The sequence below is a fragment of the Kitasatospora sp. NPDC017646 genome (assembly GCF_044329365.1).
GTDB lineage: Bacteria > Actinomycetota > Actinomycetes > Streptomycetales > Streptomycetaceae > Kitasatospora.
The window spans coordinates 191,746-247,178 of record NZ_JBIRJC010000002.1; the positions used below are offsets into that span (position 1 = coordinate 191,746).

The 55,433-nt window shown below is 73.2% G+C and carries 51 protein-coding genes and 3 tRNA genes; 28 read left to right on the forward strand and 26 right to left on the reverse strand.

Annotation, left to right across the window (positions count from 1 at the left end; all coding sequences use genetic code 11):
* Positions 1 to 197 precede the first annotated feature (197 nt).
* From ACH4J0_RS03905 to ACH4J0_RS03915, 3 genes are all read left to right on the forward strand, one after another.
* Positions 198 to 710, forward strand: coding sequence for a ribonuclease (locus tag ACH4J0_RS03905; protein ID WP_396236083.1), 513 nt, complete (start codon positions 198 to 200; stop codon positions 708 to 710).
* An 80-nt stretch (positions 711 to 790) separates the two neighbouring features.
* Positions 791 to 1,267, forward strand: coding sequence for a hypothetical protein (locus ACH4J0_RS03910; RefSeq protein ID WP_396236084.1), 477 nt, complete (start codon positions 791 to 793; stop codon positions 1,265 to 1,267).
* Positions 1,267 to 1,578 (forward strand): transcriptional regulator, encoded by a 312-nt coding sequence (locus ACH4J0_RS03915; RefSeq protein WP_396236085.1) that lies wholly within the window; start codon positions 1,267 to 1,269, stop codon positions 1,576 to 1,578. The genes ACH4J0_RS03910 and ACH4J0_RS03915 overlap by 1 nt, the downstream gene beginning before the upstream one ends.
* Before the next feature lie 13 nt (positions 1,579 to 1,591).
* Here ACH4J0_RS03915 and ACH4J0_RS03920 read toward each other — a convergent pair whose 3' ends face one another.
* Entirely contained in the window at positions 1,592 to 2,587 is a 996-nt protein-coding gene (locus ACH4J0_RS03920; RefSeq protein WP_396236086.1) for a hypothetical protein, read from the reverse strand.
* 123 nt (positions 2,588 to 2,710) lie between these two features.
* Between ACH4J0_RS03920 and ACH4J0_RS03925 the strand changes: the two genes are divergently transcribed.
* Positions 2,711 to 3,964, forward strand: coding sequence for an ADP-ribosylglycohydrolase family protein (locus ACH4J0_RS03925; RefSeq protein ID WP_396236087.1), 1,254 nt, complete (start codon positions 2,711 to 2,713; stop codon positions 3,962 to 3,964).
* Between the two features lie 4 nt (positions 3,965 to 3,968).
* Here the strand turns inward: ACH4J0_RS03925 and ACH4J0_RS03930 are convergent, their stop codons facing one another.
* Complete coding sequence (locus ACH4J0_RS03930; protein ID WP_396236088.1) at positions 3,969 to 4,703, reverse strand: GNAT family N-acetyltransferase; 735 nt, start codon at positions 4,701 to 4,703, stop codon at positions 3,969 to 3,971.
* Positions 4,704 to 5,378: 675 nt separating this feature from the next.
* Here ACH4J0_RS03930 and ACH4J0_RS03935 point away from each other — a divergent pair.
* The 5 genes from ACH4J0_RS03935 to ACH4J0_RS03955 all read left to right on the forward strand — a co-directional run bounded on the left by ACH4J0_RS03935 (position 5,379) and on the right by ACH4J0_RS03955 (position 12,228).
* Complete coding sequence (locus ACH4J0_RS03935) at positions 5,379 to 6,323, forward strand: PAC2 family protein (protein ID WP_396236089.1); 945 nt, start codon at positions 5,379 to 5,381, stop codon at positions 6,321 to 6,323.
* A 137-nt stretch (positions 6,324 to 6,460) separates the two neighbouring features.
* Positions 6,461 to 7,462: an SGNH/GDSL hydrolase family protein gene (locus tag ACH4J0_RS03940; RefSeq protein WP_396236090.1), complete on the forward strand. Its 1,002-nt coding sequence runs from the start codon at positions 6,461 to 6,463 to the stop codon at positions 7,460 to 7,462.
* Between the two features lie 148 nt (positions 7,463 to 7,610).
* Positions 7,611 to 8,921: a deoxyguanosinetriphosphate triphosphohydrolase gene (locus tag ACH4J0_RS03945; protein WP_396236091.1), complete on the forward strand. Its 1,311-nt coding sequence runs from the start codon at positions 7,611 to 7,613 to the stop codon at positions 8,919 to 8,921.
* 96 nt (positions 8,922 to 9,017) lie between these two features.
* Positions 9,018 to 10,934: a DNA primase gene (gene dnaG, locus ACH4J0_RS03950; protein WP_396236092.1), complete on the forward strand. Its 1,917-nt coding sequence runs from the start codon at positions 9,018 to 9,020 to the stop codon at positions 10,932 to 10,934.
* A gap of 145 nt (positions 10,935 to 11,079) precedes the next feature.
* Entirely contained in the window at positions 11,080 to 12,228 is a 1,149-nt protein-coding gene (locus tag ACH4J0_RS03955) for a sigma-70 family RNA polymerase sigma factor (protein WP_396236093.1), read from the forward strand.
* Between the two features lie 58 nt (positions 12,229 to 12,286).
* Here the strand turns inward: ACH4J0_RS03955 and ACH4J0_RS03960 are convergent, their stop codons facing one another.
* From ACH4J0_RS03960 to ACH4J0_RS03975, 4 genes are all read right to left on the reverse strand, one after another.
* Positions 12,287 to 13,339, reverse strand: coding sequence for a DUF2690 domain-containing protein (locus ACH4J0_RS03960; protein WP_396236094.1), 1,053 nt, complete (start codon positions 13,337 to 13,339; stop codon positions 12,287 to 12,289).
* Positions 13,340 to 13,800: 461 nt separating this feature from the next.
* Positions 13,801 to 15,204, reverse strand: a complete 1,404-nt coding sequence (locus ACH4J0_RS03965; protein WP_396236095.1) for a glutamate decarboxylase — start codon at positions 15,202 to 15,204, stop codon at positions 13,801 to 13,803.
* 127 nt (positions 15,205 to 15,331) lie between these two features.
* Positions 15,332 to 16,768 carry an FGGY family carbohydrate kinase gene (locus tag ACH4J0_RS03970; RefSeq protein ID WP_396236096.1) on the reverse strand — a complete coding sequence of 479 codons (1,437 nt, stop codon included), beginning with the start codon at positions 16,766 to 16,768 and terminating at the stop codon, positions 15,332 to 15,334.
* 125 nt (positions 16,769 to 16,893) lie between these two features.
* A complete protein-coding gene (locus ACH4J0_RS03975; RefSeq protein WP_396236097.1) occupies positions 16,894 to 17,199 on the reverse strand; it encodes a hypothetical protein in 306 nt (101 codons plus the stop codon).
* A 229-nt stretch (positions 17,200 to 17,428) separates the two neighbouring features.
* Here ACH4J0_RS03975 and ACH4J0_RS03980 point away from each other — a divergent pair.
* Positions 17,429 to 17,501, forward strand: a tRNA-Asn gene (locus tag ACH4J0_RS03980).
* Positions 17,502 to 17,564: 63 nt separating this feature from the next.
* Positions 17,565 to 17,637, forward strand: a tRNA-Asn gene (locus tag ACH4J0_RS03985).
* 126 nt (positions 17,638 to 17,763) lie between these two features.
* On the opposite strand, the gene ACH4J0_RS03990 is transcribed toward ACH4J0_RS03985, so the two are convergent.
* Positions 17,764 to 18,513, reverse strand: a complete 750-nt coding sequence (locus tag ACH4J0_RS03990; RefSeq protein ID WP_396236098.1) for a trypsin-like serine peptidase — start codon at positions 18,511 to 18,513, stop codon at positions 17,764 to 17,766.
* Positions 18,514 to 18,637: 124 nt separating this feature from the next.
* Entirely contained in the window at positions 18,638 to 19,486 is an 849-nt protein-coding gene (locus ACH4J0_RS03995; protein ID WP_396236099.1) for a trypsin-like serine peptidase, read from the reverse strand.
* A 189-nt stretch (positions 19,487 to 19,675) separates the two neighbouring features.
* Between ACH4J0_RS03995 and ACH4J0_RS04000 the strand changes: the two genes are divergently transcribed.
* The 5 genes from ACH4J0_RS04000 to ACH4J0_RS04020 all read left to right on the forward strand — a co-directional run bounded on the left by ACH4J0_RS04000 (position 19,676) and on the right by ACH4J0_RS04020 (position 22,982).
* Positions 19,676 to 19,749: transfer RNA gene (locus ACH4J0_RS04000), tRNA-Ile, on the forward strand.
* A gap of 286 nt (positions 19,750 to 20,035) precedes the next feature.
* Positions 20,036 to 20,983, forward strand: coding sequence for an SPFH domain-containing protein (locus ACH4J0_RS04005; RefSeq protein WP_396236100.1), 948 nt, complete (start codon positions 20,036 to 20,038; stop codon positions 20,981 to 20,983).
* Between the two features lie 4 nt (positions 20,984 to 20,987).
* Positions 20,988 to 21,221 (forward strand): hypothetical protein, encoded by a 234-nt coding sequence (locus tag ACH4J0_RS04010; protein ID WP_396236101.1) that lies wholly within the window; start codon positions 20,988 to 20,990, stop codon positions 21,219 to 21,221.
* A 60-nt stretch (positions 21,222 to 21,281) separates the two neighbouring features.
* Entirely contained in the window at positions 21,282 to 21,950 is a 669-nt protein-coding gene (locus ACH4J0_RS04015) for a GPP34 family phosphoprotein (RefSeq protein WP_396236102.1), read from the forward strand.
* A 123-nt stretch (positions 21,951 to 22,073) separates the two neighbouring features.
* Complete coding sequence (locus tag ACH4J0_RS04020) at positions 22,074 to 22,982, forward strand: 1-aminocyclopropane-1-carboxylate deaminase/D-cysteine desulfhydrase (RefSeq protein WP_396236103.1); 909 nt, start codon at positions 22,074 to 22,076, stop codon at positions 22,980 to 22,982.
* Positions 22,983 to 23,024: 42 nt separating this feature from the next.
* On the opposite strand, the gene ACH4J0_RS04025 is transcribed toward ACH4J0_RS04020, so the two are convergent.
* Together ACH4J0_RS04025 and ACH4J0_RS04030 are read right to left on the reverse strand one after the other, a co-directional pair.
* Entirely contained in the window at positions 23,025 to 24,539 is a 1,515-nt protein-coding gene (locus tag ACH4J0_RS04025; RefSeq protein WP_396236104.1) for an LCP family protein, read from the reverse strand.
* 118 nt (positions 24,540 to 24,657) lie between these two features.
* On the reverse strand, positions 24,658 to 25,122 hold the full coding sequence (locus tag ACH4J0_RS04030) for a MarR family winged helix-turn-helix transcriptional regulator (RefSeq protein ID WP_396236105.1): 465 nt from the start codon (positions 25,120 to 25,122) through the stop codon (positions 24,658 to 24,660).
* A gap of 105 nt (positions 25,123 to 25,227) precedes the next feature.
* Here ACH4J0_RS04030 and ACH4J0_RS04035 point away from each other — a divergent pair, with 105 nt between their 5' ends.
* Positions 25,228 to 26,253 carry an NADP-dependent oxidoreductase gene (locus tag ACH4J0_RS04035; protein ID WP_396236106.1) on the forward strand — a complete coding sequence of 342 codons (1,026 nt, stop codon included), beginning with the start codon at positions 25,228 to 25,230 and terminating at the stop codon, positions 26,251 to 26,253.
* A gap of 368 nt (positions 26,254 to 26,621) precedes the next feature.
* The gene (locus ACH4J0_RS04040; protein ID WP_396236107.1) at positions 26,622 to 27,116 is read left to right on the forward strand and encodes a DUF3145 domain-containing protein; all 495 of its coding nucleotides are present in this window, start codon (positions 26,622 to 26,624) and stop codon (positions 27,114 to 27,116) included.
* A 96-nt stretch (positions 27,117 to 27,212) separates the two neighbouring features.
* Here the strand turns inward: ACH4J0_RS04040 and fabF are convergent, their stop codons facing one another.
* The 5 genes from fabF to ACH4J0_RS04065 form a co-directional block, all read right to left on the reverse strand.
* Entirely contained in the window at positions 27,213 to 28,475 is a 1,263-nt protein-coding gene (gene fabF, locus ACH4J0_RS04045; RefSeq protein ID WP_396236108.1) for a beta-ketoacyl-ACP synthase II, read from the reverse strand.
* 183 nt (positions 28,476 to 28,658) lie between these two features.
* Complete coding sequence (locus ACH4J0_RS04050; protein ID WP_396236109.1) at positions 28,659 to 28,907, reverse strand: acyl carrier protein; 249 nt, start codon at positions 28,905 to 28,907, stop codon at positions 28,659 to 28,661.
* A gap of 80 nt (positions 28,908 to 28,987) precedes the next feature.
* Positions 28,988 to 30,019 (reverse strand): beta-ketoacyl-ACP synthase III, encoded by a 1,032-nt coding sequence (locus tag ACH4J0_RS04055; protein ID WP_396236110.1) that lies wholly within the window; start codon positions 30,017 to 30,019, stop codon positions 28,988 to 28,990.
* A complete protein-coding gene (locus ACH4J0_RS04060; RefSeq protein WP_396236111.1) occupies positions 30,016 to 30,966 on the reverse strand; it encodes an ACP S-malonyltransferase in 951 nt (316 codons plus the stop codon). Before ACH4J0_RS04060 ends, ACH4J0_RS04055 begins: the two co-directional genes overlap by 4 nt.
* A gap of 79 nt (positions 30,967 to 31,045) precedes the next feature.
* On the reverse strand, positions 31,046 to 32,254 hold the full coding sequence (locus tag ACH4J0_RS04065; protein ID WP_396236516.1) for a PucR family transcriptional regulator: 1,209 nt from the start codon (positions 32,252 to 32,254) through the stop codon (positions 31,046 to 31,048).
* A 207-nt stretch (positions 32,255 to 32,461) separates the two neighbouring features.
* Here ACH4J0_RS04065 and ACH4J0_RS04070 point away from each other — a divergent pair, with 207 nt between their 5' ends.
* On the forward strand, positions 32,462 to 33,238 hold the full coding sequence (locus ACH4J0_RS04070) for a pirin family protein (protein WP_396236112.1): 777 nt from the start codon (positions 32,462 to 32,464) through the stop codon (positions 33,236 to 33,238).
* Positions 33,239 to 33,248: 10 nt separating this feature from the next.
* On the opposite strand, the gene ACH4J0_RS04075 is transcribed toward ACH4J0_RS04070, so the two are convergent.
* The gene (locus ACH4J0_RS04075; RefSeq protein WP_396236113.1) at positions 33,249 to 34,082 is read right to left on the reverse strand and encodes a serine hydrolase domain-containing protein; all 834 of its coding nucleotides are present in this window, start codon (positions 34,080 to 34,082) and stop codon (positions 33,249 to 33,251) included.
* Positions 34,083 to 34,224: 142 nt separating this feature from the next.
* Here ACH4J0_RS04075 and ACH4J0_RS04080 point away from each other — a divergent pair, with 142 nt between their 5' ends.
* Positions 34,225 to 34,728, forward strand: a complete 504-nt coding sequence (locus ACH4J0_RS04080; RefSeq protein ID WP_396236114.1) for a MerR family transcriptional regulator — start codon at positions 34,225 to 34,227, stop codon at positions 34,726 to 34,728.
* Positions 34,725 to 35,738, forward strand: a complete 1,014-nt coding sequence (locus tag ACH4J0_RS04085) for an aldo/keto reductase (RefSeq protein ID WP_396236115.1) — start codon at positions 34,725 to 34,727, stop codon at positions 35,736 to 35,738. The genes ACH4J0_RS04080 and ACH4J0_RS04085 overlap by 4 nt, the downstream gene beginning before the upstream one ends.
* A 59-nt stretch (positions 35,739 to 35,797) precedes the next feature.
* Here the strand turns inward: ACH4J0_RS04085 and ACH4J0_RS04090 are convergent, their stop codons facing one another.
* A complete protein-coding gene (locus ACH4J0_RS04090; RefSeq protein WP_396236116.1) occupies positions 35,798 to 36,376 on the reverse strand; it encodes a TIGR03086 family metal-binding protein in 579 nt (192 codons plus the stop codon).
* A gap of 112 nt (positions 36,377 to 36,488) precedes the next feature.
* Here ACH4J0_RS04090 and ACH4J0_RS04095 point away from each other — a divergent pair, with 112 nt between their 5' ends.
* Complete coding sequence (locus ACH4J0_RS04095; RefSeq protein WP_396236117.1) at positions 36,489 to 37,544, forward strand: helix-turn-helix transcriptional regulator; 1,056 nt, start codon at positions 36,489 to 36,491, stop codon at positions 37,542 to 37,544.
* Here ACH4J0_RS04095 and ACH4J0_RS04100 read toward each other — a convergent pair.
* The 7 genes from ACH4J0_RS04100 to ACH4J0_RS04130 form a co-directional block, all read right to left on the reverse strand.
* Positions 37,508 to 38,722 carry an alpha/beta hydrolase gene (locus tag ACH4J0_RS04100; protein ID WP_396236118.1) on the reverse strand — a complete coding sequence of 405 codons (1,215 nt, stop codon included), beginning with the start codon at positions 38,720 to 38,722 and terminating at the stop codon, positions 37,508 to 37,510. The two genes, ACH4J0_RS04095 and ACH4J0_RS04100, sit on opposite strands and share 37 nt — an antisense overlap.
* A gap of 186 nt (positions 38,723 to 38,908) precedes the next feature.
* Positions 38,909 to 39,256, reverse strand: coding sequence for an MmcQ/YjbR family DNA-binding protein (locus ACH4J0_RS04105; RefSeq protein WP_396236119.1), 348 nt, complete (start codon positions 39,254 to 39,256; stop codon positions 38,909 to 38,911).
* Positions 39,257 to 39,329: 73 nt separating this feature from the next.
* A complete protein-coding gene (locus tag ACH4J0_RS04110) occupies positions 39,330 to 40,559 on the reverse strand; it encodes an acyltransferase (RefSeq protein ID WP_396236120.1) in 1,230 nt (409 codons plus the stop codon).
* Between the two features lie 93 nt (positions 40,560 to 40,652).
* Positions 40,653 to 41,774, reverse strand: a complete 1,122-nt coding sequence (locus ACH4J0_RS04115) for an alpha/beta hydrolase (RefSeq protein ID WP_396236121.1) — start codon at positions 41,772 to 41,774, stop codon at positions 40,653 to 40,655.
* A gap of 143 nt (positions 41,775 to 41,917) precedes the next feature.
* The gene (locus tag ACH4J0_RS04120; RefSeq protein ID WP_396236122.1) at positions 41,918 to 42,592 is read right to left on the reverse strand and encodes a response regulator; all 675 of its coding nucleotides are present in this window, start codon (positions 42,590 to 42,592) and stop codon (positions 41,918 to 41,920) included.
* The gene (locus ACH4J0_RS04125) at positions 42,589 to 43,890 is read right to left on the reverse strand and encodes a sensor histidine kinase (RefSeq protein ID WP_396236123.1); all 1,302 of its coding nucleotides are present in this window, start codon (positions 43,888 to 43,890) and stop codon (positions 42,589 to 42,591) included. The genes ACH4J0_RS04120 and ACH4J0_RS04125 overlap by 4 nt, the downstream gene beginning before the upstream one ends.
* 84 nt (positions 43,891 to 43,974) lie before the next feature.
* Positions 43,975 to 44,655: a TetR/AcrR family transcriptional regulator gene (locus ACH4J0_RS04130; protein WP_396236124.1), complete on the reverse strand. Its 681-nt coding sequence runs from the start codon at positions 44,653 to 44,655 to the stop codon at positions 43,975 to 43,977.
* Between the two features lie 216 nt (positions 44,656 to 44,871).
* On the opposite strand from ACH4J0_RS04130, the gene ACH4J0_RS04135 reads away from it, so the two are divergent.
* Complete coding sequence (locus ACH4J0_RS04135) at positions 44,872 to 46,476, forward strand: MFS transporter (RefSeq protein ID WP_396236125.1); 1,605 nt, start codon at positions 44,872 to 44,874, stop codon at positions 46,474 to 46,476.
* A 71-nt stretch (positions 46,477 to 46,547) separates the two neighbouring features.
* On the opposite strand, the gene aceE is transcribed toward ACH4J0_RS04135, so the two are convergent.
* Positions 46,548 to 49,298 (reverse strand): pyruvate dehydrogenase (acetyl-transferring), homodimeric type, encoded by a 2,751-nt coding sequence (gene aceE, locus ACH4J0_RS04140; protein WP_396236126.1) that lies wholly within the window; start codon positions 49,296 to 49,298, stop codon positions 46,548 to 46,550.
* A gap of 518 nt (positions 49,299 to 49,816) precedes the next feature.
* Here aceE and ACH4J0_RS04145 point away from each other — a divergent pair.
* The 5 genes from ACH4J0_RS04145 (at position 49,817) to ACH4J0_RS04165 (ending at position 53,901) form a co-directional block, all read left to right on the forward strand.
* On the forward strand, positions 49,817 to 50,257 hold the full coding sequence (locus tag ACH4J0_RS04145; RefSeq protein ID WP_396236127.1) for a DUF3052 domain-containing protein: 441 nt from the start codon (positions 49,817 to 49,819) through the stop codon (positions 50,255 to 50,257).
* A gap of 258 nt (positions 50,258 to 50,515) precedes the next feature.
* Positions 50,516 to 50,974 (forward strand): peroxiredoxin, encoded by a 459-nt coding sequence (locus ACH4J0_RS04150; RefSeq protein WP_396236128.1) that lies wholly within the window; start codon positions 50,516 to 50,518, stop codon positions 50,972 to 50,974.
* Between the two features lie 187 nt (positions 50,975 to 51,161).
* Positions 51,162 to 51,737 (forward strand): TerD family protein, encoded by a 576-nt coding sequence (locus ACH4J0_RS04155; protein WP_030287535.1) that lies wholly within the window; start codon positions 51,162 to 51,164, stop codon positions 51,735 to 51,737.
* A gap of 330 nt (positions 51,738 to 52,067) precedes the next feature.
* Positions 52,068 to 52,646, forward strand: a complete 579-nt coding sequence (locus ACH4J0_RS04160) for a TerD family protein (protein WP_396236129.1) — start codon at positions 52,068 to 52,070, stop codon at positions 52,644 to 52,646.
* A gap of 160 nt (positions 52,647 to 52,806) precedes the next feature.
* Positions 52,807 to 53,901 carry a DUF475 domain-containing protein gene (locus ACH4J0_RS04165; protein ID WP_396236130.1) on the forward strand — a complete coding sequence of 365 codons (1,095 nt, stop codon included), beginning with the start codon at positions 52,807 to 52,809 and terminating at the stop codon, positions 53,899 to 53,901.
* Positions 53,902 to 53,985: 84 nt separating this feature from the next.
* Here ACH4J0_RS04165 and ACH4J0_RS04170 read toward each other — a convergent pair whose 3' ends face one another.
* Positions 53,986 to 55,146: a DUF2637 domain-containing protein gene (locus ACH4J0_RS04170; RefSeq protein ID WP_396236131.1), complete on the reverse strand. Its 1,161-nt coding sequence runs from the start codon at positions 55,144 to 55,146 to the stop codon at positions 53,986 to 53,988.
* Between the last annotated feature and the right edge of the window lie 287 nt (positions 55,147 to 55,433).

Consider the following 55,433-nt stretch of genomic DNA (forward strand, 5'->3'; position numbering starts at 1 on the left):
GGGCCGCCCCCCCCCCCCCCCCCCGGGCGCGGGGGGGGCCCCCCCCGGCCCCCCCCCCCCGCCCCCCCCCCCCCCCCCCCCCGCCGGGCCCCCCCCCCCCCCCCCCCCCCCCCCCCCCCCCGGCCGTACGTTCGTGTGGCGTCCGTCATGGGTGCGACACGGCTGTCCGGTCCCGGGCGCCTGCCAAGCTGGACCGCATGACCAGAAGCAAGAGCCCGCTCGTCCTCGTGGCCGTCCTGATCCTGGCCGTGCTCGCCGGGGTCGGGTACCTGCTCGCCGGCAAGGGCGGCAGCGGCCACCCCAGGGCTGCCGCGAGCTCCACCGCCGCCGCGGGCACCTCGGCCCCCAAGCCCTCGGCCCCCAAGCCGTCCCCGCCCGCCGGCGGCGCCTCCGCCCCGAGCGGCGCCTGGACGCCCGCCGACCCGGCGCTGGCCGACGTCTGCCGCACCAAGCTGCCCAGCCAGGCCCAGGACACCCTCTCCCTGATCGCCAAGAACGGCCCGTACCCGTACAACCGGGACGGCATCGTGTTCGAGAACCGCGAGAGCCGCCTGCCGAAGAAGGGCAACGGCTACTACCACGAGTTCACCGTCGTCACCCCGGGCTCCGACGACCGCGGCACCCGACGGGTCGTCACCGGCGTCTCCGGCGAGCAGTACTGGTCCCCGGACCACTACGCGACCTTCCAGGAGATCGACCCGCGCTGCTGAACCGGCAGTTGACGGAAAGTACTTTCCAGTTCGGAAAGTCGATGGCATGGTGGAGTCACCACCGCTTCGAGGGGGATGCCATGAGCGACTCGATTCCTGCCGACCTGCCCGCCGCCGAGGCGCTGCGACTGGCCGACCGGGCCGGCGCGGCCGCCCGGCGGCCGCGCCCCACACCCCGCTGGTACGGGCCGACCCTGGCGGCCGGCTTCGTCGTCTTCGGGATCGCGACCGGCCAGGCCGTCGCGGCCGGACAGGCCTGGCTGATCGGGATCCTCGGCGGCGCCTGGGGCGCACTGAGCGGCCTGATCGGGTGGGCCGGGATGCGCGGCGGCGGCGTCGTCCGGCGCGAGGCGCCGTCCGGGCTGGGCGGCCCGGTGCTGCTGACCGTCCTCTCCGTGCTGGCGGCGATGCTGAGCGCCATGGCGCTCGCCTGGTGGGCGGGTGGCGGTCCCGGGTGGATCGGGGCGGCGGGCGGGTCCGCCGGGGGAGCGGTCTTCCGGGTGGCGGACAACGCGCTCAACCGCCGAATCGAGCAGCTGCGGAAGGCCGGCGGCTGATGCCCGCCGCCCTCGACCCGCTGCTCCAGCACGCCACCCGGCTCACCGTGCTCGCCTTCCTCGGCGCCTGCCGGGAGGCGGAGTTCGCCGCCGTCCGGGAGCACTGCGAGGTCTCCGACTCCGTCCTCAGCAAGGCCGCCACCGCCTTGGAGGAGGCCGGGTACCTGGCGGTGAAGAAGGGCTACGTCGGCAAGCGCCCGCGCACCTGGCTCGCCGCCACCCGGGAGGGCCGCGCCGCGCTCGCCGCGCACCTCGCCGAACTCCAGCGACTGGTGGCCGCCGCCGAGGCGGCCGGGGCCCAGCACGCCTGAGGGGCCTGCGGGTTCACCGGGGCCGCCGCCAGCTGATCCGCCCGTGCGGGCCGTGGGGGCCGGTGGTGACCAGGGCGGTCAGCTCGTGCAGCACCGGCGCCGGGTCGCGCCGCAACTGGACCGGGGTGGTGCGCACCACCGGCAGGCCCGCGGCGGTGAGGCGGTTGGCACGGGCCAGGCCGCGTTCGTGGTCGGTCGGGCGCAGGTGGTAGGCGCGGGAGTCGATCTCCAGGGCCACGCGGGAGTGTGGCCAGTACGCGTCCGGCACGGCGAGGAACCGGCCGTCCAGGAACAGCACCGGGTTCCACAGCGGTTCCGGCAGGCCCGCGTGGGCGAGCACCTCGCGGGCCTCGCCCTCCACCACCGAGCGCACCCCGGCGGTCAGGTCCTCCACCACCCGGGCCACCTGCGGCAGGGCCAGCGCCCCCGGCCGGGCGAGCAACTGGTCGAGCAGCTCGCCGAGTTCGCAGTGCCGCCGCTGCACCGCCTCGGCGCACAGCGCCCGGAACCGGCGCTGCCCGGTCTCCTGCGGCGCCACGTCCGCCAGCGCCCGCGCGACCGTGGCGCTCCACAGCCCGTCGTCCCGCTGGAAGCCGCCCGGCATCGCCCCGGACGCCCGGTGCACCGGGACGAACTCCCGGTCCCCCAAACGGCGTTGGGTCGGGATCAGCACATCGACCTCGGCCAGGTCGGCCGGGTGCCCGGCGCTCGGCAATCCGGCCTCCGCCAGCACCGCGAAGCCGGTCAGCAGCACCTCCCCGGGCTGCGGCTGCCGTCCCTTCGGGCTCGCATACGCCAGGGCGGCCCTCGTCCTCTGATGCGACGTCAATCTTCCGCTCTTCAAGCAGACGACCCGCGGCAGCACCTGCTGCCAGGGCCCGCCCGGCCGCAGCCGGTGGGCGATCGTGCCGGAGGGCACACCGAGGCGGCGCAGCTGCGCCCGGGTGGCGATGTGCTGCTGGTCGGCGCCGAGCAGGACGACGGGGTCGAGCGGGTTCGCGCGGGTCATACCCGGGTGCTGCCCGCCCGGATCGGCGGTATGCGAAACATCCCTCGTCGGGGGCGGCCCGGAACGGAGGTTGACGGCACGGTGGTTGACGGAACGGCCGTCGACGGCTGAGCTTGGTCCCACATGATGACCGAACCCAACGGCCCGGCGCTCGACGCGCTCAACGGCCTCTCCGTCGGTGACGCCCTCGGCGCCCAGTTCTTCGTCCCGGAAACCGCCCGGGCCCACTTCACCACCCGTACCGACCCGCCCGGCCCCTGGCCGTGGACCGACGACACCGAGATGGCCTGCTCGGTGTACGCCGCCCAGCGCGAACGCGGCACCATCGACACCTTCGACCTCACCCACGCCTTCGCCCGCCGCCACGACTTCGACCGCGGCTACGGCCCGGCCGCCAACCGGATGCTCCGACTGGTCCGCGAGGGCGGCGACGCCAAGGCCCTGGCCGCCGGTCTCTTCGACGGCCAGGGCTCGTACGGCAACGGCGCCGCGATGCGGGTCGCTCCGCTGGGGGCGGCGTACGCGGACGACCCGTCCGCCGTGGTCGGGCCCGCCGCGGACACCGCCGTGATCACCCACACCCACCCGCAGGCGGTGGACGGGGCGATCGCGGTCGCGGTGGCGGCCGCGTACGCGGTCCGGGCCCGGACCGAGCCGATGACGCCGGAGGCCTTCCTGGAGGCGGTGGTCGAGCTCACTCCGTACGGCGCCCTGCGCGAGGCCCTCGCCGAAGCGATCCGGCTGGTCGACGAGCCGGACCTGCGGGCGGTCGCCCACGTACTCGGCAACGGCAGCCGGACCTCAGCAGTCGACACCGTCCCGTACGCGCTGTGGTGCGCCGCCCGACGGCTGACCGACTACCGGGCGGCCGTCCGGGAGGCGATCGCCGCCGGCGGTGACATGGACACTGTGGCCGCGATCACCGGGGGAGTGGTGGCCGCGTACACCGGCAGCCACGGCATCCCCGCGAGCTGGATGGCCGCCCGTGAACCGCTGCCCGACTGGGCGTTCCCCGAGCCCGGCAGCGTTCGGGCGGCTCCCGCGGACGACTCGTACCTGAAACCGCTGCGGCTGCCCCGCCCTTGCCCGGTGCCGGACCTCGTCTGGACCGAGGAGCAGTGGCAAGGGGTCAGGTCCGGGCGGATCCCCGGGGACATCGACGGACGGTGGGTGTTCTACACCGCCGAGGGCGTCCTGTACCTGCACCGCAGCTGGACCGGCTTCGAGATCTGGCGCGTGCGGGTCGCCCCGACCGAGGGCGGCGGCTGGCGGCCGGTGTCCGCGCTGGTCGAGGCGTACCCCAAGCACTACGCGGGTGAGCACGAGGTCCCCGAAGGCCTCCTTCGCGCGGTGGCCGGGGACCACGGCCTGCGGTGATCCCTCAGGCCGTGATCATCAGCTGCCCGGTGCCGCTGCCGCCTTGTCTAAGACACTCCTGGTTGATCGCCGGATCCGGGGCGCTCGGCGAGGTGGCGGCGGCGATCCGCAGCTCGATGATGTCCCGGACGGCGGGCCATTCGGAGTCCAGGATCGAGTAGAACGCCGTGGAGCGCACCACCCCGTCCAGCCCGCGCGAGTGCGCCCGGCGGACGCCCTCGGAGGTCGCGCCGAGCCGCTCGATGGCGGCCCGGGAACGCAGGTTGCGGGCGTCGGCGCGCAGCGAGATCCGCTGCACGCCCCAGGTTTCGAAGGCGTGCCGGAGCATCAGCAGCTTGGCCTCGGTGTTGATGCCGGTGCCCTGGGCGCGCGGCGAGAGCCAGGTGTTGCCGATCTCGGCGGCGTCCGGGACGGCCGTCGCCGGATCGCCGAACGGCACGCCGGGCGCGGGCGGCCACACCAGGGGGCCCTGCCAGTAGTCGAGTTCCAGGAACCGGGTGGAGCCGACCACCCGGCCGTCGGCGACGTTCACCGTCGCGAACGGCATCGACCGGCCCGCGGCCTGGTCGGCGAGCGCTCGCGCGACGTAGTCGCGAGCCGCTTCCAGGCCGTGCGGGACGGGGGTGAAGGCGTAGGTCGTACGGTCCTCGGCGCCGGCCTCGGCGATGGCCTCGGCATGGTGTGCGGCGAGGGGCTCCAGCCGCACGGTGCGGCCGGTGAGGGTGACAGGTGCTGGCACGGAACCCTCTGTCCTTCATCGGTCGTAGGGCGCGGTCCGCGCCGGGGTGCGGCACGGGCTGCGGTGGACTGTTCGCCCCGGCCCGGTTTCCGCCTCCGGGTACCCGTGCGCGCCGGAGGATTCCGGTCGGGCGGGGCGGGGGGCGGCGGCCCGGAACGGGCGGCGCGTGGTGCCGGAACGGACACGGGTCCTCGGACCGGTCCGGCGGGAAGAGCGAGGGGACAGTGTGCGTCCGCGAAATGGCCGAGGAGGAAACGAGTGCGCGAAGGGAAGCAGGCGGCCAGGTGAAGGCAAGATGCGTCGTGGGTGGCTGTCCGAGCACCGATCCGGGTCGTGGTCGACGGCGTTACGGACGACGTGACGACGACGCGACGATGCGAGGCAGCGAGAGGACGATACCCGCCAGAACGCGGTGCGTCACTTCGCGGCACGCGAATGGCGGCGCGGGTCACCACCGCGCGCCCGGGATCGGGCTGTTGAACACCCGTGACCAGGGGCTTTTCCTTCGGGTGCGATCATGGTCCGGAGCGGTCGGCGACGGCCTCCGGCCGCGTCGCCGGGCGGGTCGCCCGTCGAGCGGTTGGCCGGAACGGGAATTCCGGCGCGGCCCGGCACGCTGGAGAGGACGAGAAGCCGGTCGGATCGGGACGAGCAGAGAACGGGGATGGGTGCGCGGTGCGAGACTTCCAGGCGCTGTACGAGCTGGATGAGCGGGGCGTGGCCGCAGTGGCCGAGGCCAACGCGGAGCTGCGTGACACCGGCGCCGGCTTGGTGCTGCTCCACCACTTCGAGGGCTTCATGGACGCCGGCGAGGCCGGCGGCCAGGTGGTGGCCCACCTGCTGGAGACGGGTTCGCCGCAGGTGGTGGCCCGCTTCGACCACGACCGGCTGGTGGACTACCGGGCCCGCCGCCCCGCGATGGTCTTCGACCACGACCACTGGACGTCCTACGACCCGCCGGAGATCCTGCTCCAGCTGGTCCGCGACGCCGCCGGCGCCCCGTTCCTGCTGCTCACCGGCCCCGAGCCGGACGTCGAGTGGGAGCGTTTCGCGCGCGCCGTCCGCGAGCTGGTCGAGCGCTTCGAGGTCCGGCTCAGCCTGGACTTCCACGGCATCCCGATGGGTGTGCCGCACACCCGCCCGGTCGGCCTGACGCCGCACGGCAACCGGCTCGACCTCGCGCCGGGCTACCCCCAGTGGTTCGAGCAGGCGCAGGTCCCGGGCAGCGCCCAGGCGCTGCTGGAGTACCGGCTCGCCGAGGCCGGGCACGACGTGCTGGGCTTCGCCGTGCACGTCCCCCACTACGTGGCCCGTTCGGCCTACCCGGCCGCCGCCGTACTGATCCTGGAGGTGGTGCAGTCCGCCACCGGACTCGTCCTGCCCGGCACCCGGCTGCGCGAGCGGGTCGGCGAGGTGTACGCCGACATCGAGGAGCAGCTGGCCCAGGGGGACGGCGAGTTGCGCTCGGCGATCCGCGGCATGGAGGGCCAGTACGACGCGGTGGCGGGCGCCGAGGGCCGGGAGAGCCTGCTGGCCGAGCCGGCCGACCTGCCCTCGGCGGACGAGCTGGGGCGCCGCTTCGAGGAGTTCCTGGCCGAGCACGAGCGCGGCGCCGAGTAGCGGCCCGGGCCGGGCGGCTACGGAACGGAGCCCCGGCCCGGGAGTCATCGGCGCCGCCCGTACGTTGGACACGGCGGCGCCCGGGGGACGGGCCGCCGTAGGGAGCTGCCCGTGACTCGCGCCCCCGGGGGGATGCCATGCCGAGGACCACACGCCCGACCGTCGTCGTGACGGCCGGGCTCGCCGCCCTGCTGCTGGCCGGACTGGCCGGCTGCACCGGCGGGGGCGGTTCGGACGGTTCGGACCAGGGGTTCGCGGGGGCGCTTCCCGGCCGCGCCCCGGCCGGTGCCACCCCGACGCCGACCACCACCCCGCCCACCGGCCCGTACGTGGCGCTCGGCGACTCGTACACCGCCGGGCCGAAGATCGACCCCCAGGTCGGCGAGCCGGGCGGCTGCGGCCGCTCCGGCGCCAACTACCCCTCCCTCGTGGCGAAGGCGCTCGCCCTGGCGCCCGGGCAGTTCCGGGACGTCAGTTGCAGCGGCGCCCGCACCGGGGACCTGAAGGCCGTGCAGCAGACCGACGGCGGGCCCAACCCGGCCCAGCTGGACGCGCTGACCCCGGCCACCCGGCTGGTCACCCTGGGCATCGGCGGCAACGACGCGGGCTTCATGCAGGTCCTCACCGAGTGCGCCAAGGACACCCTGGTGGAGGCGGTGAAGGGCCTGGTCGACGAGGGCGGCTCGGCCGCTCCCTGCCGGGAGCACTACGCCTCCGGCGGCGCCGACCAGCTGCGGGCCCGGGTGGACGAGGCCGGCGGGAAGGTCGCCGACGTCCTCCAGGAGATCAGGCGCCGGTCCCCGCAGGCCCGGGTGTACGTGGTCGGCTACCCGGCGCTGCTCCCGGCCGACCCGGTGAGCTGCCAGCCGGTGCTGGGCACCACGATCGCGGCGGCGGACCTCGGCTTCCTCACCGAGAAGGAGCAGCAGCTCAACGGGATGCTCAGGCAGCGGGCGGCGGCCGCCGGGGCGGTGTTCGTGGACACCGCCGGGCCCTCGGCCGGGCACGACATGTGCGCGGGGGAGGGCGCCCGCTGGATCGAGCCGCCCTTCCCGGCCCACGGGCTCACCCCGGTTCACCCCAACGCCAAGGGGGAGGAGGGGGTGGCCGGCGTCGTGCTGAAGGCCGTCCGGGGCTGACCGGGCGGGTCCGGAACGGGGCCGTCCGAGTACGAGCGATTCGCGGGGGCGGACACCGGCGCGCCTCCCGCGGTTCACGCCCCGGTGCGCACCCCTTCGTGCGCGGTACACCCCGCGTGTCGGGGGTGCGGCGTACCGTGAGACGCATATGGATGACACCACGCACCGCCTCGCCGCCCCGATCCCGTACGACCACGCCGCCGAGGCCCGCTGGGTCCCCGAACCGGACAAGCGCCCCGGCCGCACCGCGTTCCAGCGCGACCGCGCCCGGGTGCTGCACTCCGCCGCGCTGCGCCGCCTGGCCGGCACCACCCAGGTGGTCGCCCCGATGCGCAGCGACTTCCCGCGCACCCGGCTCACCCACTCGCTCGAATGCGCCCAGGTCGGACGGGAGTTGGGCGCGGCCCTGGGCTGCGACCCGGACCTGGTGGAGACCGGCTGCCTGGCCCACGACATCGGCCACCCGCCGTTCGGCCACACCGGCGAGGAGGCCCTCGACCAGGCCGCCGAGGCCTGCGGCGGTTTCGAGGGCAACGCCCAGTCGCTGCGCATCCTGACCCGGCTCGAACCCAAGCGCTTCGCGCCCCAGGACGACCAGCCCGCCGCCCGGCTCGCCCCCTGGCCCGGCCGCAGCGTCGGCCTCAACCTGACCAGGGCCGCCCTGGACGCCGCCACCAAGTACCCGTGGACCAAGGGTGCCCACCCCGTCGACCCGGCCTCGCCCAAGTACGGCGTCTACGCCGACGACCTGCCGGTCTTCCGCTGGCTGCGGGCAGGCTCCCCGGCCGGGCGCAAGTGCTTCGAGGCCACCGTCATGGACTGGTCCGACGACGTGGCCTACTCCACCCACGACGTCGAGGACGGCCTCCAGGCCGGCCACATCGACCCGGCCGCGCTGCGTGCCCCCAGCGAGCGCGCCGAACTGTTCAAGGTCGCCGAGCGCTACGCCCCGGACGCCGAGCCGGAGGAGCTGGCCGCCGCACTGGACCGGCTGCTCGCCCAGGACTGGTGGCCGCGGAGCTACGACGGCACGGCGCGCGCCCGGGCCGGGCTCAAGGACCTCACCAGCCAGCTGATCGGCCGCTTCTGCCTGGCCGCCGAGCAGGCCACCCGGGTCCGCTACGGCCCCGGCCGGCTCACCCGCTACGCCGCCGAGCTGGTGGTGCCGAGGGACGTCCGGCTGGAGTGCGCGGTGCTCAAGGCCGTCGCCGTCCGCTTCGTCATGATGCGCGACGAGCAGGCCCAGCTGCGGGCCCGCCAGCGGATCGTGATCGCCGAGCTGGCGTACGTCCTGACCCAGCGCGCCCCCGAGGGGCTGGACCCGGTGTTCGCCGCGATGTACCACGAGGCCGAGGACGACCGCGCCGCCCTCCGCACGGTCGTCGACCAGATCGCCACCCTCACGGACGCCTCGGCCCTCGCCCTGCACGCCAAACTGGTCGGCGCCGCCTGGGCGTAGCCGCCCCGGCGGGGGAGACCGAGGTCACCTCCGAGGGGCGGGTCGGCGGTGGCCCGGCGCGGCCGGAAACCCCGGCCGTCCCAGTAGACTTCCGGGGTGGCCGGGCGGATCAGGGACGAAGACGTACAGGCGGTGCGCAGCGCACTGCCGATCGACGCGGTGGTCGGCGACTACGTACAGCTGACCAACGGTGGCGGCGGCGAGTACAAGGGCGTGTGCCCCTTCCACGACGAGAAGTCGGCCTCCTTCTACGTCAACCCCGCCAAGGGCGTCTTCCACTGCTTCGGCTGTCAGGAGAACGGCGACACCATCGCCTTCCTGATGAAGATCGAGCACTTCACCTTCGCCGAGGCCGTCGAGCGGATGGCCGCCCAGGCCGGCATCACCCTGCGCTATGAGGAGGGCGGCTACAGCCCCCGCCACCAGCAGGGCGAGCGCACCCGTCTGGTCGAGGCGCACAAGGTGGCGGCGGCCTGGTACCAGGAGCAGCTGGCCTCGCCGGAGGCTGAGATCGGCCGCCGCTTCCTGGCGGAGCGCGGGTTCGCCGAGGAGGCCGCCAAGGCCTTCGGCGTCGGCTACGCCCCCGCGGGGTGGGAGCACCTGGTCCGCTTCCTGCGCGGCAAGGGCTTCACCGACAAGGAGATCCTCCAGGGCGGCCTGGCGTCGCAGGGCCAGCGCGGCGGCCTGATCGACCGCTTCCGGGGCCGTCTGGTGTGGCCGATCCGGGACATCGCGGGCGAGGTGGTCGGCTTCGGCGCCCGCCGGCTGCGCGAGGACGACAACGGCCCGAAGTACCTGAACACCCCCGAGACGCCGATCTACAAGAAGTCCCACGTGCTGTACGGCATCGACCTGGCGAAGAAGGAGATCGCCAAGTCGGGCCGCGCGGTGGTGGTCGAGGGCTACACCGACGTGATGGCCTGCCACCTGGCCGGGGTCACCTCGGCGGTGGCCACCTGCGGCACCGCCTTCGCCGAGGACCACATCAAGATCATCCGCCGGCTGCTGATGGACACCTCGCAGTACCGGGGCGAGACGGTCTTCACCTTCGACGGCGACGCGGCCGGCCAGAAGGCCGCCCTGCGCGCCTTCGAGGACGACCAGAAGTTCGCCGCCAAGACCTCCATCGCGGTCAGCCCGGGCGGCATGGACCCCTGCGAGCTGCGCCTGGCCCAGGGCGACGAGGCGGTCCGGCAGCTGATCGACCACCCGGTCCCGCTGTTCGAGTTCGCGCTGAACACGGCGGTGTCGAAGCACCGGGTCGAGACGCCGGAGGGGCAGGCCGCCGCCATGGAGGAGGCGGCCCTGATCGTCGCCAAGATCAAGGACCCGTCGATCCGGCACGGCTACGCGATCCGTCTGGCCGGCATGCTCGGCGTCAACCCCGGCGACGAGCAGTTCGTGGTCCGCCGGATCGCGCAGCTGGCCCGCTGGGAGCGGGAGAAGCAGCAGAACCCCCGCGCCAACGGCCAGCAGCGGCGCACCGAGCAGCCCGTCACGGCACCCCGCCCCGCCCGGCCCGCCTTCCGGCTCGACCCGCGCGACCCGGCCCAGTTCGTCGAGCGCGAGCTGCTCAAGCTGGCGCTCCAGCACCCGGACCTGGTCAGCCCGGCCTTCGACCACTACGGCGACGAGGAGTTCCCGACCCCGCCGTACACCGCCGTCCGGCAGGCCATCGCCAAGGCCGGCGGCGCCGCGTACGGGGCGACCCTGCCCGACTTCACCAGTGCGGTGCGCGAGGCGGCCCCGGACGACCAGGTGCGCTCGCTGGTGACCGAGCTGACCGTCGAGCCGGTGCGCTCGCTCCGCAAGGCGGACGCGGTCTACGCGGGCGAGTTCCTGGTGAAGCTGCGCCTCCTGGCCGTCGACCGCCGGATCGCCGAGGTCCGCGGCTACCTCCAGCGGCTCGGCCACCGGGCCGACGCCGAGCAGCTGCACGCGGTGCAGACCGAGCTGTGGCAGCTCCAGCAGTACGGGCAGCAGCTCCGCAGCCGGGGCGCGGCGGCGCTGTAGCCGCGGTGGGGCCTGTGAGCCCTGGAAGTCCTGCGCAGAAAGTCGGCGCACGAGTCTCGGCCACGGAGCGTGGCGTACCCCACACTGGAGGGCGTCCCACCTCCGTACAGCGCGGGTCCGCCAGAGTCGCGCCCGCCCCGAGGGGATGTCCGTGGACCGAGGCCCTGCCGCAGCGACCACCGCCACCAGACGAACCGACCCCGCCGCGCCGCCGGCCGGGGAGCAGGAGACGGACCACGGCCGGGCCGGGTCCGCGCCCCCGGACGGCGCGCGGATCCCCGCCCAGGAGCTGCCGGAGGGCCACCCCGACCGTCCGGACCCGGGGGCCGGCCCGGAGGCCGGTGACGGCGGTGACGGACCGCCCGAGCCCTCCGAGGGCGGCGGCCCGGCCGCCGACCTGCTGCGCCAGTACCTGCGTGAAATCGGCCGGATCCGGCTCCTCACCGCCGCCGAGGAGGTCGAGTTGGCCACCCGGATCGAGGCCGGCCTGTTCGCCGAGGAACGGCTCGACGGCGATCCGCCGCCGCCCGACCCGCTGGCCCGCGAGCTGGACACCCTGGTGGTCCTCGGCCGGATCGCCAAGCGCCGTCTGATCGAGGCGAACCTGCGGCTGGTGGTGTCCGTCGCCAAGCGCTACGTCGGCCGCGGGCTGACGCTGCTGGACCTGATCCAGGAGGGCAACCTCGGCCTGATCCGGGCGGTGGAGAAGTTCGACTACGCCCGCGGCTACAAGTTCTCGACCTATGCGACCTGGTGGATCCGGCAGGCGATGAGCCGGGCGCTGGCCGACCAGGCCCGGACGATCCGGGTGCCGGTGCACGTGGTCGAGCTGATCAACCGGGTGGTCCGGGTGCAGCGCGTCCTGCTCCAGGAACGCGGCCTGGAACCGACCCCGGCCGACATCGCCACCGCCCTGGAACTCACCGAGGTGCGGGTGCGCGAACTGCTCCGGCTGGCCCAGGAGCCGATCTCGCTGCACACCCCGGTCGGCGAGGAGGACGACATCGCGCTCGGCGACCTGATCGAGGACGCCGACGCCGCCTCGCCCGTCGAGTCCGCGACCTTCCTGCTGCTGCGCCAGCACCTGGACGCGGTGCTGGCCACCCTGGGCGAGCGGGAGCGCCAGGTCGTCCAGCTCCGCTACGGGCTGGACGACGGCCGCCCGCGCACCCTGGAGGAGATCGGCGCGGTGTTCGGCGTGACCAGGGAGCGGATCCGCCAGATCGAGTCCAAGACGCTGGTCAAGCTCCGCGACCACGCCCACTCCGCGCAGCTGCGCGGCTACCTCGACTAGGGCCTGTCCGGCGTCGCGCGCCCGGCGGGACCCGCCGGACAGGCCCTGGCGGACGGGCCTAGGGAGCGGACGGGCTGGGCGACGGCAGGTCGGTGGGCGGCGCCTGCGACGGCGGGGCGGAGTCGCTGGGCGTCGCCGCCGCGGACCCGGCGCCCGGGGGCGGGGAGGCGGGGCCGATCGGGATCGGGGTGGAGGCCACCACCGAGGCCAGGTCGGTGACGGTCGAGGTGCAGTCGTGCCCGGCGGGCTGGAAGCCGCAGACCTGGAAGCCGATCGACGGGTCGGCGGCGTTCAGCATCGCCGAGTAGTTGTCGTACCCCCAGTGGATCAGCGCGGTCTCGCTGTCCCCGGCGCTGTCGGTGATCACCGCGTAGTCCTTGGGCTCGCCCTCGGTGATCGCCGCCCAGGCGGCCTGGCAGGCCCGGCTGTACCGGAGGTACACGACGACCTTGCCGATCACCTGGGTCTGGAGGGTCCGGGCGTCCTTGCCGCAGCCGGTGGTCTTGGGGTCCTTGTGGGCGCAGCCGACGGCCCGGCACGGGGGGTCGGAGGGCGCGGGCCTGGCGGTGGCCGGGGCGGTCGGGGCCGGCGTGTCGGCCGCCGAGGCCTGGTCGTCGTGCCGGCTGACCCGCAGGCCGGCCAGCACCAGCAGCAGCGCCAGCAGCACCGCGCCGCAGACCAGCGCCACCGGGCGCCGCCACCACGCGACGGCGGGCTCGGCCGGGACGGGCTCGGGGGTCTCCTCGGTCGCCGGCGACGGCCCCTCGGGTCCCGCCCCGTCGGCGGGCTCCGCCGCCGCCCCGGCCGCCGGCTCCTCGTCGGCGGGCCCGGCCGACGACTCCTCGGCGGCCGGCTCCGTCGCCTGCCGCCACAGCCTCCGCAGTGCCGCGGCGTCGCAGTCCACCGCCCCGATCAGCGTCTCCAGCGCCTGTTCGGTGACCACCCGTTTGCCGTTCAGCCAGCGCTCCCAGGAGGCGCGGCTGTAGTGGGTGCGGCCGGCCAGCTCGGACAGCGAGAGTCCTGCGGCGTCCTTGATCCTCCGGAGCTCCTCCGCCAGCAGCCGGGCGGGCTCGGACAGCCCCTCGGGCAGGTCCTTCCACGCGGAAGCCAATGCGACCCTCCATGACTCGCGAGACGGGACAACGGTGGACGGGACGGGAGGGTGCGCGCGCCCGGTCCGGCCGTTCGGTGTCTCTCCCCTTCTCCAACCTCAGCGGCCTGCCGTCCCAAACTCCAGGTCATGGCGTTGAGACGGACGGAAGTGTCTCACAACCCCCCGCATCGTCGAACAGTCACGTGTTGGTGGTGCAGAGTTCTCCTCGCCGGTGCGTTCCGCCGCCCCGGCCGCTTCGTTCGGGCCCGGCCGGTCGGCCGGTACGGCCCGACACGGGGTCCCGGACACCCCCACCGGGGGGGGGGGGGGGGGGGGGGGGGGGGGGGGGGGGCGCGCCCCGCCCCCCCCCCCCCCCGGCGGGGGGGGGGGGGGGGGGGCGCCCCCCCCCCCCGACCGGGACCATCCGGCGGGAGGGCGCTTCCCCTGCGCCCTCCCGCCGCGGCTTTCCAGCCGCCCCCTCAGTGGTGGAAGCCCTCGCTGGCCGGCACCCCCAGCTCCTTGAGCGGGACGGGCTGGCGCCGCAGCTCCGGCAGCAGCCGGTGGAGGTCGCCCAGCAGCAGGTCGGCGAGGTCCCGGGAGAAGCCGTTGCGGCAGACCACCCGGAGCACCGACAGATCCTCCCGGTCCGGCGGGAAGGTGTAGGCGGGCACCTGCCAGCCGCGCTCGCGCAGCCGCCGCGAGACGTCGAACACGTCGAAGTTCACGTCCTCGGTGGTGGTGAAGGCGAACACCGGGAGCTGGTCGCCGCGGGTCAGCAGCCGGAAGCAGTCCAGCTTCCCGATCTCCCCGGCCAGGTAGGTGGCGACTTCCCGGCAGGCGCCCTGGACGGCCTCGAAGCCGGCCCGGCCGAGTCGCAGGAAGACGTAGTACTGCGCCGCGACCTGCGCGCCGGGCCGGGAGAAGTTGAGCGCGAAGGTCGGCATCTCGCCGCCCAGGTAGTTGACCCGGAAGACCAGTTCCTCGGGCAGCGCCTCCTGGTCCCGCCACAGCGCCCAGCCGACGCCGGGGTAGACCAGTCCGTACTTGTGGCCGGAGGTGTTGATCGACTGCACCCGGGGGAGCCGGAAGTCCCAGGCCAGGTCGGGATCGAGGAACGGCGCCACCATGCCGCCGGAGGCGCCGTCCACGTGCACCGGGACGTCCAGGCCGGTGCGCTCCTGGAGCTCGTCCAGGGCCGCGCAGATCTCCGCGATCGGCTCGTACGACCCGTCGAAGGTCGAACCGAGGATGCCGACCACGCCGATGGTGTCCTCGTCGCACAGCGCGGCCGCCTGCTCGGCGCCGAGGTGGAAGCGCTCGCCCTCCATCGGCGCGGTGCGGGCCTCGACCTCCCAGAAGTTGCAGAACTTGTCCCAGCACACCTGCACGTTGACGCCCATCACCAGGTTGGGCCTGGCTCCGGCCGCGTAGCGCTCGGGGTTGCGGCGCATCCAGCGGCGCTTGAGCGCCATGCCGGCCAGCATGCAGGCCTCGCTGGAGCCGGTGGTGGAGCAGCCGACCGTGGTGTCCGGGTCGGGGGCGTGCCAGAGGTCGGCGAGGATGGCCACGCAGCGCCGCTCCAGTTCGGCGGTCTGCGGGTACTCGTCCTTGTCGATCATGTTCTTGTCCAGGCACTCGGTCATCAGCCGGGTGGCCTGCACCTCCATCGAGGTGGTGACGAAGGTCGCCAGGTTGAGCTTGGCGCTGCCGTCCAGCATCAGCTCGTCGTGGATCAGCTGGTACGCGGTGTCGGCGGCGACCGCGCCCTCGCCGAGCCGGTGCACCGGCGGGGCGAGCTCCATCGAGCCCAGCGGATCGGTGATGCCGACGAAAGGGTTGACGTTGAGCCGGCGGTCGCTGCCGGTTCCCTTGTGCAGGGCCATGGGATCCTGCCGTCCTTCGCTCGGTGGCCGTGTCCCGATCCACGCTGCCACCGGGCGCCGGGTGACGCATCTTCATCGGCCGACTCCGGCCGGGGCCGTCGTCGACGGCGCAACGGCCGGCGGTCCGCTACGCGGAGGCCGCCTCCGGGTGGACCTGGTCCCGGGCGGCGCGGTACTGCTGGCGCACCGCCGAACCGATCGCGAGGTCCTGCTCACCCCCGGGCTCGACCGTCTCGGCCTCCGGCAGCTCCCACTCCGGCGGTTCGGCGGTGCCGGCCAGCGCCCAGGCGGCCTGCCGGGCGGCGCCGCGGGCGGCGTGGGCGCCCGGCGGGGGCACCACGACCGGGACGCCGAACAGCATCGGGGCGGTGTGCCGTACGACCGGCAGCCGGCCGGCCGCGCCGAGCAGGAACACCCGCTTGATCTCGACGCCCTGGGCGCGCAGCACGTCCAGCGCGTCGGCGATGTTGCACAGCATGCCCTCCACGGCGGCCCGCGCCAGGTGTTGGGGGGTCATCGCCCCGACCCGCAGGCCGGTCAGGGTGCCGGCGGCGTGCGGCAGGGCGGGGGTGCGCTCGCCGTCCAGGTAGGGGAGCAGCACCAGGCCGTAGGCCCCGGGGGAGGAGTGCAGGGCGAGGTCGCTCAGCCCGTCGAGGTCCACGCCGAGCATGGCGGCGGTGGAGCGCAGCACCTGGGCGGCGTTGAGGGTGGCGACCATCGGCAGGTGGCGGCCGCTCGCGTCGGCGAAGGAGGAGACCAGGCCGGTGGCGTCCACCACGGCCTTCTCGTGCACGGCGAAGATCGTCCCGGCGCTGCCGAGCGAGACCACCGCGTCGCCCGGGCCGAGGCCCAGGCCCAGTGCGGCGGCCATGTTGTCGCCGGTGCCGGCCGAGATCAGCAGGCCCTCGGGGGTGTGCCCGGCGGGTTCGGCGGGGCCGAGCACGTCCGGCAGCCTGAGTGCGTGGCCGAGCGCCAGCTCGACCAGGTCCTGCCGGTACTCGCCGCTGATGGGGGACCAGTAGCCGGTGCCGGAGGCGTCGCCGCGGTCCGTGGTGCGGCGCTTGGGGTGGCCGAGCAACTGCCAGACCAGCCAGTCGTGCGGCAGCAGCACCTCGGCGACCCGGCGGGCGTTGGCCGGCTCGAACTCGGCCAGCCAGCGCAGCTTGGCGATGGTGTACATGGGGCTGGGCACCGCGCCGATCGCGGCGGTCCAGGCGGCCGGTCCGCCGAGGGCGTCCAGCAGTTTGGCGGCGGCGCCGCTGGAGCGCGGGTCGTTCCACAGGATCGCGGGCCGGACCAGCACCCCGCCCGCGTCCAGGCCGATCATGCCGTGCTGCTGGGCGCTGACGCCGATCGCCCGGACGCCCTCCAGCAGGCCGCCGGCCGCGGCGTCGCCGAGCGAGTGCAGCCAGACCTGCGGGTCGGTCTCGCCGGGGCGCAGGTCCTGGTCCTCGGGGACGGGGTGCGGCGCCTTGCCGGAGCGAAGGACGGTGCCGGTGTCGGTGTCGCACGCGACGATCCGGGTGCGGTTGGTCGAACTGTCTATCCCCGCGACGATGGCCATGCCGAGATCATGCCTCAGCCCGGCCCGGTACGCGTCCGGGCCGGGCGAGCCGTTGCCGGTTCGGGACCCCTGGTTGGGGCCCCCTTTGCCCGGGGTCCGTCTGCGGACCCCGGATCACCGCGCCGTCACGGCCGGAAGGTACCCCAGCCGTCGTCCTCCGACCGGGACCGGCTGAAGTACGGCACCCGGTCGGTGACCGCGTTCGGCAGTCGGTCCCCGACCCGGTCCGCGACGGCGCCGGCCGCCTTCCCGGCCACCGCGCCGGCCTGATGCCGTGCCCGGTCGGCCGCGCCCTGGACCGCGGGGTTCTGGGCGATCTGCCGGGTGACCTTGGTGATCTGCTCGTAGCGCTGGCGCCCGGCCCGCGAGCCGAGGACGTAGCCGGCCGCGAAACCCACGGCCAACGACAGCTTCCACATGATCGAACCCACCCTCTCCTGGCGGCTTTCTGCCGCATTGCCCTACCCGTTCTCGGGACGGCGAACCGTCCGTGCCCCCAGCATCCCCGGGTGTCGTCGGGGGCGCGCGCGGGGCACGCCGGACCGGCGGTCCGGGGCGGGCCGGGAAAGCGATTGGCGGACCACCCCCCCGAGTGCGCTAATGTATGTCCCGCAGCGAGCGCCGAGGAGCCCGGGAGACGGGAGCCGAGGCGGAAGTCGATCCCCCATAGCTCAATTGGCAGAGCAGCCGACTGTTAATCGGCAGGTTATTGGTTCGAGTCCAATTGGGGGAGCTCAGGAGGAGCGCTCTTCGGGAGCCCACTTCCTGTGCGTGGTACGGAAGTCCAGTACCGCGATCCCGCATAGCTCAATTGGCAGAGCAGCCGGCTGTTAACCGGCAGGTTATTGGTTCGAGTCCAATTGCGGGAGCTGCGCCGGGTCCGCCCGGTGACTGCTCAGAGCGAAGGCCCCTCGGACGACCGGGGGGCCTTCGTGTTGCCCGGGCCGGTGTCGCGTGCGTCACCCCCGGGCGCGTTGCCCCGGGGCCCGCGTCGATCAGGTGGTCGCCTTCCGGTAGAGGTCGGAGACCCGCTGGTCGAAGGCGACGCTGTACGAGGTGCCCGGGGTCTCCCCGCCCTCCTGGTAGCCGCCGATCACGCCGACCACCGCGCCGTCGCCGGTCACCCACGGGCTGCCGCTGGTGCCGTCGGTGTAGCCGCCGCAGTCGAAGCGCTCCTGGGTGGAGCTCTGCCTGCTGGTGCGGACCGAGCAGGTGATCGGTTCGTCGCTCACGTTGGGGTAGCCGGTCACCGAGACCGCCAGCCCGACGCCCCGGCCGGTGCCGAGCGGATTGCCGCCGACCGCGTCCTCGACCTGCCGGCCGTCGGCCGGGCGCACCGTGACGAAGGCCACGTCGTAGTCGGGGTCGTCGCCCGAGGCCCAGCGCGGGTCGACGGTGATCGACTCGACCTGCCAACTCCCGTACGGGGCGTACCCGTTGCGGTATCCGGGGGTGAACACCAGGCCGTCCAGCACGCCGACCCGCTGGTTCTGGACGCAGTGCGCGGCGGTGACCAGCAGATTGCGTCCGGGGCTGTGCACCACGCTCGCGGTGCAGGTCCGGGAGCCCTGGGGGCTGTGGATGGACAGGGTGCCGATCCGGTCGCGGACCGGGTTCTGCTGGGCGACCTCGGCGTTCGGCGAGGGATCCGCCCCGGCGCCGCACGCGGTGCCGGAGGCCAGCAGCAGGGCGGCCAGCGCGGTCGCTCCGGCCGCGCGCGGGGCCGGCACCGGGCGGGGGGCCATCGGCGCTCCGTCTCGTTCCTCGGGGCGGGCATCCGGGCCGTGCGTTCCGCCGTTCGTGAGGAAGATCTACCAGGCCGTGCCCGGCGGCGCCACTGCCGGGGTCCGGAGACGGGCCGGGGCGCCTTCAGCCGGTGGCCCGGTCGTACAGGGCCTGGACCCGGTCGCCGAAGTAGCTGCTGTACGAGGTGTCCGGGCTGTTGCCACCCTCCTGGTAGCCGCCGATCACGCCGACCACGGTGCCGGTCCTGGTGGCGGGGTCGAAGTCGGTGACCCACGGGCTGCCGCTGGTGCCGCCGGTGTAGTCGGGGCAGTCGATCCGCAGCTGGCTGGCGCTCTGCTCGGAGGTGGTGTTGGCGCAGGTGATCGGGACGTCGCTGCTGCCCGGGTAGCCGGTGACCCGCACCGGGACGTGGTAACCGCGGTTGATGCCCAGCTTGTTGGCGCCGAGCACCTGCTGCACCTGCTGCCCGTTCTGGGCCTGGACGACCGCGAAGGCGACGTCCACGTCCGGGTCGGCGTGGTCCTTCCAGCCGTCGTCCACGGTGACGGCCAGCAGCGGCCACACGCCGCTCGGGGTGTCGCCGTTGCGGTAGCCGGGGACGAAGACCAGGTCGCTGCGCTGACCGATCTTCGGGTCCCAGACGCAGTGGGCGGCGGTGACGACGAGGTTGAGGCCGGCGCTGTCCACGACGCTGGCGGTGCAGAAGTGGTCGCCGGCCGCGTTGCGGGTGAACACCGCGCCGACCAGGCCGTTGAGCACGGTGGGCTTGGCGGTGCGGGTGACCCCGGTGTGCCTGGCGGCCGCGCCCCTGAGGCGCTGCTTGGTCCAGCCGTGGCTGTTGGCGGTGCCGGTCGGCGGTGCCGAGGTGACCGTCGGGGCGATGCTGCCGGGCCGCGTCGCGGTGGTGCAGCCCGCCGTCGCGAGCGCCAGCACCAGGGCCCCGGCCGCCGCTCGCGTCCCACGCATCGTCATCAGCCCAGGCTGCCCTGTCGCGGCCCTCGGCCGCCACCCGGGGGCCGCCTCCAGGAGCGGCGCGTGCAGCCGGACCCCAGGTACGCCCCCGGCGCGCACCACGGGTGATCGACCGGCTATGCTGCCCGGGACGGCCTCGCGGGGCCGTCTGCTGCTGCCGTGGCCGGGAACCGGCGCGCGCGGCGAACCGGGGCGGTAGCTCAGCCGGTTAGAGCAGGGGACTCATAATCCCTTGGTCGTGGGTTCGAGTCCCACCCGCCCCACCTCTGCGACGCGTGACGAGTGTCGTACGACCGTCCCGGACGGCTCCTGAGCTGGAGCTTCACCGCCCGTGACGACGGAAGTCTAGAACCCGGCCGGCTTCTCCCGGTCCGTGGCGCGCCGGAATTCACCCGCCCGTAGGCATACGGCCCCGGAGCCGTCTGGCGGCCGCCTCCCGCCCCGTGGGCCCCCTGTGTACCGGTCACATGCCGACCCCTGGCGCTCTGCGCGAAAAAAGTGATATCACTTTGACAGCTCAAGCGGACACTCGCACTGGGGGACGGTCTCATGACCACACCGCGTTTCGCCGTCGAGGACGGCCCTGCCATCGACCTTCCGGCCCCGAAGATCACCGAACGGGTCATCACCGGCGCCGCCGGCCTGCCCGTGCTCGGGGGCGCGCTGCTCGGCGTGCTCGCCGGGTTCGGCGCCCTGATCGCCGGAGGGGCCCAGCTCAGCGGCGGCAGCAAGGGGGCGGGGATCCCGCTGGTGGTCGTCGGACCGCTGGTGGCGCTCGGCTCGTTGCTGCTGCTGTGCGGGCTGACGGTCGTATCGCCCGGCCAGGCCCGGGTGGTCCAGCTGCTCGGCCGCTACCGCGGCACCATCCGCGCCGCCGGTCTGACCTGGGTGAACCCGTTCACCAGCCGGCGCCGGATCTCCACCCGGATCCGCAACCACGAGACCGAGACCACCAAGGTCAACGACGCGGACGGCAACCCGATCGAGATGGCCGCCGTGGTGGTCTGGCAGGTCGAGGACACCGCGATGGCGGTGTTCGAGGTGGACGACTACGTCGACTTCGTCGCCATCCAGACCGAGACGGCCGTCCGGCACATCGCCACCAGCTACCCGTACGACGCCCACCACGAGGGGCAGTTGTCGCTGCGCGACGGCGCGGACGAGATCGCCCGCAAGCTCTCCGCCGAGATCGCCGCCCGGGTCGCCTCGGCCGGTGTGCGGGTCATCGAGTCCCGGATCACCCGGCTCGCCTACGCGCCCGAGGTCGCCCAGGTGATGCTCCAGCGGCAGCAGGCCGGGGCTGTGGTGGCCGCCCGGCGGCTGATCGTCGAGGGCGCCGTCGGTATGGTCGAGGAGGCGCTGGACCGGCTCGCCGAGCGGGACGTGGTGGAGTTGGACGAGGAGCGCAAGGCCGCCATGGTGAGCAACCTCCTGGTGGTGCTCTGCGGCGACCGGGGCACCCAGCCCGTCGTGAACACGGGTTCCCTCTACCAGTAAGGGCGTGGCATTGGCGACGGAACGGAAGAAGCTCCTGCTGCGACTGGACCCTTCAGTTCACGACGCGCTGGCCAGGTGGGCCTCGGACGAACTGCGCAGCACCAACGCGCAGATCGAGTTCGTGCTCCGACGCGCCCTCACCGACGCCGGACGTATGCCCAGTGGTGCGGCCGGGCTTCCCCGGCGCGGCCGACCGCCCAAGGACGGCCCGGAGAGCGGCGGTTCCGGAGGGGACTGACCGCAGTCGCCGGGCCCGTCCACCAGATCTGCCGGATCGCCAAATCCTTCGGAGACCGAGATGGACCTGCCCGTCAATCTGCCCGAGAAGCTCTACCTGCTCGCCCACGACCCGCGCCGCGGGCGGACCACCCAGCACTCCTCGCTCAACCTGCTGCTCCAGGCGGCGGCACTGACCGAACTGCTGCGCCGGGGCCTGCTGTACGAGGAGGGCCGCAAGGCCGTCGCCCGGGTCCGCGGCGGGGCCGCCGAAGCCGGCCTCGACCCGTACAGCGCCCGCCTGTTGGGCCAGATCAGGGCGTCCCGGCCGCACAGCTGGAGCACCTGGGTCGGCCGCGCCAGGAGCACCGGGCGCGACCAGCCGGTCCGCTGGGTCCGGGACGGCCTGGCGGACGCCGACCGGGTCACCCTGCGGCAGCACCGGGTGGCCGGGCTGTTCCCGGTGACCCTGGTCACCCTGGACGACCCCGGGGCGCGCGAGGCCCTGGTGGCCGCCGTCGCCGGGGCGCTGAAGGGGCCGCTCAGCCGGGTCGACCCGGCCGACGCGGCGCTGACCGCCCTGGTCGCGGCCGGCAGGCTGCGCTCCGTCCTGAGCGCCCGGCAGCGCCGGGAGCACCGCGCCCGGATCGGGAAGCTGGCCCCCGCGGCCGGCCCGGTCCCGCGGGCCCTCGGCAAGGCGCTGGCCTGGCAGATGGCGGGCCACGCGGCGCACAGCGCGGCCGTGGGGTGACGGGCCGTCCACGGGGGTGACGGCCCGCCCGGGGCAGCGGAGCCCGGTCGCCGGACAGGCGCCCGGGCTCCCACCGTTCGGGGCCCGCCCGTCCGGGATTCGGAGGGGCCCTAAGCTGGCGGGGTGCTCCTACCCGCCCTGCTGCCGACCCCGCTGGTGGACTGCACCGACGAGGCCTTCGCCCGGGCCGGGGTGGAGCTGCGGCTCAAGCGGGACGACCTGCTGCACCCGAGCGTCCCCGGCAACAAGTGGCGCAAGCTCGCGCCCAACCTGGCCGCCGCCGTCGAGCAGGGCCACACCCGGCTGCTGACCTTCGGCGGGGCCTACTCGACCCACCTGCGGGCGGTCGCGGCCGCCGCCGGGGCGCTCGGACTGGAGAGCGTCGGGCTGGTGCGGGGCGAGGAACTGGCCGGCCGGCCGCGCAACTGGTCGCTGCGGGCCGCCGAGGAGTGCGGGATGCGGCTGGAGTTCCTCACCCGGACCGCCTACCGGGAGGCCACCGGCCGGGCCGGCGCCGGGGACGGTGCGGAACCGCAACGCCGCTGGGGCCCCTGCCTGGTGCTCCCGGAGGGCGGCTCCAACGCCCTGGCCGCGACCGGCGCGGCCGCGATCCCGGCCGAACTGCCCGACCTGGGCGCCCGCGACGTGGTCTGCTGCCCGGTCGGCACCGGGGGCACCCTGGCCGGCATCGCGGCGGGCCTGCCGCCGGGCGCGCGGGCGCTCGGGGTGGCCGTGCTGCGCGGCGGCGAGGGCTACCTGGAGGAGGAGGTCACCCGGCTGCACCGGGCCGGGTTCGGGCGCGAGTTCGACAACTGGCGGATCGACCACGCCCACCACGGCGGCGGCTACGGCAAGGTCCCGGCCGAACTCGCCGCCTTCGCGGGGGAGTTCGAGCGCCGGCACGGAATCCCGGTGGAGCGCCGGTACGTCGCCAAGCTGCTCGCCGCCCTGGCCGACCTGGCCGGGGCGGGTGCCTTCCCGCGCGGCACCCGCCTGACGGCCGTGGTCACGGGCCTGCCGGACCCCCGGTAGCCCCCTCGGTGGGCCCTTTTCGGCGGGCCCCTCTCCGGCCCCTCAGGACCCGAAGGTCAGGTCGGCGCACGGATCGGTGTCGGCGCCCCGGCTGTTCTCCGCTATGCCGGTCGGTATCCCGCTGGGCAGGGTGCTCGGCGTGCCGCCGGGCGTCGCGGAGGGCGAGGGGACCGAGTTCACCTGGGTGCCTGCGGCCTGGTAGTCCGCGCCGAGGGTGACGGTGACGGCGCCCGAGCCGGGCTCCTCCACCGTGCGGGCGCCGGGGAAGAGGGCCGCGACCTGGTCGGCGGTGGGCTTCAGCGTCGGGTCGTAGGAGACCTCGGTGTGCTGCTTGCCGGGGTGGTTGGCGCCGAGCGCGACGTTCTGGAAGCCGCGCCCCTTGAGGGCCTCGGCTCCGGAGCCGGCCAGTCCGGCGGTGCCGACGCCGTTGACCACGGTGATCGGAGCCGCGGCCTGCTCGGGGGTGAGCGGCGCGTTCGCGCCGGAGCCGGCACCCGGCGAGGCGGAGGCGGACGCGGAGGCGGTGGCCGCGCCGGTGCCGGCGGTGCTCTGCCCGTCCAGGGTGCGATCCTCCCGCAGCAGCTTCCACAGCGCGTCGGCGTCCGGCTGGACCAGTCGCACCCGGTCCCCGGCGAAGCGCCAGGGGGCGGTCACGAAGGTGACGTCGGAGAGCTTGATGTCCTCGACCGAGCGGGCGAAGTCGACCAGCTTCATCGCGGTGCCGAGGCCCTCGTCCACGGTGAGCGACTTGGTGGCGGCGTCGGCCAGCGGCAGAAGGGTGGGCAGCGAGAAGCCCTGGGCCTGGACCTTCTTGATCATCGAGGAGAGGAAGGCCTGCTGGCGCTTCATCCGGCCTATGTCGGAGTTGTCGCCGATGCCGTGGCGCGCTCGCAGGTAGTCCACCGCGGACTTCCCGGAGAGCTTCTGCATCCCCTTCTTGAGCTGGATGCCGTACTCGTTGACGTCGTTGGGCACGCAGGCGTCCACGCCGCCGATGGCGTCGGTCATCGCGGCGGCGCCCTTGAAGTCGACCACCACGGTGTGGTCGACCCGCAGCCCGGTGAGCTTCTCCACGGTGTTCTGGGTGCAGGCCGGGTTGCCCTTGGGGAGCTCGCCGAGGCTGAACGCGGAGTTGAACATCTGGTCGTTGCGCGGCTTGCTCCAGGTGCCGTCCCCCAGCTTGCAGGACGGGACGGTGACCAGGGTGTCGCGGGGGATGGAGACGCCGACGGCGTGCTTGTGGTCGGCGTAGACGTGCACCAGGATCGCGGTGTCCGAGTTGCCGACGCCCTCGTCGCCGCCGCCCAGCGAGTTGTTGCCGTCGTCTCGCGTGTCGGAGCCCAGCAGCAGCACGTTGACCGGAACCTGGGCGCCGGGGCTGGCCGGGACGGGGGCCGGCGGGCGCTCGGTGGCGACGCCGCCCGCGTCGAAGGTGGTGATGTTGTTGTCCAGCCGGTGGTAGAACCAGGCTCCGGCCCCCACGACCGACAGCACCAGAACGGCGGCCATGCCGATGGCGGTCCGCAGGTAGCGGCGCCGACGCGTGCTGCTGCTCATCCTCCGCGCCCCCCGTCTTCAGTTTCCAGCGTTCGATGGTCGAACGTTAGACGCTTCGGAAGGCTGTTCGGTTACCTCCGAGAGGGAGTGGAATCGGCCCGCGGGCCTGTGATGCTGGTCACGCCCCCGGGTCGGAGGCGCCGGTGAGCATCCGCCGGAGCAGGTCCCGCAGCACCGTCCGCTCCTGCGGGCCGAGCGCGGCGAGCGGCTCCCGGGCGAAGTTGAGCGACTCGCGCAGCTCCTCGGAGGCGGCCGAGCCGGTCTCGGTCGCGGCCACCAGCTTGACCCGGCGGTCCTGCTGGTCGGCCTGCCGCGTGACGAAGCCGCGGGCCTCCAGCCGGTCGACGATGCCGGTGATGTTGGAGGGTTCGCAGCTGAGCGTCTGGGCGATGTGCCGCATCGGCAGCGGGCCGCGCCGCAGCAGGGCGAGCACCTTGGCCTGGGCGCCGGTGAGCGACCGGGCGGCGGCGGCCTCCTCGTACTCGCGGTGGAAGAGCGCGACCAGGTTGGCCATCAGGTCGACGACCTCGCGGGTGATCTCGTCGGACTGCGGCGTGGCGACCTCGCTCGGCTGAGTGTCCATGCCGCAGAGTCTACCTGAAAAGTTGACAACCTGAACCTTTCATGCCCATCGTTACTTCAGTTCCTCAACCTTTCACCTGTCGAAACCCCTCCAAGGAGCTCCTCCATGGCAGAGCAGGCCGCCCCCGCCACCGCCCGTGAATGGCACCTCGCCGCCCGCCCCCAGGGCTGGCCGGTGCCCGCCGACTTCGCCCTGGTCGAGGCCCCGGTCCGGACGCCGGGTCCGGGCGAGATCCTGGTCCGCAACACCCACCTCTCGGTGGACCCCTACATGCGTGGCCGGATGAACGACGTGAAGTCGTACGTGCCCCCGTTCCAGCTCGGCCAGGCCATGGACGGCGGCGCCGTCGGCTACGTGGTCGCCTCCGGGGCGGAGGGCTTCGCCCCGGGCGACGCCGTGCTGCACGGTCTCGGCTGGCGCGAGTACGCCACCCTCGACGCCGCGCACGCGGTCAAGGTCGACCCGGACGCCGCCCCGCTCTCCGCCTACCTCGGCGTGCTCGGCATGCCCGGCCTGACCGCCTACGCCGGACTCCTCGCCGTCGGCGGCCTCAAGGAGGGCGACAAGGTCTTCGTCTCCGGCGCGGCCGGCGCGGTCGGTTCGCTGGTCGGCCAGATCGCCCGGCTCAAGGGCGCCTCGCTGGTGGTCGGTTCGGCCGGCTCGGCGGAGAAGGTCGCCAAGCTGGTGGACGAGTACGGCTTCGACGCCGCGTTCAACTACAAGGACGCCCCGGTCGCCGAGCAGCTCGCGAAGGCCGCCCCGGAGGGCATCGACCTCTACTTCGACAACGTCGGCGGCGACCACCTGGAGGCAGCGATCGGTGCCCTGGGCGTGCACGGCCGCGCGGTGCTCTGCGGCGCGATCGCCCAGTACAACGAGACCACCGCGCCCGCCGCCCCGCGCAACCTGGCGATGGCGATCGGCAAGCGGCTGCGCCTGGAGGGCATGCTGGTGCGCGACCACGCCGCCCTGCAGCCGCAGTTCGTCACCGAGATGGCCGGCTGGCTGAGGTCCGGCGAGCTGCGCACCGAGGAGACCGTGGTGGACGGCTTCGAGAACGCGGCCCAGGCCTTCATCGACCTGCTGCGCGGCGTCAACACCGGCAAGATGGTCGTCCGCCTGGACGGCTGACCCCGAAAGGCTGACCGACCGTCAGCATCCCGTCTCCGCCCCGCCGCCCCCGACCGGGCGCGCGGGGCGGTCCGCGTGCAGGGCGCGGGGGACCCGGCCGCACTACCGCATTCCGGTCGGATCCGAAAGAGCGTCATCCATCCTGCGGCGCCGCGCGGTACGGTGGTCCCGCCCGGCGATGGGGCCGTTCGGGGGAGAGATCCGGCCGAGGGGTAGACCTCGTTGAGGATTCGACTAGCATTGAGCGAAAGCCTGTCCGTTTTGCTCAATTTAGTAGCTTAATGTCGGCTAACGTGGGTAACTGCGGATCAACTGCAGGCACGAGGCAGCTGGGGAAGGCGACCCTCGTCCACAGCCTGGAGGTCCCGGTGACGACACGTGGAGTTCTGTACATCCACTCCGCGCCCCGCGCGCTGTGCCCGCACGTCGAGTGGGCCGTCGCGGGGGTGCTCGGTGTACGGGTGAGCCTGGACTGGATCCGCCAGCCGGCCGCACCCGGGCACTGGCGTGCCGAGCTCTCCTGGCAGGGGGAGCCCGGCACCGCTTCGAAGCTCGCCTCCGCGCTGCGCGGCTGGCAGCTCATGCGGTACGAGGTGACCAGCGAGCCCTGCGCCACGGTGGAGGGCGAGCGGTACAGCAGCACGCCCTCCCTCGGCATCTTCCACGCCGTCACGGGCATCCACGGCGACATCCTGATCCCCGAGGACCGGCTGCGGGCCGTCCTGCTGCGCGCCCGCAGCGAGGGCGCCGACCTGGAGGCCGAGATCTCCCGGCTGCTGGGCAAGCCCTGGGACGACGAGCTGGAGCCGTTCCGGTACGCGGGCGAGGGCGCGCCGGTGCGCTGGCTGCACCAGGTGGTCTGAACACCGGGCGGTCCGGGAACGGGCGGTCCGAACAGCCGACGGGTACGACGAAGGGGCCGGCGCTCAGGGAGAGCGCCGGCCCCTTCGGTGCGGGCGTCAGCGGGTGCGGAAGGCCAGCACCACGTTGTGGCCGCCGAAGCCGAACGAGTTGTTCAGCGCGGCGATCCGGCCCTCGGGCAGCGGGGTGGCCTCGGTCACGATCTTCGCGTCCACCTCGTCGTCCAGCTCCTCGACGTTGATGGTCGGCGGGGCGACCCGGTGGTACAGCGCCTGCACGGTGGCGACGGTCTCGATGCCGCCGGCGCCGCCCAGCAGGTGGCCGGTCATCGACTTGGTGGCCGAGACCAGGATGTGGTCGAGGTCCTCGCCCAGCTCCTTGCGCAGCGCCTTCAGCTCGGCGGTGTCGCCCTGTGGGGTCGAGGTGGCGTGCGCGTTGACGTGCACGATCTCGGCCTTGTCCAGCGCGTTGCGCTCGAACAGGTCGGCCAGCGCGCGGGCCACGCCGGCACCGGTCGGCTCGGGCTGGGCGATGTGGTGGGCGTCCGAGGACAGGCCCTGGCCGACCGCCTCGCAGTAGATCCGGGCGCCGCGGGCCTCGGCGTGCTCCAGCGACTCCAGCACGACCACGCCGGCGCCCTCGCCCAGCACGAAGCCGTCGCGGGCCTTGTCGTACGGACGCGAGGCGCGCTCGGGGTCGTCGTTGTTCTTGGACATCGCCATCATGTTGGCGAACGCGGCGATCGGCAGCGGGTGGATCGCGGCCTCGGTGCCGCCGGCCACCACGACGTCGGCGCGGCCGCTGCGGATCATCTCGATCGCGTAGCCGATCGCCTCGGCACCGGAGGCGCAGGCGGAGACGGGGGTGTGCACACCCGCGCGGGCGCCGACCTCCAGGCCGACGTTGGCCGCCGGGGAGTTGGGCATCAGCATCGGGACGGTGTGCGGGGAGACCTTGCGGGCGCCCTTCTCCTTCAGCACGTCGTACTGGTCGAGCAGGGTGGTCACGCCGCCGATGCCGGAGGCGATCACGGCGCCCAGGCGCTCGGGGGCGAGCTTGGAGGACTCGTCGGTGGCAGGGGTCTCGAAGCCGGCGTCGGCCCAGGCCTCGCGGGCGGCGATCAGCGCGAACTGGGCGGAGCGGTCCAACTTGCGGGCCAGCGGGCGGGGAAGGATCTCGCCCGGCTCGACCGCGGTGCGCGCGGCGATCCGGACCGGCAGGTCCTCGGCCCACTCCTCGGTCAGGGCCGCCACCCCGGAGCGCCCGGCGACCAGGTTCTCCCAGGTCGTGGCGGCGTCGCCGCCCAGCGGCGTGAAGGCGCCGATACCCGTGACGACCACGGTTCGGTTTTCAGCGGTCACTGGTCTCTCTTCTTTCACGTTCGTGCGGGGTCGGCGGCGAGCCGAAGAAGGGCCCGGCCGGGCGCCCGGGTGGGGCGTCCCGGCCGGCGGGTCGGTCCGGTTCGGGGGAACCGAGCCGACGGGTCAGCCGTCCGAGGCGTGGCTCACGCCGGACGGACTGGGCGACTCGAACGAGTCGATCGTTCAGGCGGCGGCGTTGGTGAGGATGTAGTTCACCGCGTCGCCGACGGTCTTGAGGTTCTTGACCTCGTCGTCCGGGATCTTGACGTCGAAGCGCTCCTCGGCGGCGACGACGACCTCGACCATGGACAGCGAGTCGACGTCCAGGTCGTCGGTGAAGGACTTGTCCAGCTGGACGTCCTCGACCGGGATGCCGGCGATCTCGTTGACGATCTCGGCGAGACCTTCCTGGACCTCGTTCTGCGTAGCCATACTGGCTGCTCCTCTTCGGTGTTGAACGTGTCCGACCGTCGGCCGAACACGGGCTTGTGGATGGATGGGGCGAAACGCGCCTAGGGGAGCGTAACGACTGCCGCGGCGTAGACGAGACCCGCCCCGAACCCGATGATCAGCGCGAGGTCGCCGCTGTGGGCCTCGCCGGACTCCAGCATGCGCTCCATCGCCAGCGGGATGGAGGCGGCGGAGGTGTTGCCGGTCTCGGCGATGTCACGGGCGACCGGCACCGAGGCCGGCAGCTTGAGCGCCTTGATCATGGCGTCGGTGATCCGCATGTTGGCCTGGTGGGGGATGAAGGCGCCGAGCTGGTCGGCGGTGATCCCGGCGGCGTCCAGCGCCTGCTGGGCCACCTTGGCCATCTCCCAGACCGCCCAGCGGAAGACCGGCTGGCCGTCCATCCGCAGGGCCGGCCACTTCTGTTCCTCGCCCTGGCCGTTGATGGCGTCGGGCTTGGCGAAGGCGGTGTCCCAGGCCTGGGTCTGGCTGATGACGTCGGCCTGCGAGCCGTCCGAGCCCCAGATCAGCTTGCCGATGCCCGGAGTCTCCGACGGGCCGACGATCGCGGCGCCGGCGCCGTCGCCGAAGATGAAGGCGGTCGAACGGTCCGACTTGTCGGTCAGGTCGCTGAGCCGCTCGACGCCGATCACCAGCACGTAGTCGGCGTTGCCGCCGCGGACCATGCCGTCGGCCAGGCCCAGGCCGTAGCCGAAGCCCGCGCAGGCGGCCGAGATGTCGAAGGCCGGGGCGGTGCCGCAGCCGAGCCGCTGGGCGATCTCGGTGGCGATCGCCGGGGTCTGCTTGAGGTGGGAGACGGTCGAGACGATCACGCCGCCGATCTGCTCGGGGGTGATGCCCGCCTGAGCGATGGCCTTGCCGGCGGCCTGCACCGACATCTCGGCGACGCTCTCCTCCGGGCCCGCCCAGCGGCGCTCGGCGATGCCGCTGCGGGTGCGGATCCACTCGTCCGAGGAGTCGATCCACTCCAGCACCTCGGAGTTGGGGATGACCCGCACCGGGCGGTAGCCGCCGACGCCGAGGATACGGGAGTACTGCGCGCCGGTGGCGGGACGGATCTGGGGCTTGGTCATGCCTGTACCTCGTGGTCCTGACCGCCGTGCTCGGCGACGAGCTCGCGGGCCTTGTCCAGATCGGCCGGGGTCTTCAGGGCGAGCGTGGCGACACCCTTGAGGTTGCGCTTGAGCAGCCCGGTGAGCGTGCCCGCGGGGGACAGCTCGATCACGGCGGTCGCGCCCAGCCGGCCGAGGGTCTCCATGCAGAGGTCCCAGCGGACCGGGTTGGAGACCTGCGACACCAGGCGCGCCAGCACCTCGGCGCCGGAGTCGACGACCCCGCCGTCCTTGTTGGACACGTAGCGGACCTGCGGGTCGGCCACGGACAGGCTCGGGGCCAGCGCGGCCAGCCGCTCGACGCCCGGGGCCATGTGCTCGGTGTGGAAGGCACCGGCCACCTTGAGGGCGATCAGCTTGGCGCCGGCCGGCGGGTCCGCCTTCAGCGCCTCCAGCTGGGCCAGCGTGCCGGCCGCGACGATCTGGCCGCCGCCGTTGTTGTTGGCCGCGGTCAGGCCGTGCTCGGCCAGCTTCTTCGCGACCTCGTCCGCGTCGCCGCCGAGCACGGCGGTCATGCCGGTCTCGGTGACGGTGGCGGCCTCGGCCATGGCCCGGCCGCGCTCGCGGACGAAGGCCAGCGCGTCGTGGGCGCTGAGCACCCCGGCACCGGCCGCGGCGGTGATCTCGCCGACGCTGTGGCCGGCGACGGCGCCGACCAGCTTGCGGGCGTCCGCCTCGTCCGGGAACAGCTCACGGGCGGTCACCAGACCGGCCGCGACCAGCAGCGGCTGGGCGACGGCGGTGTCCTTGATCTCCTCGGCGGACGCCTCGGTGCCGGCGTGCACCAGGTCGAGCCCGGCGACCTCCGACCAGCCGCGCAGGCGGTCGGCGACACCGTCGAGCTCCAGCCAGGGGCTGAGGAAACCGGGGGACTGGGCACCCTGTCCAGGGGCGACGATTACGAGCACGGTTCAACCCTCTCTCGCCAGGCGCCCGGGGGCGGGTAGGCGACGGTAACGAAGAAAACCATCCGGGATTGTATGGTCCCTACACCCCGGCGCGGCCGGGCTCCATGGCGGCGGTGAGTCGTCCGAGGGCCAGTGCGATCCGCAGGGTGAACGCCGAACGTACGTCGGACGGGGCGTACCCCGTGACGTCGGTCACACGTCGCAGCCGGTAGCGCACCGTGTTGGGGTGCACGAAGAGCATCCGCGCCGCGCCCTCCAGCGAGGACGCCTGCTCCAGGTAGACGCTCAGCGTCTCCAGCAGGGCGGAGCCGGCCTCGTCCAGCGGTGTGTAGATCTCCTCCACCAACTGCCGGCGGGCGGCCTGGTCCCCGGCCAGCGCCCGTTCGGGCAGCAGGTCGTCGGCGAGCACCGGGCGCGGGGCGTCCGGCCAGGCGGCGCAGGCGCGCAGACCGGCCGCGGCGGCGTGTGCGGAGCGGGTCGCCGAGAGCAGGTCCGGCACGGTCGGGCCGATCACCACCGGGCCCGGCGCGAACTGGCCGATCAGCGCCCGGGCGGCGTGCACCGGCTCCTTCTCGCCGCCGACCACGACCACCAGGCGCTTGCCCAGCACCCCGGTCAGCACGTTCAGCTTGGCGTACCGGGCGGCCCGGCGGATCGCCTCGACCACCAGCTCGCTGTCGCCGTCCGGGGCACTGCCCATCACCACCCGCACCTGGCTGGGCTGCCCCCAGCCGAGCGCGGCGGCGCGGGACAGCACGCCCTCGTCGGCGTCGCCGGACAGCAGGGAGTTCACCACCAGCGCTTCCAGCCGGGCGTCCCAGGCGCCGCGCGCCTCGGCCGCCTGGGCGTACACCTGGGCGGTGGCGAAGGCGATCTCCCGGGCGTAGACCAGCACGGACTCGCGCATGTCCGCCTCGTCGCCGGGGGCGGCCACCTCCTCGATGGCCTCCTCCATCACCTCGATCGTGGTGCGGATCAGCTCGACGGTCTGGCGCAGCGTGATCGCCCTGGTCAGCTCGCGCGGGGCGGTGCCGAAGACGTCGGTGGAGATCGCCCGGGCGGCCTCGGGGTGGCGGTACCACTCGGTGAAGGCGGCGATGCCGGCCTGGGCGACCAGGCCGATCCAGGAGCGGTGCTCCGGCGGCATCCGCCGGTACCAGCCGAGCTGGTCGTCCATCCGCGCGATCGCGGCGGTGGCCAGCTTGCCCGAGGACTTCTCCAGCCGCTTGAGCGTCGCCGCCCGGCGCTCGGCCCGCTCGGCGGCGTTTCTGCGCTCCTGCGCCGTCAGACGCGGCGCGGGGCGGCCGGGGCGGTCGCGGCCGGCCCGGGGAGCGGGGCTCTTCCCGGTGGGTTCGGCTGCGGGACTGGGTTCGCTCTTGGAGTTCGCGGAAGCGGCTGGCACAAGGACAAGACTGCCTCACGCGAGTGACTGCTCGTGCACACCCCCCGGCGCAGGGGCGCGGTGGTCCCGGTCACACCGGTTACGGTGAGGGGCGTGACCGACGCCCCTGAACGCCCCCGCGCCGACCTGCGCCGCACCGCCGAGCGCTACCGCTCCGTTCCCGCCGAGGGCATCGAGACCCGACACGCGTTCTCCTTCTCCGGCCACTACGACCCGAAGAACACCCACTTCGGCGCGCTGCTCGCGTGCAACGAGGAACTCCTCGCCCCCGGCGCCGGGTTCGAGGAGCACAAGCACCGGGACACCGAGATCCTCACCTGGGTGCTGGAGGGCGCGCTCGCCCACCGGGACTCGCACGGCCACAGCGGGGTGGTGCGCCCGGGCATGATCCAGCACCTCAGCGCCGGTTCCGGGGTCACCCACACCGAGCGCAACCTCGGCGGCGCCACCGCCCCGGTGCGCTTCGTCCAGATGTGGCTGCAGCCGGACGAGTTCGACGCCGCCCCCCGGTACGGGCTGCGCGAGGTGGAACCGGCGGACGGCGGGTTGACGCTGCTGGCCTCCGGGCTGGAGCGCGACGCCGGGACGGACGCCCTGCGGCTGCGCCGCGGCGACGCCGCGCTCTGGCTGGCCACCGCCGGCCCGTGGCAGCCGCTGCCGCTACTGCCCGGGGCGCCCTGGCGGTACGCGCACCTGACGGCAGGCTCGCTCGGCTACCGGACGATCCCCGGGCCCAAGGGCGGCGGCCGTTCGATGGTGCCCGGCGACAGCGTGCGGATCACCGGGGAGGCCTTCGCCGACCCGACGGCCGGCGGGACCGGCGCCGAGCTCCTGCTCTGGGAGATGCACTCGCCGGTCTCGTACGGCTAGGGGTCGGCGGCTAGCTGTTCAGCTCGGCCAGGACGGCGTCGGACAGCGGGGGCCAGGCGCCGACCGACCAGGGGCCGAAGTCCCGGTCGGTGAGCGCGACGCAGGCCACGCCGGCCTGCGGGTCGACCCACAGGAAGGTGCCGGACTGGCCGAAGTGGCCGAAGGTCGCGGGGGAGTTGGCGGTGCCGGTCCAGTGCGGGCTCTTGCCGTCGCGGATCTCGAAGCCGAGGCCCCAGTCGTTCGGGCGGTGGTGGCCGTAGCCGGGCAGCACGCCGCTGGTGCCGGGGAAGGCGACCTCGCGGGTGGCCCGGCGCACGGTGGACGGGTCCAGCAGCCTGGGGGACTGGAGTTCGGCGGCGAACCGGGTGAGGTCGGCCACCGTGGACAGCCCGCCGGCGCCGGCCGGGGACTTGTACGCGGTGTTGATCAGGGTGTCGTGCATGCCCAGCGGCTCGAACACCGCCTCGGCGACGTACTGGTGGAACGCGATCCCGGCCGCCTCGGCCAGGACCTGGGCGAGCACGTCGAAACCGGCGTTGGAGTAGAGCCGGCGGTTGCCGGGCTCGGCGAACACCCGGTTCTCGTCGAAGCCGAGGCCGGAGGTGTGGGCGAGCAGGTGGCGGACGGTCGAGCCGGGCGGGCCGGCCGGGTCGTCCAGTTCGAACACGCCCTCCTCCACGGCGACCAGCGCCGCGTAGGAGCTGAGCAGCTTGGTCACCGAAGCGAGCGGGAAGAGGTGGCGCTGCGGCCCGTGGGCGCCCAGCACCGCGCCGTCCGATCCCCGGACCACCGCCGCGGCGGCGTGGGGCACGGGCCAGTTCTCGATCATCCGCAAGCTCTCCATGCGGTTGACTCTAGTCGGGGCCGTGGGAGTACCTCCCGGCCGGAGGCCGGGGGGGTGGCGGGACCACCTGGCTGGGCGGCTTGCTTGGAGTGCACTCCAACTCGATAGCGTCATCGGTGTCACAGGACAGGGGGAATCGATCATGGCCACACCGGCGCGTGCCCAGGCCGGTCTGCGCAGCTGTACGGAGGTGTTCGACCACCCGGTCGGCGATCCGGACCTGACCGCGCGGCACACCATCAGCGAGGTCGCCGCGGCCAGCGGGCTGACCGCCCACACGCTGCGCTGGTACGAGCGGATCGGCCTGCTCGACCCGGTCGACCGCGCGGTCGGCGGCCAGCGCCGCTACAGCGACGGCGACCTGTACCGGCTGGCCTTCCTGGGCCGGCTGCGGCTGACCGGGATGTCGGTGGCGGACATGCTCAAGTACGTCGACATGGTCCGCCGCGGCGAACGGACCTACACCGAGCGCCGACAGCTGCTGGAGGCGCAGCGCGAGGAGGTCCGGCGCAAGATCGTCGACCTCCAGGCCACCCTGTCCGTCCTCGATTACAAGATCGATCTCTACGCCGGGAAGATCGTCGACGCCGCCGGCGCCCCGGTTCAGTGCCAGTACCACCGAGCAGAGGAAGAGCAGAGCGCATGACTCACCCCCTCCTTCCCACCGCCCCCCTCGGCACCGACGGCCCGCTGGTGGGCGTCCAGGGCCTCGGCTGCATGGGCATGAGCGAGTTCTACGGCCCGACCGACTCCGACGAGGCGCTCGCCACGCTGGACGCGGCCCTGGAGTCCGGCGTCACGCTGTTCGACACCGCGGACATGTACGGCTCCGGCCGCAACGAGGAGTTCATCGGCCCCTTCGTCCGTGCCAACCGAGACCGGGTGGTGGTCGCCACCAAGTTCGCCATCGAGCGCGACCCGGCCGACCCGACCAAGCGCGCCATCCGCAACGACCCGGCGTACATCCGCACCGCTGTGGAGGGCTCGCTGCGCCGCCTCGGCGTGGACGTCATCGACCTGTACTACATGCACCGCCGCAACCCGGACGTGCCGCTGGCCGAATCGGTCGGTGCCATGGGCGAGTTGGTCCAGGCCGGCAAGGTGCGCCGGCTGGGCCTGTCCGAGGTGACCGGGGCCGAGCTGCGCGAGGCGCACGCCGTCCACCCGATCGCCGCGGTGCAGTCCGAGTGGTCGGTGTTCGCCCGCGACGTCGAGCGTTCGGCGGTGCCGGCCGCGGCCGAGCTGGGCGTCGCCTTCGTGCCGTACTCGCCGCTCGGACGCGGCTTCCTGACCGGCGCGTTCCAGGACGCCGCGACGCTCGGGGCGGACGACTTCCGCCGCACCCACCCGCGCTACACCGGTGAGAACGCCGTCGCCAACGGCGAACTGCTCACCCCGCTGCGGAAGATCGCCGAGGCCCACGACGCGACGCTGGCCCAGGTCGCGCTGGCCTGGGTGCACCAGCGGGCCGAGGTGCACGGGCTGACCGTCGTGCCGATCCCGGGCACCCGCAAGCGCAGCCGACTGGCCGAGAACACCGCTGCGGCGACCCTGCGACTGAGCGCGGAGGAGCTGGCGCTGCTGGAGCCGCTGGCCGGTCAGGTGGCGGGGGACCGCTACGCGGACATGCGCAACACCTCGGTCGGGCGGGAGTAGTGCGGCCGGGGCCCGGGGAGTCGGTGACTCCCCGGGCCCCGTTCCCGGCGCGTCGGACCTCAGGCCTTGCGGCCCATCCAGGCGGCCAGCCGGGTGTGGACGTCGGCGTCCTCGGCGACCGGCCGCACCGCGCCGAACGGGACGCCCTCGACCCGGCTCTCCGGCGGAAGGACCACCTCGGCGACGGCCAGCGCGGTACGGGCCACGTCGTCGTCCAGCACGAAACCGTCGTCGAGGGCCGTGGCGATGTCCCAGCAGTGGGTGGCGAGCTCCATCACGTAGCCGCCGACCGCGATCGCTCCGGGCACCTCGCCCCAGGGGGCGAAGGTCGGACGGCCCAGCTTGCCGTCCTCGGCCCAGGCGGCGGTCACCCGGGCGCGGGCCCGGTCCAGCGCGGCCGTCCAGCCGTCGTCCGACGGGTCGTCGATGGCGGCCACGACGTCCTGGGCGCGACCGCCCTCTCCCATGTACGCGAAGCGGTGGATGCCACCGATCACGTGGTTCATCAGCTGACGCAGCGTGTACTCCTCGCAGGGAGTGGGCCGGTCGAGGTCGGCCGGGGTGACGGCGGCGAACAGCCGGTCCAGCTGGGCGAGGGCGGTCAGGTACTGCGGACGGGCGTCCTGGACGGCGCTCATGTGCGGTCAGCTCCCTTGTGCGGTGCGGTGGTTCGGTCGCCCTTGCGGGCTCGGAACGCAATCTCCCAGTAAAACCTGACAACGGCCGTCAGGATTGTTGGATCCTGGTGCCATGAAGGCCGACCGCCTGCTCTCGATCCTGCTGCTGCTCCAGACCCGCGGCCGGGTGCCCGCCACCGAACTGGCCGAACGGCTGGAGGTGTCCGTCCGCACCATCTACCGGGACGTGGAGTCGCTCTCCGCCGCCGGGGTGCCGGTGTTCACCGAACGCGGCCGGCACGGCGGCATCAACCTGCTGCCCGGCTACCGCACCGACGTCACCGGGCTGACCGCGGACGAGGCCCGGGCGCTGTTCGTGCTCTCCGCCCAGGGGGCGCACAGCGACCTCGGGCTGGACGGCGCGCTCGGTTCGGCGCTGCGCAAGGTGATGGCGGCACTGCCCGCCCCGCACCGCCCGGCCGCCGAGCGGGTCAGCGAGCGCATCCTGGTGGACCCGGCGCGCTGGATGCAGAACTCCCAGAACTCCCAGCCGGGCGCCGCCGGCGGGCCGGACCTGGGGGAGCTGCAGTACGCCGTGTTCGCCGACCGGAGGCTGCGGCTGCGCTACCGGCACAGCGGCACGCCCGCGCCGGTGGAGTACACCGTGGACCCGTACGGCCTGGTGAACAAGGCCGCGGTCTGGTACCTGGTGGCCGATCTGCACGGCGAGCCGCGGCTGTTCCGGGCCGACCGGGTGCTGACCGCCGAGACCACCGAGGAGGCGGTGCGCCGCCGGGCCGGGGTGGCGCTCGGGGAGGTGTGGGCGGTGCTGCGCGAGCAGGTGGAACGGATGCCGAAGGACGTACCGGCGCGGGTGCGGGTCCGGCGCGGGCGGCTGGACATGTTCCTGCGCATCCACGGCGGCCGGGTCACGGCGCCGCCGCCGGACCCGGGGGCCGGGCCGGCCGAGGAGTGGGTGGAGCTGGCGATGGCCTTCCCGGCCGTGGCGGCCGTCCGCTCGCTGCTGGCCTTCGGCGCGGACGTCGAGGTGCTGGCCCCGCCGGCCGCCCGGCGCGAGCTGGCCCGGGCGGCGGCGGAGGCGCTACGGCTCTACCAGGACGAGGTGCGGCCCCATCAGGACGAGGCGGGCCCTCAGGCGTTGGGCTGCGCCCGGACCACGTCGCCGTAGTCGCCGAGGGAGATCGCCGCGAAGTTGTGCAGGCTGTCGGTGCCGTCGGTGAAGTAGCCGTTGTGGCCCGAGGCCCGGGCGGAGGAGATCTGCTCGGCGCCGAAGCCGCCGGCGGTCGGGTCGGCGCCGTGGCCGAGCTTGCCGACCTCGAGGAACGGGACGTTGCCGATCCAGTCGCTGGGGTTGCGGGTCGCCCAGACGTGCACGCCGCCGCCGAGTTCACCGGCGGACTGGACGCCCATGCCGGGGCTGCCGAACACCATCATGTCGGTGATACCCGAGGTGTCGGACGGCGAGGCGGCCGCGCGCGGGATCTTCGGGGCGGCGGTGCCGCAGACCACCGAGCCGTACGAGTGGCAGAGCAGCGCCGGGGGCGCGTCCGGCCGGGTGGTCTCCTTGAGGCCGGCCAGCAGGCGCTGCAGCCGGGGCGCGGCGACGTCGGCGAGCCGGGAGGTCGCCGCGTCCGGGCCGAGACCGGAGGGGGTGACGTACCCGGTCCAGGCGATCACGGCGGTGCGGGTGCCCGGGGCCTGGCGCTGCTCCTCGGCGTACAGGGCGCGGGCCATGCCGGCCGCGCCGCGCAGCGGCTCGGCGGCCTGGTCGAAGTGGCCGAGGTCGGCGTCGGAGCCGGGGACGATCACGGAGACCCGCTCGGCGTCGGCGAGGTCGCCCCAGACCTCGGTGACCAGGCCGCGGCCGCGCGGGTCGAAGGCGAGGACCTGCCGGCCGGGGGCGAGCAGGTGGTCGACGTCGTTGGCGCGGGAGACGGCTAGCGCGCGGGTGTCGGCGTCCAGCTTCTTGTCGGCGGCGCGGGCCCGGGCGGCGTCGCGCTCGTTCGCCAGCGCGATCCGGTTGGCGCGGTAGCGCAGGTCCAGCGGGGCGCCGTCGTAGTTGCCGACGACCAGCGGGTAGTCCTTGATCAGCCGGTCCAGCTCGGTGGGGGCGAGCGAGGCGAAGAAGGCGGCGGCGTCGGCCGGGCTGGTGGTGGCCGGGTCCGGCAGGGAGCGGCCGAAGGAGTGGTCCTTCACCCAGGTGGCGCTGCCGGCCGGGGGCGTGGAGATCGCCAGCTGCTCGGAGGAGACCGCGGCCGCGGCCGCGGAGGCACCGGCGTCGGCGAGCACGGCACAACCCGCGAACGCCCCGATCAGTACCCGCTTCCACCGTCGAGGCTTGCGCACCGCACCAACTCCCTTGGGGCCCGTCACCGTTTCTCGGGCGGTGCCCGGAGGGTGCGATTGGACTGCTGAACTTCCCTGCGCAAGCGTAGAGGTCACAGGAGTGTGACGGACCCGCCTAAACTGTGGGATGGATCACATGAACCGCGCGTGTCCCCCCGGCGTCCTTGTGTGGCCGCTCCGGCGGTGCTAGGCGGAGTGGCGGGCGTCGAATTCGCCGACCAGTCGCTTGGGCGCCGTCCGCCGCCAGGCCTCGGTGACCAGGTCGTCCAGCTCCTCCCGGTCGACCAGGTCCAGCCGGACGCTCACCCACCCGTGCCGCCCGACGTACCGGGCGAAGGAGAACACCTCGGGCTCGGCGGCTATCAGCTCGGCCTGGTCCTCGTGCGAGGCCTTGACGGTGACGCTGTCGCCGTCGGGCGCGCCCATCGCGAAGACCTTGCCACGGACCCGCAGCGTCTGGATGCCCCAGGTCGGCTCCTGGGCGGCCTCCGGCAGGGTCAGGGCCATCGCGCGGAACTCGTCGAACGTCACCATGACGGCAGGTTAGAGCAAGGGGGCGCGGACCGATCGGTCCGCGCCCCTCCGCTGCCGTGGCCGACGGTGTGTGTCACACCATCCCCAGCGCGTACGCGGCGAAGAGCGTCGCCGCGGCGCCGGCCAGTGCCTTGCCTGCCCGGGAGAAGGCCGTCCAGGGGCCGTCGAAGCGCCGGGTGAACCACCCGATGGCCACCAGGGCGGCGCCGAACAGCGGGAGCAGGGCCAGCCGGGCGGCCACCCAGCCGAGTGAGGTCGGTGCGGTGGTCAGTCCGGGCACGGCGCCGAGGGCGGCCGAACCGGGCACCGCCACCGCGAGCATCGCGCTCTGGTGCCAGCAGAAGATCGTCATCGCCGACAGGTTGACCACCACCACCGGCAGCCACAGCAGCGGACGGCGGCTCAGCAGCCGGCCCAATCGCTCCCGCAGCAGCACCGCGGCGCCGCACTGCAGCGCCGCCAGGGCGAGCACCAGGAGGGACGGCGGGTGGGAGTTGGTCCGCTCGACGCCCGGCACGCCCACCATGCTGGCCGGGTAGTGGAACACGACCAGCAGCACGGCGAACAGCGCGCCGCCGCCGAGCAGCAGCACCCGGGCCGCCCGGCGGCCGAGCCGGCCCTGCGCCCACAGCACGCCCAGCTGGTAGCCGAACATCCAGCCCGGCAGCAGGTTCAGCAGCCCGACCCAGGACGGCACCGCCTCGGCCCACGGTCCGTACCGCAGCAGGTCGACCACCGCGACCGAGGTCACCAGCAGGCCCGCCGACCAGAGGCCGAGCCGCCGCCCGAAGGCCACGCAGGGCGGGGTGAGCGCGGTCAGCGCCAGGTACACCCCGATGTACCAGAGCGGCTGCACCACCAGCGTCGCGCCGGTGCGCAGGGTGTCCGCGGGCACGCCCAGCCCGGGCAGCAGCGGGATCAGGAGCGCCCACACCGCCGTGACCCCGAGCACCGGCCGCAGCAGCCGGACCGTCCGGGCGCGCAGCCAACTCCCGTAGCCCAGCCCCTTCTCCCGGGCCCGTTCCAGCGAGCGGACCGAGGAGTGGCCGCCGACCAGGAAGAACACCCCGAGCATCTGGAGCACCCAGCTGACCGGGGCGAAGAAGCCGAGCGAGGAGAGCGGGCTGGCGTTGTGCAGGGCGCCGTCGGGGGAGGGGGTCAGGCCGCCGAGCATCCAGTGGCCGATCGGGACGGAGAGCAGGGCGAGGGCGCGCAGCCCGTCGAGGGCGCGGTCGCGGGTCCCGGGGGTCCTCGCGTCGACCTTCTCGGCGGTGCGGCGCAGGGTGGTGAGCGGGTGGGCCATGGCGGTGCTCCTTCCAGTGCGGGTCTCGGGAGGCGTCCCCGGAGGCGTCTCGGAGGCGTCTCGGAGGCGTCTCCTTGGCGTTTCCAGGGGCCCTCAGCGCCCGAGGGCGACGGCGGCGTAGGCGGCGAGCGAGGCGGTGCCGGGGGCGAAGTAGCCGGTGTGGCCGTGGGATCCGGCGGAGGGCAGCGGGCGGGCGCCGAAGCCGGGGCCGGTCGGGTCGGCGCCGTGGCCGAGGCCGAACAGCCGGACGTTGGGCACGTCGCCGATCCAGTCGGAGCCGTTGCGGGTGGTGGCCCAGAGCGGGACGCCCGGGTCGAGGTCGGCGGCCGAGCCGACGCCCATGCCGGGCGAGCCGAGCACCACCAGGGCGGAGGCCTGCGCCGGGGTGGGGCGGGCCAGGCCGCAGACCACCGAGCCGTAGCTGTGGCAGAACACCGTGGGCGGGGCCTGCGGGCGGGTGCTGACGGCGAGTCCGTCGAGCAGCCGGCCGAGGCGGGTGGCGCCGGCCCGGGCGAGGTCCTCGGTGGCGGCGTCGACGCCGAGGCCGACCGGGGTGGTGTAGCCGGCCCAGGCGATCACCGCCGTACCGCCGTCGGTGGCCTGCCGCAGGGCGCGGGCCATGCCGGCCGGGGTGCCGTACGGGTCGGTCGTGCGGTCGAAGGTCATCAGGTCGATGTCCGAGCCGGGGACGATCACGGCGGTGCGGGCGGCGGTGGTGAGGTCGCCGAACACCTCGGCGACCTGGCCGCGGCCGCGCGGGTCGAAGGCGAGGATCTGCCGGTCGCCTTCCAGCAGGGTGCGGTAGCGCTCGGCGCGGGTGCGGGCGGCCTGCTGGTCCTGCGGGGTGAGGGCCGGGGCGGTGGCCCGGGCGAGTTCCCGGGTGCGTTCGGCGGTGAGGGCCAGGGTGTTGGCGCGGTACCGGAGTCGGACCGGGGCGCCGTCCAGGTTGCCGACCACCAGCGGGTGCCGGACGGCCAGGGCGTCCTGCTGGGCGGGCGTCAGCCCGGCGAAGAAGGAGGCGACTCGGGCCGGTGTGCTGGTGGCCGGGTCGGGCGGGTGGAGGCCGAGCGCTGTGTCGGCGGTCCAGGCGGCGCTGCCGGGTGGCGGACCGGTGACGGCGGTCTGGGTGTCGGCGGCCCAGCCGCCCGCGCCGAGTACGGCCGCCAGTGCCACCGCGGTGGCGGCGATCGCCCGCCTGGTCCGGAACCTGCGCATGTCCCTGCTCTCCCTTGCCCGTTGGGCCGGCGACCGGATTCGGTTGCCGACGGGGAGGAAGGTAGGAACGCGACGGCCCCGCGGACGTCACACCGCGGGGCCAACTCCCGGGTGCTACCCGGGTATGAGGGGGAGGTCCCCCCTCATTCGCCGGGGGTCACCAGCCCGGACTCGTACGCCAGCACCACGGCCTGGGCCCGGTCGCGCAGGTCGAGCTTGCCGAGGATGCGCCCGATGTGGGTCTTGACGGTCTGTTCGGCGAGCACCAGCTGGGCGGCGATCTCCTGGTTGGACAGGCCGCGGGCGATAAGCTCCAGCACCTCGGTCTCGCGCGGGGTCAGGCCGTTGAGCCGCAGCTTGGGGTCGCGGCGCTTGGCGGGCCGGTTGCGGGCGAAGTCGGCGATCAGCCGCCGGGTGACGGAGGGGGCGAGCAGCGCCTCGCCGGCCGCGACCACCCGGACCGCGGCGATCAGGTCGGCGGGCGGGGCGTCCTTGAGCAGGAAGCCGCTGGCCCCGGCGCGCAGCGCCTCGTACACGTAGTCGTCCACGTCGAAGGTGGTCAGCATCAGCACCTTGGGCCGGTGTGCTCCCGGGACGTCCGGGGCGAGCAGCTTCCGGGCGGCCTCCAGGCCGTCCATGACGGGCATCCGGACGTCCATCAGCACCACGTCCGGGTGGGTGCGGCCGGTGACCTCCAGGGCCTGGGCGCCGTCCGCCGCGTCCCCCACCACGTCGATGTCGCTCTGGGCGTTGAGCAGGGCGGCGAAGCCGGCCCGCACCATGGCCTGGTCGTCGACGATGATCACGCGGATGGTCATGCGGGTTTCTCCAGGGGAAGGTCGAGGGGCAGGACGGCGGCCACCTTGAAGCCGCCGTCCGGCAGCGGGCCGGTGTCCAGCCTGCCATCGACCAGCCGAACGCGTTCCCGCATTCCGACCAGACCGTGCCCGGTGCCCTCGGCCGAGGCCTCCAGCGACTCGGTGCGCTGCGGCGGGGCGGCGTTGACCACGGTGAGCCGCAGTTCCGGGCCGTCCGCCGACAGCGAGACCCAGGTCCGCGCGCCCGGGGCGTGCCGGACCACGTTGGCCAGCGCCTCCTGGACGATCCGGTACGCGGAGAGGCCGACGGCCTGCGGCACCCGCTCGGCCAGCCCCTCGTCCACGGTCAGCTCGGCGGGCACCCCGGCCCGCCCCACCGTCTCGACCAGCTGGGCGAGTTGGCCGACCCCCGGCTGCGGGGCCGTCTCCCCGGCGGACTCCTCGCTGCGCAGCACGCCGAGCAGCCGGCGCATCTCGGCCAGCGATTCGCGCGCGGTGCCGGCGATCGCGGTGAACTCCTCGGCGGCGTCGGCCGGGACGCCCTCGATCCGGTACGGCGCGCTGGCGGCCTGCACCGCGATCACCGACATGTGGTGGGCCACCACGTCGTGCAACTCCCGGGCGATCCGCGCGCGTTCCTCCAGCAGGGTGCGCCGCTCGCGCTCCACCTCGCTGATCTGCTCCTGCTCGGTGAGCAGCCGGCGGACCTCGGCGCGCTCCCGCAGGGCTCCGCCGAGCACCAGGACGGCGCCGGTCAGGGCGATCGCGAGGACGACGTTGTCGCCGGTGTAGTGGGAGCCCGTTCCAACGATCGACAGGGCGATCCCGGCACCGGCGGTGACCAGCCAGACCGCGACCAGGGTGCGCCTCGGCTCGCGGAGGGAGAGCGGGACCATCAGGAACAGGTAGCCGACCAGGCTGGTGGGGATCCACGGCCAGGGGCCGCCGCCCCCGCTCCCGCTGGTCAGGACCAGCAGGGAGGCCAGCAGGTCGGTGGTGCCGATCATCCACCAGGCGGCCAGCGGCCGGCTCACGGCGAGCAGCAGCGGCGCGGTCTGTGCGACGGCCAGGGCGCCGGCGACCCCTCCGTTGAGCCCGTAGTCGTTGGCCATCACGTTGATCCCGCTGGGCAGCAGCGAGGCGATCGCGGCCACCGCGAGGACGTACGGGAGGTGGCGGATCCACGCGCGGGGGGACTGGGCCAGCAGCGGGGTGTGGTCGGAGGACGGCCGGGCGAGCGTGCCGAGCAGGGCCCGCAGTGCGCCGACGGTGCGGGACCCGGTGGTCGACTTGATCATCCGGCCAGACTAGGGGCGCGGTGGCGGCCCGGCGTCCGACCGGGGACCGGGATCCGGCGTACTACCGGGGTATGACCCGCGCGCTCAGGGCCGCCAGTGCCCGGCCAGGGCGGGGCCGAGCTGGTCGAAGTAGCGCTCGATCACCACGACCATGCCCTCGGGGCCAGCCGGTTCCTGTTCGGCGGTCCAGGAGAGGTGGGCGGCGCGCAGCAGGCTGCCGAAGACGGCGGCGAGCACGACCGGGCGCAGGTCCCGGGCCGGGTCCAGCCCCTCGCGTTCGGCGAGCACCTTGACCACCAGCCGCTCCTGTTCGGTGACCCGGCGCAGGTGGGCGGCGAGCAGCGCGGGCGTCTCCTCGATGATCCGCAGCAGTTCGAGGGCGCTGCTGATCGAGCCGGGGCCGGAGGTCCGGGCGTTCCCGAGGTCGCGCCAGGCCTTGACGATCGAGGCGCGCAGGGCCTGGAGCGGGGTCTCCTCGGCCGGGCGGTGGCGCAGGCACTCGATGAAGTAGTCCTCGGCGTCGGCCATCACGGCGAGGGCGACCTCGTCCTTGTTGGCGAAGTACCGGAAGAAGGTGCGCTGGGAGACGTCGACGGCGGAGGCGATCTCGTCGACGGTGGTCCTGGCGAAGCCCTGGCCGAGGAAGAGCGCGTGGGCGGCCTGCACCAGGGCGGCCCGGGTCTGCTGCTTCTTGCGCTCCCGGAGGCCGGGTGCCCGGCCGAGGTCCTCCGGGGTGCCGACGGGATGGGGGGTGCGTGCGGCCATGGCGGGGGCCTTCCGGGGGCGCTGGTGCGGAGGGTGGAGCTCAACCTTAGCCGCCTGACAAATGTCAGTGCAGGTCAGAAGTCATTGTTTGCCGAATGTCAGCGACTGACATAATCTTCCGGAGTGGCGCTCTTCGGCCGGGCACTCGTGGGGACGGGTGGGTCGTCGCAGCGCCACCGTCATGTCCCGGTCTCTGCCAGCCCCCGGAGGGCCCAGATGAGTCAGTCCGTCGTCAAGAACTCCGAGGCGGACGCACCGCCGCCACCGAATCCGTCGTCCGGGGGAGGGCTCAAGGGGCACCCCTGGCTCACCCTGCTGACCGTCGCGGTCGGCGTCATGATGGTCGCCCTGGACGGCACCATCGTCGCGATCGCCAACCCGGTGATCCAGGAGAAGCTGAAGGCCGCCCCCTCCGAGATCCAGTGGGTCACCAGCGGCTACCTGCTGGCGCTCGCCGTCTTCCTGATCACCGCCGGCAAGATCGGCGACCGCTTCGGCCACAAGAGCACCTTCCTGGTCGGCGCGGTCGGCTTCGCCGCCACCTCGGCCGCGATCGGCTTCGCGGGCAACATCCAGACCGTGATCGCCTTCCGGGTGCTCCAGGGCCTGTTCGGCGCGCTGCTCCAGCCGGCCGCGCTCGGCCTGCTGCGCGGGGCCTTCCCGGCCGAGCGGCTCAACATGGCCATCGGCATCTGGGGCGGCGTGATCGGCGCCTCCACCGCGGCCGGCCCGATCGTCGGCGGCCTGCTGGTCGAGCACGTCAGCTGGGAGTCGGTGTTCTTCATCAACATCCCGGTCGGCCTGATCGCGCTCGCCCTCGGCCTGTGGATCCTGCGTGACGTGCGGGCCGAGAACGCCGCCAAGTCCTTCGACCTGCCGGGCATCGCACTGCTCTCGGTCGGGATGTTCGCCCTGGTCTTCGGCATCATCAAGGCCCCCGAGTGGGGCTGGGGCGACGGGCGGACGCTGCTGTTCCTGGGCGGCGCCGTGGTGCTGATGGTGCTCTTCGCGCTCTGGCAGGGCCGGGCGGAGGAGCCGCTGATCCCGCTCAGCCTGTTCCGCTCGGTGCCGCTGTCGGCGGGCGTGCTGCTGATGGTGCTGATGGCCTTCGCGTTCTTCGGCGCGATCTTCTTCGTGACCTTCTACCTGCAGAACGTGCACGGGATGAAGCCGGTCGACGCCGGCGTCCACCTGCTGCCGATGACCGGCATGATGATCGTCGGCTCGCCGCTGGCCGGCATCGCGATCGGCAAACTCGGCCCGCGGATCCCGATCATGGTCGGGATGCTGCTCACCACCGGCGCCATGGTCGGCATGTCCACCCTGGACACCGGCTCCGGCACCGGCGTGATGTCGCTCTGGTTCGTCCTGATGGGCCTCGGCATCAGCCCGGTCATCGTCGGCGCCACCGAGGTCATCGTCGGCAACGCCCCGCTGGAGCTGTCCGGCGTGGCCGGCGGCCTCCAGCAGGCCGCCATGCAGGTCGGCGGCAGCCTCGGCACCGCCGTGCTGGGCGCCCTGATGGCCGCCAAGGTCGGCGACGTACTGCCCGGCGACTGGGCGAAGGCGGGCCTGCCGCCGGTCGAGGGCCCGCAGGCCGAGGGCCTGAAGCAGGCCGCCCAGCTGGGCATCACCCCGCCGGCCCCGCCCGGCACCCCGCAGCAGGCGGTGGACGCGATGGCCGATGCCGTGCACCACTCCTTCGTCAGCGGCATGTCGCTGGCCTTCGTGGTGGCCGCCGTGGTCGCCTTCGCCGCCGCCCTGCTCGCCCTGCTGACCCGCCGCGGCAGCACCGACGCGGGCCCGTCCGTGCACATCTGACCGGGCCCGGGAGAGACCGAAAGGGCCGGACCCCCACGAGGGGTCCGGCCCTTTCAGGCACTAGCGGGTGATCAGGCGTCGCCGCCGGCGGCACCCGGGTCGGCCGCGGCCACGTCCAGCAGCTGGTAGCGGTCGATCGCGTCCTTCAGCACCGAGCGGTCCACCTTGCCCTGCTTGGCGAGCTCGGTGAGCACCCCCAGCACGACCGACTGGGCGTCGATGTGGAAGAAGCGACGGGCCGCGCCACGGGTGTCGGCGAAGCCGAAGCCGTCGGCGCCCAGCGACTGGTACTGGCCCGGCACCCAGCGGGCGATCTGGTCCGGCACCGCGCGCATCCAGTCGGACACCGCGACGATCGGGCCCTCGGCGCCCTGGAGCTTCTGGGTGACGTACGGCACGCGCTGCTGCTCCTCGGGGTGCAGCAGGTTGAACTCCTCGGCCTCCACCGCGTCGCGGCGCAGCTCGTTCCAGGAGGTCGCGGACCAGACGTCGGCCTTGACGTTCCACTCCTCGGCGAGGATGCGCTGGGCCTCCAGGGCCCACGGCACGGCCACGCCGGAGGCGAGGATCTGGGCCGGGATCTGGCCGGCGGTGCCCGGCGCGTACTTGTGCAGACCCTTGAGGATGCCCTCGACGTCCACGTTCTCGGGCTCGGCCGGCATCTTGATCGGTTCGTTGTAGACGGTGAGGTAGTAGAACACGTCCTCGCCGTGCGGGTGCTCGGCCGTGGAGCCGTACATCCGGCGCAGACCGTCCTGGACGATGTGCGCGATCTCGAAGCCGTACGCCGGGTCGTACGCGACGACGCCGGGGTTGGTCGAGGCCAGCAGGTGCGAGTGGCCGTCGGCGTGCTGCAGGCCCTCACCGGTCAGGGTGGTGCGACCGGCGGTGGCGCCGAGCACGAAGCCGCGGGCCAGCTGGTCGGCCATCTGCCAGAACTGGTCGCCGGTGCGCTGGAACCCGAACATCGAGTAGAAGACGTAGACCGGGATCAGCGGCTCGCCGTGGGTCGCGTAGGACGAACCGGCGGCGATCAGCGAGGCGGTGCAGCCGGCCTCGGAGATGCCGTCGTGCAGCATCTGGCCGGTCGGCGACTCCTTGTAGGCCAGCAGCAGGTCGCGGTCGACCGACTCGTAGGTCTGGCCCATCGGGTTGTAGATCTTCGCCGACGGGAACAGCGAGTCCATGCCGAAGGTGCGGTACTCGTCCGGCGCGATCGGCACGAAGCGGTTGCCGATGCCCTTGTCCCGCATCAGGTCCTTGAGCAGCCGGACGAACGCCATGGTGGTGGCGATGGTCTGGTTGCCGGAACCCTTCTTGACCGCCTTGTACGCGTCGTCGCCGGGCAGTGTCAGCTGGCGCGGGCGCACCTTGCGCGTGGGCACGAAGCCGCCGAGGCCCTGGCGGCGGTCGTGCATGTACTGGATCTCCTCCGAGTCGCGGCCCGGGTGGTAGTAGGGCGGGTAGCCCTCGTCCAGTTGCTTGTCGGTGATCGGCAGGTGCAGCCGGTCCCGGAAGCGCTTCAGGTCGTCGACCGTCAGCTTCTTCATCTGGTGGGTGGCGTTGCGGCCCTCGAAGTTGGGGCCCAGCGTCCAGCCCTTGACCGTCTGGGCCAGGATGACCGTCGGCTGGCCCTTGTGCTCGCGGGCCGCCTTGAACGCCGCGTAGATCTTCTTGTGGTCGTGGCCGCCGCGACCCAGGTGCTGGATCTGCTGGTCGGTCATGTTCTCGACCATGGCGCGCAGGCGCAGGTCGCCGCCGAAGAAGTGCTCGCGGATGTAGTCGCCGGTCTCGGTGGCGTAGGTCTGGAACTGGCCGTCCGGCGTGGTGTTCATCTTGTTCACCAGGACGCCGTCGCGGTCCTGCGCGAGCAGCGGGTCCCAGCTGCGGTCCCAGATGAGCTTGATCACGTTCCAGCCGGCGCCCCGGAACTGGGACTCCAGCTCCTGGATGATCTTGCCGTTGCCGCGGACCGGGCCGTCGAGGCGCTGCAGGTTGCAGTTGACCACGAAGGTCAGGTTGTCCAGGCCCTCACGCGCGGCCAGGGACAGCTGGCCGAGCGACTCGGGCTCGTCCATCTCGCCGTCGCCGAGGAAGGCGTAGACGTGCGAGTCGGAGGTGTCCTTGATGCCCCGGTGCTCCAGGTAGCGGTTCATCCGGGCCTGGTAGATCGCGCCGAGCGGGCCGAGGCCCATCGAGACGGTCGGGAACTCCCAGAAGTCCGGCATCAGCCGCGGGTGCGGGTAGCTGGACAGACCGTACGGGGCCTTCGACTTCTCCTGGCGGAACGCGTCGAGCTGCTGCTCGGTGAGTCGGTCCAGGAGGAAGGCGCGGGCGTAGATGCCGGGGGAGGCGTGGCCCTGGAAGAAGACCTGGTCGCCGGACTCGCCCTCGGCGTCCTTGCCGCGGAAGAAGTAGTTGAAGCCCACGTCGTAGAGCGACGCGGAGGAGGCGAAGGTGGCGATGTGGCCACCCACGCCGATGCCCGGGCGCTGCGCCCGGGAGACCATCACGGCCGCGTTCCAGCGGGTCGCGTTGAGGATCTTGCGCTCGATCTCCTCGTTGCCGGGGAAGAACGGCTCGTCCTTGGTTGCGATGGTGTTGACGTAGTCCGTGCTGCGCATCTCGGGCACGGCGACACGCTTCTCGCGGGCGCGCTCGATCAGCCGCAGCATCAGGTAACGGGCACGCTCACGCCCCCGCTCGTCGATGGCCGCATCGAGCGACTCCAGCCATTCCGCGGTCTCCTCGGGATCGAAGTCCGGGACCTGACTCGGAAGGCCGCCAATGATGATCGGGTTGCGATCGGATCCGGAAGCCACGCTGTTCCTTCACTGTCGGTCGAAACTAGAGGTGTGTCGCGCCGCCTCCATCGTGCTACCGCGCTCGGAGATCCGTCATCTCTACCGATCGGTAACCGTTCCGCCTGGTGGGCGGAGCGGCTTGGCGGCGCGCGTCGCGGGCGTCTTCGTCCGCTCCGAACACCCCCGGGTGTTACGAAAAGAGGTGGTCCGACCTGGTGTCCCGTCCACCCGATGGCGGGTGGCCGGGGTGAGGGCCAACAGGAGACTCTACGCCCGCGCACGTGCGGACCCCGAATGTCGTTCGCATCTCGGGCACGCGTACGGCCTGTGGGCCGGGACCACCCGAAGCATCCTTGTCCCATGCAGAGAAGGGCAAATCGGTGTGATTCCCGACACGTCGACCGGCGTGTCCCGCTGTGACACGTCAACCTTTGGAGGGGATCGGCGGTCGGGTACTTGCGCGAACCGCCGCGCCCGTGTGGACTACGGCCACAGCCTCGGCATGGACGCCGAGCCGAATACTGGAGGTTATTCCCGTGAGCGCGACCGCGGACCCCGCGGACAAGTCCAACCCGGCGACCCGTCTGAACTTCGAGGAAGGTCAGATCGTCCAGGAGCTGGGGTACGACGAAGACACTGACCAGGATCTCCGCGAGGGCATCGAGGAGATCACCGGGACGGATCTCGTCGACGAGGACTACGACGACGTCGCGGACGCCGTCCTGCTGTGGCACCGCGACGACGACGGGGACCTCACCGACGCCCTCGTCGACGCCCTGGAATACCTGGCCGAGGGCGGTCTGATCTGGCTGCTGACGCCCAAGACCGGTCGGGACGGCCACATCGAGGCCTCCGACATCGCGGACGCGGCGAAGACCGCGGGCCTCTCGCAGACCAGCTCGATCGCGATCGCCAAGGACTGGGCGGCCACCCGCCTGGCGACCAAGTCCACGGCCAAGCAGCCCAAGCAGCGCTGAACGGGCCCCTGAGCCCCGTACCGGGCCCCGCCGGAGATCTCCTCCGGCGGGGCCCGGCGCATTCCCCGGTCCCCTCGCCGGTTGTCCCCGGCTCCTTGCGGTCCTCCCCGGGCCCGTCGGCCGCGTTCGCTCAGGGCGGAAGGCCTGGGCCGCCCGGCGGAGCGGGTCATCCGTTCGGCCGAACGCGGGTGAACGGATGCGAGGATGTCGCCTGCCGTGCCCGCCGCGCGGCCCGCTCGCGTCAGAAAGGTCCCGCTCATGGCCATCGAGGTCGGCACCCCGGCTCCGGACTTCGAGCTCCGCACCCAGCACGGGGAGACGGTCCGGCTGGCCGACTTCCGCGGCCGCCGGCACGTCGTCCTGGTCTTCTACCCGTTCGCCTTCACCGGCGTGTGCACCGGCGAGCTGGGCGCGATCCAGCGCGAGCTGGCCGGGCTGCAGAACGACGACGTCCAGGTGCTCGGCGTCTCCTGCGACTCGCAGTTCAGCCAGCGCGTGTTCGCCGACCGAGAGGGCCTGGAGTTCCCGCTGCTGGCGGACTTCTGGCCGCACGGCGAGGTCGCCCGGGCGTACGGCGTGCTGGACGAGGAGAAGGGCTGCCCGCTGCGCGGCACCTTCGTGATCGACAAGGCCGGCACGGTGCGCTGGAGCGTCGTGAACGGCCTCCCGGACGCCCGGGACGAGCAGGAGTACCTGAAGGTCCTGGCCGCCCTCTGAGGCCCGCGCGAACCACCCGTACGGCCCCCGCGACGCGTCCGCCTCGCCCGTTCGGCCGTACGTGCGGGAACCCGGTACTACGCTCGGGCCGTTGGCGGAGTGGGGCGTACGTCCGTTTTCGGAGGTCGGCGCCTCGAACCGCACCACCGGGGGCACCGGCCGGTGCCTCCCGATTCTTGGAGGACAAGTGGGAGTCAGCCTCAGCAAGGGCGGCAACGTCTCGCTCACCAAGGAGGCCCCCGGGCTCCAGGCCGTCGTGGTCGGCCTGGGCTGGGACGTCCGGACCACCACCGGGACGGACTTCGACCTGGACGCCAGCGCGCTGCTCTGCAACGAGCAGGGCAAGGTCGGCTCGGACGGCAACTTCGTGTTCTTCAACAACCTGAAGAGCCCGGACGGCTCCGTGGAGCACACCGGTGACAACCGGACGGGTGAGGGCGAGGGCGACGACGAGGCGATCAAGGTCAACCTGGCGGGCGTCCCGGCGGACGTGCAGAAGATCGTCTTCCCGGTGTCGATCTACGACGCCGAGAACCGGGGCCAGAACTTCGGCCAGGTGCGCAACGCCTTCATCCGGGTGGTGAACCAGGAGAACAACGCGGAGCTGGCGCGCTACGACCTCTCCGAGGACGCCTCCACCGAGACCGCGATGGTCTTCGGCGAGCTGTACCGCAACGGCGGCGAGTGGAAGTTCCGCGCCATCGGCCAGGGTTACGCCTCCGGCCTGCGCGGCATCGCCCAGGACTTCGGCGTCAACGTCTGAGTCTTCCTGCGGCGCAAGGGATTTGCGCCGGATTCCCCGGGGCGGGCCCCGCCCCCCCCCGGGCGGGGGCGCCCCCGCGTGGGGGGGGGGGGCCCCCCCTGCTTTGTGGTTCTTTGGTGTTGTTGCGGGGGGGGGGGGGGGGGGGGGGGGCGGGGCCGCGGGGCGCCCCCCCCCCCCCCCGGCCCCCCCCCCCCGCCCCGGCTTCGTCGGGGTCCGCCGCGCTGCGAGGATGTGAGTTCAGGAAGTTCAGCCGGCCGAAGCGGGCCGGCCGGGGTCGCGGGGGATTACACCTGTAAGGCGCCCCGGGAGAAGCAAGGGAGGAAGAACACCATGGTGGTCACGCTCGCCAAGGGCGGGAACGTCTCGCTCACCAAGGCCGCGCCGAACCTGACGCAGGTCCAGATCGGCCTCGGCTGGTCCGCCCGTTCGACCACGGGCGCACCGTTCGACCTCGACGCGAGCGCCCTGATCTGTGGTGGCGGACGGGTGCTCGGCGACGAGTACTTCGTCTTCTACAACAACCTCAAGAGCCCCGAGGGCTCGGTGGAGCACCAGGGCGACAACCTCGTGGGCGGCGACGACACGGGTGACGACGAGCTGGTCCTGGTCAACCTGGAGCTGGTCCCGGCCCAGGCGGACAAGGTGGTCTTCGCGGTCTCGATCTACGAGGCCGAGGCCCGGCTGCAGAACTTCGGACAGGTCCGCAACGCCTACATCCGGGTCGTCAACTCCGTCGACGGCCAGGAGATCGCGCGCTACGACCTGTCCGAGGACGCGTCCAGCGAGACGGCGATGATCTTCGGCGAGCTGTACCGCTACGCGGGCGAGTGGAAGTTCCGCGCGGTGGGCCAGGGCTACGCCTCCGGCCTGCGCGGGATCGCGCTCGACTTCGGCGTCAACGTACAGTAAGGGCGTAAATCGGACTTATCGCACCCGATCCACGATCAAATGATCACGATCATGAGAACAGAGGGCAGTGCGGGGGTGACCTGACCGGGCCCGGCCCGGCCGGGCGCCTCGGGACCAGGCCGCCCCGGCACGGCCAGAACCCGAAAGGTAGCCAACTCCCGTGTTCCTCCGCACATTCGGCTGGTCGTTCGCGATCACCGCACTAGGCCTGATCGCGGCCGGACTGCTCTGGGGAGCCCAAGGCTTCGGCATCGTGCTGATCCTCTCCATCCTGGAGATCTCCCTGTCCTTCGACAACGCGGTGGTCAACGCCACGGTGTTGAAGCGGATGAACCCGTACTGGCAGAAGATCTTCCTGACGGTCGGTGTGCTGATCGCCGTCTTCGGGATGCGGCTGGTCTTCCCGCTGCTGGTCGTGGGTCTCACCGCGAAGCTCAACCCGGCGACGGTCATCGACCTCGCCCTGCACTCCGACAAGACCCATGACGGCCTCACCTACGGCCAGTACCTGGAGGCGGCCAACCCGGCCATCGCGGCCTTCGGCGGCGTCTTCCTGCTGATGATCTTCCTGGACTTCGTGTTCGACGAGAAGGAGCACAACTGGCTGGGCTGGCTGGAGCGCCCGCTGGAGAAGGTCGGCAAGCTGGACGCCCTCTCCAGCGTCGTCGCCCTGGTCGCGCTGGTGCTGGCCTCGCGCTTCTTCGCGGCGGAGCACGCCGAAACCGTTCTGCTGGCCGGTGTGCTCGGCCTGATCACCTACCTCGCTGTCAACGGCCTGTCGTCGATCTTCGAATCGGGCCTGGAGGAGGAGGCCGAGCGCGAGGAGGAGGCCGAGAAGGCCGGCAAGTCGGTCGTCCAGGTTGCCGGCAAGGCCGCGTTCTTCCTGTTCCTCTACCTGGAAGTGCTGGACGCCTCGTTCTCCTTCGACGGCGTGGTCGGCGCCTTCGCGATCTCCAGCGACATCTTCCAGATCACCCTGGGCCTGGGCATCGGCGCGATGTACATCCGCTCGCTGACCGTCTTCCTCGTCCGCAAGGGCACCCTGGACGACTACGTCTACCTGGAGCACGGTGCCCACTACGCGATCGGCGCGCTGGCGGTGATCCTGCTGGTCGGGATCAAGTACCACATCCCGGAGATCGTCACCGGCCTGATCGGCGTCGCCTTCATCGGACTGGCCCTGGCCTCCTCGATGCTGCGCAACCGGCGCGAGGCGGCGGCGGACGAGAGGGAACTGGTGGGCAGCGGGCAGTAGTTCGCGACGGTTCTCCGGCGAAGCACGACGGCCGCCCCCGGGATTCCGGGGGCGGCCGTTCGCATGGCTCCTGCGGTGCCGGGGTCAGCCCAGCTGCTGCTCGATCGCGCGCAGCTTGCGCTCCAGCGAGTCCAGCTTCGGCATCGACAGGGTGTCGTCGTCGGCCGTCAGGTCGATCGTCGAGCTGCGGAAGGACGAGGTCGAGCTGCTGGTCGAGCCGCTCGTCGAGGAGAAGGAGTAGGACGAGTCGACGGCGGCGCGGCGGCGGCCGGCGTCCAGGGCGGCCGGCTCCAGCGGGCTCGTCGAGGTGGACGAGTTACGCGGGGTCGTCGGGGCGAACGGGTCCTGCGCGGTCGGGGTGGTGTGGGCGCTCCCGGCGGCTAGGGCAGGCTCCGTAGCGCTCGGGCCGTCTCCGGCCGCCGTGAGCGCGGGCACCTGACGCCCGCCGCGGGCCCGGGCGAGCATGCCGCCCTGGCGGGAGATGGCCTTCAGCTCGGCCCGCTCGCGGCGGTCGGCGGAACGGGCGCGCACCTTGGCGTCGATCTTCGCCTGGCGCTCCTCGCGCACCTCCTCCACCGCCTCGTCCAGGCTGCGGACGTTCTCCAGCAGCATCAGCGACCAGGCCGCGTAGGTCTCGCGCGGGGCGCGCAGCCAGCGGACGATGCGGATCTGCGGCAGCGGGCGCGGCACCAGGCCCTGCTCGCGCAGTGCGGCCTTGCGGGTCTGCTTGAGCGCGCGGTCGAACAGGATCGCGGCCGAGATCGACATGCCGGAGAAGAACTGCGGGGCGCCGGCGTGGCCCAGGCCGCGCGGGGCGTGGACCCAGTTGAACCAGGCCGAGGCGATCGCGAACACCCAGACCAGCAGGCGGGAGCCGAGCGCCGCGTCGCCGTGGCTGGCCTCGCGGACGGCGAGCACCGAGCAGAACATCGCGGCGCCGTCCAGGCCGAACGGGACGAGGTACTCCCAGCCGTTGGACAGGCCGAGGTTCTCGATGCCGAAGCCCACCAGGCCGTGGAAGGAGAGTGCGGCCGCGACGCCGGCGCAGCAGAACAACAGGGTGTACGAGGAGATGCCGTAGATCATCTCCTTGCGGCGGCGGCGGTCCTCGCTGCGCTCCCAGGAGTCGGCGGACTCGTCCTTCTTCGAGCTCTTGAATCGCAGCGTCGCCATCAGGATGGCGACGAACAGCAGGGCTGCGCCGCCGATGACGGTCCAGACCAGCTGTATGGAGGTCAGGTTCATTGCGGGTCGGGCCTCGGGTTTCCGCAGGGGACGGGTTCACGGTGCGACACAGGCGATCAGGACCCTCCGCGCGGGCACTGCCTGACGGCTCGTTCGTCGCCGCACGGCATGCCCACCGCGCCCGCGCAGGGGCGGACGGGACACCTGTGCGGCTAGACGATATCGCGTCCGAAGGGGCGGCATGTTACGGGAGGGCGGCTTCCCCGGGCCAATCGACCCACCGGTTCGCGTCACGGGTGGGCTTGAACGGCCCGGCGGGGTAGGGAAAGGGGAAGTCCGGGTATCCG

Bases quoted from the DNA above. Each gene is read 5' to 3' on its own strand.
- ACH4J0_RS03905 (WP_396236083.1), top strand. From the start codon at position 198: ATGACCAGAAGCAAGAGCCCGCTCGTCCTCGTGGCCGTCCTGATCCTG.
- ACH4J0_RS03910 (WP_396236084.1), top strand. From the start codon at position 791: ATGAGCGACTCGATTCCTGCCGACCTGCCCGCCGCCGAGGCGCTGCGA.
- ACH4J0_RS03915 (WP_396236085.1), top strand. From the start codon at position 1,267: ATGCCCGCCGCCCTCGACCCGCTGCTCCAGCACGCCACCCGGCTCACC.
- ACH4J0_RS03920 (WP_396236086.1), bottom strand. From the start codon at position 2,587: ATGACCCGCGCGAACCCGCTCGACCCCGTCGTCCTGCTCGGCGCCGAC.
- ACH4J0_RS03925 (WP_396236087.1), top strand. From the start codon at position 2,711: ATGATGACCGAACCCAACGGCCCGGCGCTCGACGCGCTCAACGGCCTC.
- ACH4J0_RS03940 (WP_396236090.1), top strand. From the start codon at position 6,461: ATGCCGAGGACCACACGCCCGACCGTCGTCGTGACGGCCGGGCTCGCC.
- ACH4J0_RS03945 (WP_396236091.1), top strand. From the start codon at position 7,611: ATGGATGACACCACGCACCGCCTCGCCGCCCCGATCCCGTACGACCAC.
- ACH4J0_RS03955 (WP_396236093.1), top strand. From the start codon at position 11,080: ATGTCCGTGGACCGAGGCCCTGCCGCAGCGACCACCGCCACCAGACGA.
- ACH4J0_RS03965 (WP_396236095.1), bottom strand. From the start codon at position 15,204: ATGGCCCTGCACAAGGGAACCGGCAGCGACCGCCGGCTCAACGTCAAC.
- ACH4J0_RS03970 (WP_396236096.1), bottom strand. From the start codon at position 16,768: ATGGCCATCGTCGCGGGGATAGACAGTTCGACCAACCGCACCCGGATC.
- ACH4J0_RS03990 (WP_396236098.1), bottom strand. From the start codon at position 18,513: ATGGCCCCCCGCCCGGTGCCGGCCCCGCGCGCGGCCGGAGCGACCGCG.
- ACH4J0_RS03995 (WP_396236099.1), bottom strand. From the start codon at position 19,486: ATGACGATGCGTGGGACGCGAGCGGCGGCCGGGGCCCTGGTGCTGGCG.
- ACH4J0_RS04005 (WP_396236100.1), top strand. From the start codon at position 20,036: ATGACCACACCGCGTTTCGCCGTCGAGGACGGCCCTGCCATCGACCTT.
- ACH4J0_RS04015 (WP_396236102.1), top strand. From the start codon at position 21,282: ATGGACCTGCCCGTCAATCTGCCCGAGAAGCTCTACCTGCTCGCCCAC.
- ACH4J0_RS04025 (WP_396236104.1), bottom strand. From the start codon at position 24,539: ATGAGCAGCAGCACGCGTCGGCGCCGCTACCTGCGGACCGCCATCGGC.
- ACH4J0_RS04030 (WP_396236105.1), bottom strand. From the start codon at position 25,122: ATGGACACTCAGCCGAGCGAGGTCGCCACGCCGCAGTCCGACGAGATC.
- ACH4J0_RS04035 (WP_396236106.1), top strand. From the start codon at position 25,228: ATGGCAGAGCAGGCCGCCCCCGCCACCGCCCGTGAATGGCACCTCGCC.
- ACH4J0_RS04050 (WP_396236109.1), bottom strand. From the start codon at position 28,907: ATGGCTACGCAGAACGAGGTCCAGGAAGGTCTCGCCGAGATCGTCAAC.
- ACH4J0_RS04055 (WP_396236110.1), bottom strand. From the start codon at position 30,019: ATGACCAAGCCCCAGATCCGTCCCGCCACCGGCGCGCAGTACTCCCGT.
- ACH4J0_RS04075 (WP_396236113.1), bottom strand. From the start codon at position 34,082: ATGGAGAGCTTGCGGATGATCGAGAACTGGCCCGTGCCCCACGCCGCC.
- ACH4J0_RS04080 (WP_396236114.1), top strand. From the start codon at position 34,225: ATGGCCACACCGGCGCGTGCCCAGGCCGGTCTGCGCAGCTGTACGGAG.
- ACH4J0_RS04085 (WP_396236115.1), top strand. From the start codon at position 34,725: ATGACTCACCCCCTCCTTCCCACCGCCCCCCTCGGCACCGACGGCCCG.
- ACH4J0_RS04090 (WP_396236116.1), bottom strand. From the start codon at position 36,376: ATGAGCGCCGTCCAGGACGCCCGTCCGCAGTACCTGACCGCCCTCGCC.
- ACH4J0_RS04095 (WP_396236117.1), top strand. From the start codon at position 36,489: ATGAAGGCCGACCGCCTGCTCTCGATCCTGCTGCTGCTCCAGACCCGC.
- ACH4J0_RS04105 (WP_396236119.1), bottom strand. From the start codon at position 39,256: ATGGTGACGTTCGACGAGTTCCGCGCGATGGCCCTGACCCTGCCGGAG.
- ACH4J0_RS04110 (WP_396236120.1), bottom strand. From the start codon at position 40,559: ATGGCCCACCCGCTCACCACCCTGCGCCGCACCGCCGAGAAGGTCGAC.
- ACH4J0_RS04115 (WP_396236121.1), bottom strand. From the start codon at position 41,774: ATGCGCAGGTTCCGGACCAGGCGGGCGATCGCCGCCACCGCGGTGGCA.
- ACH4J0_RS04120 (WP_396236122.1), bottom strand. From the start codon at position 42,592: ATGACCATCCGCGTGATCATCGTCGACGACCAGGCCATGGTGCGGGCC.
- ACH4J0_RS04125 (WP_396236123.1), bottom strand. From the start codon at position 43,890: ATGATCAAGTCGACCACCGGGTCCCGCACCGTCGGCGCACTGCGGGCC.
- ACH4J0_RS04130 (WP_396236124.1), bottom strand. From the start codon at position 44,655: ATGGCCGCACGCACCCCCCATCCCGTCGGCACCCCGGAGGACCTCGGC.
- ACH4J0_RS04135 (WP_396236125.1), top strand. From the start codon at position 44,872: ATGAGTCAGTCCGTCGTCAAGAACTCCGAGGCGGACGCACCGCCGCCA.
- ACH4J0_RS04150 (WP_396236128.1), top strand. From the start codon at position 50,516: ATGGCCATCGAGGTCGGCACCCCGGCTCCGGACTTCGAGCTCCGCACC.
- ACH4J0_RS04160 (WP_396236129.1), top strand. From the start codon at position 52,068: ATGGTGGTCACGCTCGCCAAGGGCGGGAACGTCTCGCTCACCAAGGCC.
- ACH4J0_RS04170 (WP_396236131.1), bottom strand. From the start codon at position 55,146: ATGAACCTGACCTCCATACAGCTGGTCTGGACCGTCATCGGCGGCGCA.